General features: G+C 57.1%; 49 protein-coding genes and 3 tRNA genes (1 of these 52 running past the window's edge). 14 read left to right on the top strand and 38 right to left on the bottom strand.

Going from position 1 to position 57,671, the window contains the following annotated elements:
- Window positions 1-268 carry the end of a sulfite exporter TauE/SafE family protein gene (locus tag B3Y70_RS11410; protein ID WP_011785272.1) on the top strand. The gene continues 422 nt to the left of window position 1, outside the view, so 268 of the gene's 690 nt are visible here — the last part of the coding sequence; its start codon lies beyond the left edge, outside the window; the stop codon is at window positions 266-268.
- Between the two features lie 3 nt (window positions 269-271).
- On the opposite strand, the gene ttcA is transcribed toward B3Y70_RS11410, so the two are convergent.
- On the bottom strand, window positions 272-1,180 hold the full coding sequence (gene ttcA / locus B3Y70_RS11405; protein WP_153741410.1) for a tRNA 2-thiocytidine(32) synthetase TtcA: 909 nt from the start codon (window positions 1,178-1,180) through the stop codon (window positions 272-274).
- A 73-nt stretch (window positions 1,181-1,253) separates the two neighbouring features.
- Here ttcA and B3Y70_RS11400 point away from each other — a divergent pair, with 73 nt between their 5' ends.
- The 3 genes from B3Y70_RS11400 to B3Y70_RS11390 are packed head-to-tail and all read left to right on the top strand — an operon-like array spanning window position 1,254 to window position 3,671.
- Entirely contained in the window at window positions 1,254-1,910 is a 657-nt protein-coding gene (locus B3Y70_RS11400; protein ID WP_022991796.1) for a TetR/AcrR family transcriptional regulator, read from the top strand.
- Between the two features lie 19 nt (window positions 1,911-1,929).
- Window positions 1,930-2,598, top strand: coding sequence for a DNA-J related domain-containing protein (locus tag B3Y70_RS11395; RefSeq protein ID WP_227548965.1), 669 nt, complete (start codon window positions 1,930-1,932; stop codon window positions 2,596-2,598).
- 38 nt (window positions 2,599-2,636) lie between these two features.
- The gene (locus tag B3Y70_RS11390) at window positions 2,637-3,671 is read left to right on the top strand and encodes a polysaccharide deacetylase family protein (protein WP_286894069.1); all 1,035 of its coding nucleotides are present in this window, start codon (window positions 2,637-2,639) and stop codon (window positions 3,669-3,671) included.
- A 9-nt stretch (window positions 3,672-3,680) separates the two neighbouring features.
- Here the strand turns inward: B3Y70_RS11390 and B3Y70_RS11385 are convergent, their stop codons facing one another.
- From B3Y70_RS11385 to B3Y70_RS11360, 6 genes are all read right to left on the bottom strand, one after another.
- Window positions 3,681-4,754, bottom strand: coding sequence for a MalM family protein (locus B3Y70_RS11385; protein WP_286894068.1), 1,074 nt, complete (start codon window positions 4,752-4,754; stop codon window positions 3,681-3,683).
- A gap of 19 nt (window positions 4,755-4,773) precedes the next feature.
- Complete coding sequence (locus tag B3Y70_RS11380; RefSeq protein WP_153741415.1) at window positions 4,774-6,399, bottom strand: OmpP1/FadL family transporter; 1,626 nt, start codon at window positions 6,397-6,399, stop codon at window positions 4,774-4,776.
- A gap of 39 nt (window positions 6,400-6,438) precedes the next feature.
- Window positions 6,439-7,449, bottom strand: coding sequence for a transporter (locus tag B3Y70_RS11375; protein ID WP_153741416.1), 1,011 nt, complete (start codon window positions 7,447-7,449; stop codon window positions 6,439-6,441).
- A gap of 55 nt (window positions 7,450-7,504) precedes the next feature.
- Window positions 7,505-8,305 (bottom strand): C39 family peptidase, encoded by an 801-nt coding sequence (locus B3Y70_RS11370; protein ID WP_113879044.1) that lies wholly within the window; start codon window positions 8,303-8,305, stop codon window positions 7,505-7,507.
- A 188-nt stretch (window positions 8,306-8,493) separates the two neighbouring features.
- Window positions 8,494-9,957: an SLC13 family permease gene (locus tag B3Y70_RS11365; protein WP_273030221.1), complete on the bottom strand. Its 1,464-nt coding sequence runs from the start codon at window positions 9,955-9,957 to the stop codon at window positions 8,494-8,496.
- 30 nt (window positions 9,958-9,987) lie between these two features.
- A complete protein-coding gene (locus B3Y70_RS11360; RefSeq protein ID WP_014421188.1) occupies window positions 9,988-10,308 on the bottom strand; it encodes a TraR/DksA family transcriptional regulator in 321 nt (106 codons plus the stop codon).
- A 145-nt stretch (window positions 10,309-10,453) separates the two neighbouring features.
- Between B3Y70_RS11360 and B3Y70_RS11355 the strand changes: the two genes are divergently transcribed.
- From B3Y70_RS11355 to B3Y70_RS11345, 3 genes are all read left to right on the top strand, one after another.
- On the top strand, window positions 10,454-10,810 hold the full coding sequence (locus B3Y70_RS11355) for a phasin family protein (RefSeq protein ID WP_014421187.1): 357 nt from the start codon (window positions 10,454-10,456) through the stop codon (window positions 10,808-10,810).
- A gap of 70 nt (window positions 10,811-10,880) precedes the next feature.
- Window positions 10,881-12,680 carry a PHA/PHB synthase family protein gene (locus B3Y70_RS11350; RefSeq protein ID WP_014421186.1) on the top strand — a complete coding sequence of 600 codons (1,800 nt, stop codon included), beginning with the start codon at window positions 10,881-10,883 and terminating at the stop codon, window positions 12,678-12,680.
- 80 nt (window positions 12,681-12,760) lie between these two features.
- Window positions 12,761-14,485 (top strand): diguanylate cyclase domain-containing protein, encoded by a 1,725-nt coding sequence (locus B3Y70_RS11345; RefSeq protein WP_014421185.1) that lies wholly within the window; start codon window positions 12,761-12,763, stop codon window positions 14,483-14,485.
- Window positions 14,486-14,526: 41 nt separating this feature from the next.
- Here the strand turns inward: B3Y70_RS11345 and B3Y70_RS11340 are convergent, their stop codons facing one another.
- From B3Y70_RS11340 to B3Y70_RS11270, 15 genes are all read right to left on the bottom strand, one after another.
- Window positions 14,527-15,501 (bottom strand): AgmX/PglI C-terminal domain-containing protein, encoded by a 975-nt coding sequence (locus B3Y70_RS11340; RefSeq protein ID WP_014421184.1) that lies wholly within the window; start codon window positions 15,499-15,501, stop codon window positions 14,527-14,529.
- Between the two features lie 5 nt (window positions 15,502-15,506).
- Window positions 15,507-16,007, bottom strand: coding sequence for an ExbD/TolR family protein (locus B3Y70_RS11335; RefSeq protein WP_014421183.1), 501 nt, complete (start codon window positions 16,005-16,007; stop codon window positions 15,507-15,509).
- Complete coding sequence (locus tag B3Y70_RS11330; RefSeq protein WP_014421182.1) at window positions 16,004-16,516, bottom strand: ExbD/TolR family protein; 513 nt, start codon at window positions 16,514-16,516, stop codon at window positions 16,004-16,006. Before B3Y70_RS11330 ends, B3Y70_RS11335 begins: the two co-directional genes overlap by 4 nt.
- Before the next feature lie 25 nt (window positions 16,517-16,541).
- Window positions 16,542-17,249 (bottom strand): MotA/TolQ/ExbB proton channel family protein, encoded by a 708-nt coding sequence (locus B3Y70_RS11325; protein ID WP_014421181.1) that lies wholly within the window; start codon window positions 17,247-17,249, stop codon window positions 16,542-16,544.
- A 133-nt stretch (window positions 17,250-17,382) separates the two neighbouring features.
- Window positions 17,383-17,694 carry a hypothetical protein gene (locus B3Y70_RS11320; protein ID WP_014421180.1) on the bottom strand — a complete coding sequence of 104 codons (312 nt, stop codon included), beginning with the start codon at window positions 17,692-17,694 and terminating at the stop codon, window positions 17,383-17,385.
- A gap of 15 nt (window positions 17,695-17,709) precedes the next feature.
- Window positions 17,710-18,279, bottom strand: coding sequence for a tetratricopeptide repeat protein (locus B3Y70_RS11315; protein WP_014421179.1), 570 nt, complete (start codon window positions 18,277-18,279; stop codon window positions 17,710-17,712).
- Window positions 18,266-21,148, bottom strand: coding sequence for a tetratricopeptide repeat protein (locus tag B3Y70_RS11310; RefSeq protein ID WP_235853427.1), 2,883 nt, complete (start codon window positions 21,146-21,148; stop codon window positions 18,266-18,268). The genes B3Y70_RS11315 and B3Y70_RS11310 overlap by 14 nt, the downstream gene beginning before the upstream one ends.
- The gene (locus B3Y70_RS11305; RefSeq protein ID WP_288589826.1) at window positions 21,141-23,075 is read right to left on the bottom strand and encodes a tetratricopeptide repeat protein; all 1,935 of its coding nucleotides are present in this window, start codon (window positions 23,073-23,075) and stop codon (window positions 21,141-21,143) included. The genes B3Y70_RS11310 and B3Y70_RS11305 overlap by 8 nt, the downstream gene beginning before the upstream one ends.
- Window positions 23,076-23,095: 20 nt before the next feature.
- On the bottom strand, window positions 23,096-23,647 hold the full coding sequence (locus B3Y70_RS11300) for an AraC family transcriptional regulator (protein WP_288589825.1): 552 nt from the start codon (window positions 23,645-23,647) through the stop codon (window positions 23,096-23,098).
- A gap of 19 nt (window positions 23,648-23,666) precedes the next feature.
- Window positions 23,667-24,827: a DUF3570 domain-containing protein gene (locus tag B3Y70_RS11295; RefSeq protein WP_414674117.1), complete on the bottom strand. Its 1,161-nt coding sequence runs from the start codon at window positions 24,825-24,827 to the stop codon at window positions 23,667-23,669.
- On the bottom strand, window positions 24,814-25,050 hold the full coding sequence (locus B3Y70_RS11290; RefSeq protein ID WP_222447947.1) for a DUF4266 domain-containing protein: 237 nt from the start codon (window positions 25,048-25,050) through the stop codon (window positions 24,814-24,816). The genes B3Y70_RS11295 and B3Y70_RS11290 overlap by 14 nt, the downstream gene beginning before the upstream one ends.
- Window positions 25,051-25,069: 19 nt before the next feature.
- Complete coding sequence (locus B3Y70_RS11285; RefSeq protein ID WP_278803373.1) at window positions 25,070-25,573, bottom strand: TlpA family protein disulfide reductase; 504 nt, start codon at window positions 25,571-25,573, stop codon at window positions 25,070-25,072.
- 12 nt (window positions 25,574-25,585) lie between these two features.
- On the bottom strand, window positions 25,586-26,230 hold the full coding sequence (locus B3Y70_RS11280; protein WP_014421172.1) for an outer membrane beta-barrel domain-containing protein: 645 nt from the start codon (window positions 26,228-26,230) through the stop codon (window positions 25,586-25,588).
- Window positions 26,200-26,952, bottom strand: a complete 753-nt coding sequence (locus B3Y70_RS11275) for an SH3 domain-containing protein (protein ID WP_014421171.1) — start codon at window positions 26,950-26,952, stop codon at window positions 26,200-26,202. Before B3Y70_RS11275 ends, B3Y70_RS11280 begins: the two co-directional genes overlap by 31 nt.
- Before the next feature lie 22 nt (window positions 26,953-26,974).
- Complete coding sequence (locus tag B3Y70_RS11270; protein WP_286714300.1) at window positions 26,975-29,653, bottom strand: hypothetical protein; 2,679 nt, start codon at window positions 29,651-29,653, stop codon at window positions 26,975-26,977.
- A 189-nt stretch (window positions 29,654-29,842) separates the two neighbouring features.
- Here B3Y70_RS11270 and B3Y70_RS11265 point away from each other — a divergent pair, with 189 nt between their 5' ends.
- From B3Y70_RS11265 to B3Y70_RS11255, 3 genes are all read left to right on the top strand, one after another.
- Window positions 29,843-31,048: a hypothetical protein gene (locus B3Y70_RS11265; protein WP_023009959.1), complete on the top strand. Its 1,206-nt coding sequence runs from the start codon at window positions 29,843-29,845 to the stop codon at window positions 31,046-31,048.
- A 3-nt stretch (window positions 31,049-31,051) separates the two neighbouring features.
- Window positions 31,052-33,544, top strand: a complete 2,493-nt coding sequence (locus tag B3Y70_RS11260) for a LamG domain-containing protein (RefSeq protein WP_286714299.1) — start codon at window positions 31,052-31,054, stop codon at window positions 33,542-33,544.
- Window positions 33,545-33,664: 120 nt separating this feature from the next.
- Window positions 33,665-35,119, top strand: coding sequence for a general secretion pathway protein GspF (locus tag B3Y70_RS11255; RefSeq protein WP_228198054.1), 1,455 nt, complete (start codon window positions 33,665-33,667; stop codon window positions 35,117-35,119).
- A 20-nt stretch (window positions 35,120-35,139) separates the two neighbouring features.
- Here B3Y70_RS11255 and B3Y70_RS11250 read toward each other — a convergent pair whose 3' ends face one another.
- On the bottom strand, window positions 35,140-36,141 hold the full coding sequence (locus B3Y70_RS11250; RefSeq protein WP_278350917.1) for an FAD:protein FMN transferase: 1,002 nt from the start codon (window positions 36,139-36,141) through the stop codon (window positions 35,140-35,142).
- 200 nt (window positions 36,142-36,341) lie between these two features.
- Here B3Y70_RS11250 and B3Y70_RS11245 point away from each other — a divergent pair, with 200 nt between their 5' ends.
- Together B3Y70_RS11245 and glpD are read left to right on the top strand one after the other, a co-directional pair.
- On the top strand, window positions 36,342-37,592 hold the full coding sequence (locus B3Y70_RS11245) for a substrate-binding protein (RefSeq protein ID WP_011785305.1): 1,251 nt from the start codon (window positions 36,342-36,344) through the stop codon (window positions 37,590-37,592).
- Between the two features lie 84 nt (window positions 37,593-37,676).
- Window positions 37,677-39,218 (top strand): glycerol-3-phosphate dehydrogenase, encoded by a 1,542-nt coding sequence (gene glpD, locus B3Y70_RS11240; RefSeq protein WP_153741430.1) that lies wholly within the window; start codon window positions 37,677-37,679, stop codon window positions 39,216-39,218.
- Here the strand turns inward: glpD and B3Y70_RS11235 are convergent.
- The 3 genes from B3Y70_RS11235 to edd are packed head-to-tail and all read right to left on the bottom strand — an operon-like array spanning window position 39,202 to window position 42,577.
- Window positions 39,202-39,798 carry a uracil-DNA glycosylase family protein gene (locus B3Y70_RS11235; protein WP_022991786.1) on the bottom strand — a complete coding sequence of 199 codons (597 nt, stop codon included), beginning with the start codon at window positions 39,796-39,798 and terminating at the stop codon, window positions 39,202-39,204. The two genes, glpD and B3Y70_RS11235, sit on opposite strands and share 17 nt — an antisense overlap.
- The gene (glk, locus tag B3Y70_RS11230) at window positions 39,795-40,760 is read right to left on the bottom strand and encodes a glucokinase (RefSeq protein WP_153741431.1); all 966 of its coding nucleotides are present in this window, start codon (window positions 40,758-40,760) and stop codon (window positions 39,795-39,797) included. The genes B3Y70_RS11235 and glk overlap by 4 nt, the downstream gene beginning before the upstream one ends.
- Window positions 40,757-42,577 (bottom strand): phosphogluconate dehydratase, encoded by a 1,821-nt coding sequence (edd, locus tag B3Y70_RS11225; RefSeq protein ID WP_031210482.1) that lies wholly within the window; start codon window positions 42,575-42,577, stop codon window positions 40,757-40,759. Before edd ends, glk begins: the two co-directional genes overlap by 4 nt.
- A 275-nt stretch (window positions 42,578-42,852) precedes the next feature.
- Here edd and pyk point away from each other — a divergent pair, with 275 nt between their 5' ends.
- Window positions 42,853-44,301: a pyruvate kinase gene (pyk, locus tag B3Y70_RS11220; RefSeq protein WP_022991783.1), complete on the top strand. Its 1,449-nt coding sequence runs from the start codon at window positions 42,853-42,855 to the stop codon at window positions 44,299-44,301.
- Window positions 44,302-44,377: 76 nt separating this feature from the next.
- On the opposite strand, the gene B3Y70_RS11215 is transcribed toward pyk, so the two are convergent.
- From B3Y70_RS11215 to zwf, 3 genes are read right to left on the bottom strand one after another with little or no spacing between them, the layout of a single operon-like run.
- Entirely contained in the window at window positions 44,378-45,025 is a 648-nt protein-coding gene (locus B3Y70_RS11215) for a bifunctional 4-hydroxy-2-oxoglutarate aldolase/2-dehydro-3-deoxy-phosphogluconate aldolase (RefSeq protein WP_113879028.1), read from the bottom strand.
- Window positions 45,026-45,075: 50 nt separating this feature from the next.
- On the bottom strand, window positions 45,076-45,789 hold the full coding sequence (gene pgl / locus B3Y70_RS11210; RefSeq protein ID WP_113879027.1) for a 6-phosphogluconolactonase: 714 nt from the start codon (window positions 45,787-45,789) through the stop codon (window positions 45,076-45,078).
- Window positions 45,782-47,257, bottom strand: coding sequence for a glucose-6-phosphate dehydrogenase (gene zwf, locus B3Y70_RS11205; RefSeq protein ID WP_113879026.1), 1,476 nt, complete (start codon window positions 47,255-47,257; stop codon window positions 45,782-45,784). The genes pgl and zwf overlap by 8 nt, the downstream gene beginning before the upstream one ends.
- A 207-nt stretch (window positions 47,258-47,464) precedes the next feature.
- On the opposite strand from zwf, the gene B3Y70_RS11200 reads away from it, so the two are divergent.
- A complete protein-coding gene (locus B3Y70_RS11200) occupies window positions 47,465-48,337 on the top strand; it encodes a MurR/RpiR family transcriptional regulator (protein ID WP_011785314.1) in 873 nt (290 codons plus the stop codon).
- Between the two features lie 54 nt (window positions 48,338-48,391).
- Here the strand turns inward: B3Y70_RS11200 and B3Y70_RS11195 are convergent, their stop codons facing one another.
- From B3Y70_RS11195 to B3Y70_RS11155, 9 genes are all read right to left on the bottom strand, one after another.
- A complete protein-coding gene (locus tag B3Y70_RS11195) occupies window positions 48,392-50,245 on the bottom strand; it encodes a SurA N-terminal domain-containing protein (RefSeq protein ID WP_199452178.1) in 1,854 nt (617 codons plus the stop codon).
- 158 nt (window positions 50,246-50,403) lie between these two features.
- Window positions 50,404-50,676, bottom strand: a complete 273-nt coding sequence (locus tag B3Y70_RS11190) for an HU family DNA-binding protein (protein WP_008174603.1) — start codon at window positions 50,674-50,676, stop codon at window positions 50,404-50,406.
- 238 nt (window positions 50,677-50,914) lie between these two features.
- Complete coding sequence (gene lon / locus B3Y70_RS11185) at window positions 50,915-53,332, bottom strand: endopeptidase La (protein ID WP_286714298.1); 2,418 nt, start codon at window positions 53,330-53,332, stop codon at window positions 50,915-50,917.
- Between the two features lie 175 nt (window positions 53,333-53,507).
- Entirely contained in the window at window positions 53,508-54,791 is a 1,284-nt protein-coding gene (gene clpX / locus B3Y70_RS11180; protein WP_011785317.1) for an ATP-dependent Clp protease ATP-binding subunit ClpX, read from the bottom strand.
- A gap of 76 nt (window positions 54,792-54,867) precedes the next feature.
- The gene (gene clpP, locus B3Y70_RS11175; RefSeq protein ID WP_011785318.1) at window positions 54,868-55,503 is read right to left on the bottom strand and encodes an ATP-dependent Clp endopeptidase proteolytic subunit ClpP; all 636 of its coding nucleotides are present in this window, start codon (window positions 55,501-55,503) and stop codon (window positions 54,868-54,870) included.
- A 163-nt stretch (window positions 55,504-55,666) separates the two neighbouring features.
- Window positions 55,667-56,971 (bottom strand): trigger factor, encoded by a 1,305-nt coding sequence (gene tig / locus B3Y70_RS11170; RefSeq protein ID WP_286714297.1) that lies wholly within the window; start codon window positions 56,969-56,971, stop codon window positions 55,667-55,669.
- 218 nt (window positions 56,972-57,189) lie between these two features.
- Window positions 57,190-57,274, bottom strand: a tRNA-Leu gene (locus tag B3Y70_RS11165).
- Between the two features lie 65 nt (window positions 57,275-57,339).
- A tRNA-His gene (locus tag B3Y70_RS11160) sits at window positions 57,340-57,415 on the bottom strand.
- 88 nt (window positions 57,416-57,503) lie between these two features.
- Window positions 57,504-57,580 (bottom strand) — tRNA-Arg (locus tag B3Y70_RS11155).
- Between the last annotated feature and the right edge of the window lie 91 nt (window positions 57,581-57,671).

Below are 57,671 nucleotides of genomic sequence, written 5' to 3'. Positions count from 1 at the left end.
TGCTCTCGGTGCCTTGTGGGGATGGCTGCCCTGCGGCCTTGTTTACAGCACACTGGGATGGGCGGCGCTTCAACCAACCGTCAGCAGCGCAGCTCTCACGATGATGTTCTTCGGACTGGGAACCCTGCCGTCGATGTTGGCGACGGGCTTCGCCGCCAACTGGATAAGAGGCCTGAAAAGCAACCAGAGCTTCCGCAAGCTCAGTGGCCTGCTGTTAATCCTGTTTGGCCTCTGGACGCTGCCTTTCCAGGCCCTGCTGAATCACTGACGATCAGAGATTCAGTACATCTAGCCGGCCAAAATCCTGCTGGGGCTCCGCGGTTTGAACGGCCTGACGCTTGCCGCCAAGACGCCGCCCTTCCCTGAAGTCATATAATTCCGGATCGGCCAGGTGCGACGGCTCGACATTGCAAAGGGCCCGGAACATGGTTTCCAGACGGCCAGGATGCTGTTTGTCCCAGGTCTGGAACATTTCCTTGATGACCTGTCGCTGAAGGTTTTCCTGGGAGCCGCATAAATTGCAGGGAATGATCGGAAATTCCCGAAGTGACGCGTAGCGGGCAATATCCTTCTCCCTGGCATAGGCCAGAGGACGAATAACCGTATTGCGGCCATCGTCGCTGTGGAGCACCGGTGGCATGGATTTGAGTTTGCCGCCGTAGAACATGTTGAGAAACAGGGTTTCCAGCAAATCATCCCGGTGATGGCCCAGGGCAATCTTGGTCACACCATGCTCCTCGGCGAAATTGTAGAGAATGCCCCGCCTCAGGCGTGAACACAGCCCGCAAGTGGTCTTCCCTTCAGGCACTTTTTCCTTAACAATACTGTAGGTGTCTTTCTCGATGATGTGATACTCGATACCCATCGATTCAAGATAGTCCGGCAGGACATGCTCGGGGAAACCCGGTTGTTTCTGGTCCAGGTTCACGGCAATCAGCTCAAAACGCACCGGCGCGCTCTTCTGCAGATTGAGCAGAATATCCAGCATGGCGTAGGAGTCTTTGCCACCGGACAGACAACACATCACCTTGTCTCCGGCTTCAATCATCGAGAAATCAGCAATCGCCTGCCCAACTTCACGGCGCAGACGTTTCTGCAATTTGTTAAGCTCCAGTTTCTGGCGACGTTCGTAATCAGAAACAGGTGTCTTTTCAGGGCTGGCAGTCATTGCTTCGGGCATTCGTTTTCACGCTCACAAGGTAAGTGAGCGGGCAATTATACGCGCCACAAACCATCAGGGACAGGATAGCAACATGGATATGTTGAAATTGACTTCACCACAAGCCACGGGCAAGCGCGCGCTCAACCGTATCCGAAATCGTCACGCCATTCTCAGGGCGGCCAGAGACTGTTTCCAGGAACACGGTTACGACAACACCACCATTCGGGACATCGTCCGCAGAACCGGTCTCGCCGCCGGCACCTTCTACAACTACTTTTCCAGCAAACAGGATATCTTCGCGGCCCTGCTCAGCGATTTCCTGACCTCGCTCAACAACGACATGAGCCAGCAGCGACAATCTGCATCCTCAACCCAGGAATTTGTCTACCGGGCCTATCTGGCGCTTTACAGCGCCACCGCGAAAGATCCGGTGGTGTATGAGCTCGCCCATCAAAATCAGCGCGCCCTCCGAAACCTGTTCGGCTCAGATATTCTGGGCCTGACCATGCTGTCCCTTGAGGAAGACGTTCGCAACGCCATGACCCGTGGGCTGCTGCCGGCAGTCGATGCGGACTATCTTTGCGCCGCGTTTTTTGGCGTGGCCTACGACACCAGCATGCTGGTGGCAAGGCGGGCACACCAGAAGCCGGAACTCGCCCAGGACGAAGCCAGAACAGCGGCTGAGTTTTCCACCCAGCTGTTTCTGGGCGGCTTCCCGGCCCTGACCAGGCTTTCAAGCGAAGGCTGACTGGCATACCATGATGGCCATGACCATCTCCGCAGATAACCAGATACTCGATGACTCACCCGCAGCCCGTGGTGAAGAGCACAGCTGGCTACAGCAACAGGTCCAGCACCTGTTGGTTGCCGTGGAGCACGAACTGCGGGCCGCAGGCCCGGCCGGGCTATCCGAGCTGGAGCTGATACGGGCCTTGCAGGGCGAGCGCTGGAGCCTGATTGGCACAGTCGACTTTCACGAGCCCGATCGGCTGTACCCGGTGCACTTCCTGCTGTTCCACGTACTCTACCGTCTGCGCGATCAGATTGCCCTGGAGGGCGAGAGCCTGAATATCTCTCCGCTTCGGCTCAGTATCGGGCAAATGCTGACGCGCACCGAATCAACGGCACTGCCGGATTCTACCGATGCCCTGCGTGAGTTCTATCTGGATCTGTCACAGTACTTTCTCTCCGAAGCCGCCATTCAGGAAATGATGGACAACTTCTGGGCCGGCAATACCCTGTCCCGGCCCGAGCACTCGGAAGCCGCCGAGGCGGCCAGGACGCTGGGTTTCGATGAATTACCGGGGCAGTTCGCTACCGTCAAGAAGCGCTTCCGAAAACTCGTGATGCGTGCGCACCCGGACCGGGGCGGTGATACCGGAGAAATCCAACAACTGAATCAGGCCTTCTCGGTTCTGAAAGCCCATTACGCCTAAATCATCCTACGAGATCCCGTGTGTCAGGAAACAAGACCATGCTTCGAATAAACAAACTGATTGCGTATCCCCTGATCAGTGCCCTGTTGCTGGCCGGAACACAGGCTCAGGCCGACCTGGTGGTTCTGCAGTATCACCACGTGGATGACAGTACACCTCCGGCGACCAGCACGTCCCGATCATTGTTTGAGGCGCAGATGAACATGATCCGGGATCTTGACCTTGACGTGGTGCCGCTGGAAGCTGGCACCAGGGCGGCACTGGCCGGCGAACACCCTGACACCAATGAAGTGGCCATTACGTTCGATGATGCCTATGAATCCGTCCATACCTTTGCTGCGCCGTTACTGGACAGCCTCGGGCTGCCCTACACTGTCTTCGTCAATACCGACTCGGTAGGCGCCAGGGGCTACATGACCTGGGAGCAACTCCGCACAATGGCAAACAATGAGTTGGCGACTATCGCCAATCACAGCGCGGACCACGCTCACCTGGCACGCAGACGGAGCGAAGCCGAAGATGAATGGGAAAACCGGATTACCAGTAGCCTGGACGAGGCTCAGCAAGAACTGAAGAACCGCATTGGCGTGGAGGAGCCTCTGTTCGCCTATCCGTACGGCGAATTCGATCTAGCCCTGGAACAGAAGCTCAGCGAAAGGGGTTGGTTGGGATACGGACAACAATCCGGTGCTATTGGACAGTATTCAGGCAAAACCCGTCTGCCCCGCTTCCCCATGGCCAATGCCTACGGCCAATTGGGCAGCCTGAAAGACAAACTGATGAGCAAGGCTTTTCCGGTACCGGCCAAAGACCTGCCCGACGGGGTGTTCGAGCAGAATCCGCCGCGCTTGAGTTTCACGCCCACCGATGCCATCAGCCCCTCCCGGCTTACCTGTTTCGCGTCCGGTCTCGGTCGAATCAATTTTGAAGTGGTGGTAGATAGCATCGAGGTGCAGGCACCCAAAGCCATCAACAGCCGTCGGTTCCGATACAACTGTACCCATCCGGCGGGTAACGGCAGCTTCTACTGGCTGTCCCAGCAGTGGTTGAATCTGGACGCACCGGAAGACTGATGGTCGGCATCACTCCTCAAATGTCGTGATGCCGATTTCTCCGGTTTCAACGTGCGGGATCGCTGTAGGCGTGTCGCCCGCTTCCGTCACCGTTTGCCCAGCCAGGTCTTCCGGGCGGGTGAATACCACCAGCCAGCGCTCGCCCTGGCCGGGAAACGCCGGTACCCAGCTTTCCAGATACCCGCGACGGCGCCAGTTTTCCGGTTCGTAGTTCATAACCAGATCCGTCACTATCCGCACGGGCTGAAAGTCCTTGTCGAGAAATGCCAGGCTTGGTACCAGCACGCCATTGTGGGCGTAGGAACGCAGCCGCATCACAAACCCGGGGACAAAGGTACTAGATGGCAGGGCAATCAGCCGATAGGGCGAATCACCCGTGCTGAAACGGTGGCGGGGCGTGTCTTCCTCAAAATCAACACCAAACTCACGGCCTTCCTGCCACTGCAGGAAATCCCGGGCAGGCAGGGTCTGGCAACAGCTTTCGGCAAATACCCGGAAAAACGAATCCGTTTCCTCAATCCCCAGTATGGCAAAGGCGTCGGGGTCATGGCCCTCAACCGGCGTATGGTCATCTACAGTAACCGGCAGGTATACGCTGGCATCGCTGAGCATGACCGGCGCCTGATCCGCCTGTTTCTGCTCTTCGGTTCGCATATCCGGGGTGTAATAGCTGACACGGACAATGCCGTCGGCATCACGCCATGTGAAATAGGGTTGCCGCTGGCCAGGCCGGATAAACCCTTTTTTCGCCAGCTCCTCACCATCCGGATAATTCTCGGTGGTGTATTCGAGGTTTTCTTCCAGCTTTGCGGCGGCGCCGCGGTCGCTGCCAGAGGTCGGCCGATAAGCCTCAGACCCGGTGGCTTCGCCTGAGATGGCTACGGGCTCGGCATCCGGCTCCCTACGGGTAGCGTCTTCGCGTTGACCGTCGGGAATCCGGGAATAACGTACCCTGCCCTGCTCATCCACCCAGGAAAAGTAGCCTTCCCGCTCGGCAACGCCGCTGCCGCCGGTCTGACAACCTGCCAGCAACACGAGTGCAAACACACCGACCGCCAGTCCGCTGTATCGACCAAGTCCCATCACAGCCCCCCTGTCAGGATCAGAATTTGGTTCGGAAGCTCAAGCCTGCCATCACCACCCGCAGGGAAGTCTTGATGGTGAGGTCGGCATAGGGGTTATAGATGATGTTGGTGATGTTGTCGCAGTTCACGTTGCAACTGGTGTCGGCCGGAATGGTCTCAATCGATTGCAGATACGACAGGTTCATATCAATTTCCGTGTCCTTATCCCACTTGTACCCCATGCCAATACTGTACAGGTTCGCGCCCCCGAATGGCGCCATAATCGAGCGCTGGTCGTCCGGAATAACCGAGTCCCGGATTTCCACCCCAGCCCGCAGATCCAGACGAGATGATGCATGGAACTCCACACCAAAAGCCCAGTTCCACTGGCTCTTGAAACCCAACGGCAAGCGCAGGGTATCCGAGGTGGCATTGTCCGGCGACAGAATGCGTGCCGCGTTCAGGAACTCGAGGTTACGATCAAACTGGAAATTGAAGGCATCCCACTGGGCAAAATCCGTCCAGCCCACATCCGCGTTCACGGTCAGCTTGGGATGGACATCCACGCTGATACCGGTCTGAAAATGCTGCGGGTAGACAAGATCCATGCTGACGTTGCCTGCCTCCCGCGGTGCACCTGAGGGCAGGCTCAGAATGGCCGATGATATGGCGCCCAGAATGGAGCCATTCACACTCTGCCAGAACCCGGACCAGTCATCGGTGTACTGAATCTCGAACTGCCCCTTGAGATTCATGTCGGCTTCAGAGGTATAGCTGGCACCCCAGCGGAACCAGTCTGTCGGCTCCCACATCACCCCCAGGGCGTAGGTGGGTGAAATGGTTTCCTGCAGATTCAGACTCATGGCTCCGATGTCGTCCCAGGGGCCGACATTACCACCACATAACGCAAGCCAGGGCTGCAGCGGTTCGTCGCCGCTTTCACAGTTGAACGCATCCTGCAGAACCTCTGCCACCCCCATCAGCAGGTTTGGCGCCCGCATGTACTGGTCCGCTGCGAAGGCGAAATGCGAGAGATGAATGCCCGCGCCCACAGACCATTCATCATTGATCTCATACCCGACGGTGGGAGACAGGTAGGTGGTCCGCTGGAGGGTGGCCGCCTGGGGCAGGTAGCGACCGGGGTCGTTTTTATCCCGGTAGAAGCCTGCGGCCATCGGCAGATAAAAAGCGTTGGCGAACGTCAGCTTCGAACCCGGCGGCTTGATACTGATACCCGCTGATGGCGCAAAGGCTGGGCCTGGGGGCATTCGAAGAATGCCATAACCTGGCACATAAATCGCCACGTTATTGGTATGACTACTGCTGTTCGCAATCGGATCGCGCTGGTTTCCGGTTAAAGGGTCCTTTTCGAGCCCGCTGATTCCGAATATCTCGTAGTCTTCATCTGCGTAGAAGTCGGCGTCAATATCCAGATAGATGCTGAGGAGGTTCACCTCAAGCTGGCGCCCGTCGAGTTTGGTCAGGCCCGCTGGATTATAGTGAATGGCCATCAGCCCCGGGGGATCTGCTGTAACGGCGTTACCCAGTGCCAGCGCCTTCGGATGTATCGTCAGGTTCTGCGTCAGCTGTGCCTGGGCCCCGCAGGAAACGCCTGCGACCATGGCGGCGGCCAGAAGATGTCGCTTGTGACTAGCTTGTCCCATGAAATCCTTCCCCTTCCCTTGAAACGTCCTCGACTTCAATCACTCTTTGAGGCCAGAGAAATTGATGGGCAGGGATACACCCAGGGAGAAGTCCGGCGCGTCCTCCGTCAAACCGATCCCGAGGCTGGTATTTACAATGGTCATATCACTGAGACGTGTGCCCAGGGACATACTGAGGAAGCCAGTCATCTGGTCCTGGGCCACGGCCTGGTCACCGTTGGAGAAGGTCAGCACCGTCTCGTCGCTGTAGCTGAGCTGGCCAGACACGCTGAGTGAGATGTCATAGGAGAGCGAATAGGCAAAACCCACGGAACCGGACAAACCGAAGCCCGGATCGACTTCTTCCAGCAACCGGGCGCCCCGAACCTGCTCCAGGCCGTCTACGGTCAGATTGTAGGTCGCGCTGACAGAACCGAAGACCACGACAGGGTCCAGTACCTTCGACATACTCAGACCACCGCCCACAGAGTAATAACCACTGCCAGTGGACAACTGCTCGTTGATGTCGATCTCGTAGGGACTGACGCCGGTTTTACTGCTCAGGGTGCCAAAGAAGGTGGTCGACATCTTGCCGGGCACATAGGCAAAAGGCTGCCAGCGTCCGGTGAAGGAGATGTCGCCGAAGTCGTATACGTTCAGTTCATCCTGAGTGTCATACTTCACGACCAGTGGAACACGGGTGCCGATGGTCAGGTTATCCAGTAACCCGTAATCGTAGGAAAACGCGTTGGTGAAGTTATGGGTAGCCGATGGAACAACGTCCAGGTTACGAACCGAACCATTAGTGATGGCCAGATCCAGTCGCTGATCCCCGGTATAGGAATAATCGAACGAATAGTTCAGGGAGTGGGTGCCCTTCTTCTGCAGTGAGTAATTCTTCTCGGCAGCCTGGAAAACCTCCTCAAGCTGTTTGGTAGAATCCTCATCCCCTTCCTGACGCGCCAGCGCTTCCCGCGCCTGATCCACGTTCCCTTCCTGAGCCATAGCCATGCCCGGAAGCAGACCAGCCGCGGAAACAAGGATAAAACCTCGCACAAACCAACGATTCATCCTGACTCCCTACTTTTATTTGTTTTATTCCTGCCCGACCAAACGACCGGGAAAATTAATGACGACGGTAATGGAGCTGTTTGCGGGTATTTTCCACGCTACCGTCCGGATTGTTCTTCTGGCGTTCCAACAAGTTCTGAATGCGTCGTTCCGTTGACTCGTGGAACTCTGGAATCTGCTGCATGGCCAGCAGAGTCATTGTCTGATCATCCACAAAGCGCAGGTCTTCCTCTTTCAACTCAAGGTTATCCAGGGGTTTATCACTGCCCGGGAAGACAATGAACAGCACGTTGTCGTCCCACTTTTCCTGAAACTGCGCCACAGTGAAGGAAATGTTGCCAACCGCCGGGTCTGCAAGATAAACACGCCCGTCCCGGATGGTTCTCAGCACCACAAAGTGCTTGAAACCAGCGTGATCAATGGGAACGATCGCCGGATGGTCCAGCTCCATCAGGTCTTCAATTTCCGCCTTGAAACCGCCAGAGGGATAACCCAGGGCTGTGACCAGCCGCTTCATATCGAGCATGGAGAAAGCGCGGCGTTCAACGATTCGCTCGCTCTCACCGTAGTGCAGCAAACCTTCCATCACCTGTCGTTCGGTCAGAGACCGGCCAACATAAAAGTTGAGTACCGTGGTCAGGGCCGCGCTGCCGCAACTGTAGTCGTACGCCTGGCGAACGATATTGCGGAATTTCTGCTCTACCAGGGGTTCGACCCGGGTGTCCCATCGAAGCTCGACAGGGCTGGCATCCACCTTCTGCTCCAGAACAATCGTGCCACGATCGAATGGCTCGACCTCGGTGGCTTCCTGCACCATGGTGAACGTGAGAATGGATCCGGCCAACACCAGCAGCATTTTGGAAAGTCCCTGTTTTTATTAGACGTGCAACTTATCGGGTTACATGTTGTTACCGTACGATACCGAAATCGCAACTGGCTTAAAGATAACTGTGCCTCAAATCTGTCGCTGCAGAAGGGGCCTCCGGGAACCGGTATGAGAACTGGTTCAAGACCGGAGGCAAAGCCATGAAGTGGCGGGGAGCATCAGAGCGAGAACACCAACCCCAGCAACCCGTAAGTGATGAGAGTGACGACCACAATGCCCATCAGATTCAGGGCAAAACCCGCTTTGATCATGTCCGAAATCTGCATGTGACCGCTGGAGAAGACAATCGCGTTAGGCGGCGTGGCTACCGGCATCATGAAGGCGCAACTGGCTGCAATCGCGGCGGGAACCGTCAGTAGCAATGGTGACACCTCCTGCGCCATGGCAAGCGCTCCCAGTAATGGCAAAAAGGCGGCGGCAGTAGCGGTATTGCTGGTGACTTCGGTCAGGAAGATAATTACAGAAGCCACAATTACCATCATGACGATGGTCGGCAATACACCAGCCACGCCCAGACTGCCGGCGATCCATTCCGCAAGACCGGAGCTGCTGATTACCCCCGCCATGGCCAGGCCACCGCCGAAGAGCAACAGTACTCCCCAGGGCAATTTGTTGGCGGAATCCCAATCCAGCACAAACGTGCCTTGACGGGTATCTACCGGGATAAGGAACATGGCGATCGCTGCCGCGATTGCGATGCCGGTATCACTCAACCAGGGCATCAGACTGGCAGACAACAGCGGGCGAAAAATCCACGCCGTTGCCGTGATGACAAATACCACGGCCACCAAACGCTCTCCCCGGCTCATGACTCCGAGTTTGGCCAGTTCATCCCGAATCATCTGGCCGCTGTCCGATGCCTGACCAATCCCGAAATCCCTCCGGGTCAGCCACCACCAGGTCAGCACCAGCATTACCAGAGTGACCGGAACCCCCAGCACCATCCACTGGGCAAAGCCCACCGAGATGCCCTGGTTTTCACTCAGATAGGCCGCCAGCAAAGCATTGGGCGGGGTCCCGATCAGCGTCGCAATACCACCAATGCTTGCGGAGTAGGCGATGGCCAAAAGCAGCGCTGTTGCATATTTCCGAACACCCTCCGGGTTCGAGTTGTCCATCATCGCTACCACGGACAAGCCAATGGGCAGCATCATGATAGCGGTTGCGGTATTACTCACCCACATGCTCAAAAAAGCCGTCGCCAGCATGAAGCCGGCAATCTGTCGCTTGGGCTGATCGCCCATGGCTTTGAGCGTCAGCAAGGCAATACGCCGATGAAGATTCCATCGCTGCATCGCCAGGCCCAGGGTAAACCCACCGAGAAACAGGAAGATGATCGGATTGGCATAGGGCGCCGTTGCCTGCCCGATAGTGCCAAGCCCAAGCGCGGGTACCAGCACGATCGGTAAAAGGGCTGTGGCCGGAATCGGTATCGCTTCGGTGGACCACCAGGTGGCCATCAGCAGCATGAGCCCCAGCGCCGCCCAGGCCTCCGCCCCCATGGAGCCTGGCGCAGGCAGGGCCAGCGTTGCCAGGAGGAACGCCACCCCCAGGATCAGACCAGTTACCTGACTCTTCGGCAGCCCGGAACGGGTTCCGTCGTTGCGTTGCACTTCAGCCATTGTTCATCCTGTTCTTTTGCATCCAGGTTGTCAGTCTGACGCGCAATCTACACAAACCGTGGTATACGGCAATACCTGAAGCCGCCTGGGATCGATGTCGTTACCACACTGCTCGCATTCGTTGCCGACGCCCTGGTCTATCCGCTCCAGGGCGTGATCAATCTGCTGGAGTTCCGATCGCGTTTCCGCTTCCAGGGAATCCACTACCTCATCGTTCTGGGTCTGGCTCGCCTGCTCTTCGAAATCCTTTTCCAGTGCCCCCGCTTCCCTGCGCTGATGCGCCTGGTAGCGGGACAGCCTGGCTTCAAGGTCTGCTTTCAGGGTTTCCAGCTCGGATTTTCGGTTTGCCATCGGATGTCTCCCGGATCTATCTGTTATCGAATTAACTATAGACTAGGAGATAGGGTGAAAGCCGGTTTGACGCCTGTCAAAATCATGTCATCGAAGCTGAGCTAAACTACCTGTTCCGACAATCACTACAAAGGAGTTGTAACGAATGAATCAGGATATGATCAACAAGGCCAACCGCCTCAACGAAACCCTTTTCACCCAGTTCAGCAAGGCCGCCGAAATGCAGATGAATGCGTTTCGTCGTTATGCCGATGTCGCCATGGACCAGGCTCGAAAAGTCGCCGAAGTTCGCGATCTGGATGGGTTGAAGCAACTGACCACCGACCAGGCAGAGACCCTCAAATCCCTCAGTGACCAGTTCACCCAGGACTGGAAAGCCTGGCAGGATTACTTCAGCGAAACCCGTGACCAGATACAGAAAGCCTTTGAACAGGATTCGAGCGAACCTGCCAAAGAGAAGGCACCAACCGCCAAGGCCAGCGGTTCCAAATCTGCAGCCTGAAAGGCAGGACCAAAACCGGTCGGAATGGTATCCATTCCGGCCGTTTTTTATTCAGCGGCAGGAGAGCCCTATGTTCGGTCTGGATTTCGTGAGCAAAACCGCCACTAATCTGGTGAAAACCTTCGAGGACAACGTCCGCCAGGGCCAGCAACAGCTGGAAAAATGGCTCGGCGACACCGGGATGATGGAGGACACCAAACTCTCGACGCTGAGCGAAATCTCGGACGCCTATCGAACCATGGCCGAAGATCTGCTGCTGCACCCGCTCCGGTTCGCCAGTGCAGAAATCGATCTTGCCCGCAAACATCTGGGGCTGGCTCGCTACACCCTGACCAGACTCACCGGCAAACCGATGGAACCGGTCGCCGAACCGGACCCGGACGACCGGCGCTTCCTAGCGGAGGACTGGCACCGGCATCTGTCGTTTGATGTGCTCCAGCAGGCCTATCTGATCAACTCCCGCGCCTTCCTGAACTGGGTTGAAGGTATGGAGGGGCTCCCCGGCCCGAGTCGCGACCAGATGCTGTTCTACGCCCGCCAGTTGACGAGCGCGCTTTCACCTTCCAACTACCCGCTGACCAATCCGGAAGTCCTCAGGATAACCTGGGAGCGAAAGGGCATGAATCTGGTGGATGGGGCCCGCAACCTGGTAGACGATATCCGGCAGAACCCGAATCTGTTCAACGTCGCCATGACCGACCGTTCGGCCTTCGAGGTGGGCGGCAACCTGGCAACAACGCCCGGCAAAGTGGTGTACCAGAATGAACTGATGCAATTGATCCAGTACTCGCCAACAACTGAAACCGTGGCCCGGCGCCCGCTTCTGATCGTCCCCCCCTGGATCAACAAGTTCTATATTCTCGACCTCACCGAACGCAATTCCTTCATTCGCTGGCTGGTAGACCAGGGCCAGACGGTGTTTATGGTTTCCTGGCGGAATCCCGGGCCAGCCCAGAAAAACCGGGGCTGGGACGACTACATGACGTTGGGCCCGCTGGCTGCCATTGATGCTGTAACTGAAGCGACCGGCGAGCAACAGATGAATGCCATCGGCTACTGCATTGGCGGCACCCTGCTCGGAACCACGATGGCCTGGTTGGCAAAAAAACAACGTAACCCGATCGTCAGCACCACCTATCTGACAACCCTGCTGGATTTTTCAGACCCCGGCGGCATCGGCGTCTTCATTAACGATCACTCAATCCGCGGTATCGAACGAACCATGGAGCGCAAAGGCTACCTGGATGGCCGGGCCATGGCCTTTACCTTCAATCTGCTGCGGGAAAACGATCTGTTCTGGTCCTACTGGACCAACAACTACCTCAAAGGCCTGAAACCCAAAGCCTTCGACCTGCTGTACTGGAATACCGACGGCACCAACCTCCCCGCCAGAATGCACAGCTACTACCTTCGGGAAATGTACCTGCATAACCGACTGGTGCAGCCGGATGCCCTCACGATTGCGGGTGAAAGCATTGATCTTTCCGCCATCAGGGTACCTTCCTTCTTCCTTTCCGCCCGCCAGGACCATATCGCTAAATGGAAAACGACTTATCGGGGCGCCGGGGTTTACGGCGGCGATGTGCGATTCGTTCTGTCCGGTTCCGGCCATATTGCCGGGGTCATTAATCCCCCTTACAAGGAAAAATACGGGTACTGGACCAATAACCAATTGCCAGGCTCGCCGGATGACTGGTTTGATAGCGCAGAACATCACCCTGGATCCTGGTGGCCACACTGGCGTGAATGGCTGGTGACATTCGAGGGAGAGCAAGTTCAGCCCCGTCAGCCCGGGGAAGGCCCGCTTGAGGCGATTGAGGACGCGCCTGGAAGCTACGTAAAAGTTAAGGCATCGGAAGCCGGGGGTTGATAGACTTCAATATAAATGAGCGAGGGTTCACTTTTACCGAATTCTTCGCAACAGACCGACCAAGAATAACAGGAGTGCCCATGGGGCAGCCGCTTCCGATATCACGCATTATGCACACGGGCGTCCTGCTTCAGTGTGAGCTGGACACAACCATTGCCGATGCGGCTGCCCGGATGTCCGAAACCTCGGTCAGTTCCATTTTGATTACCGATGGCGGAACGGTTGTTGGTATCTGGACAGAACATGACGCCCTGGCGATCGACTTTACAGATCCCGAAACATTCCAACAGCCGGTAAGTACAGTGATGAGCTCACCTGTGCTGTCCTTACCCGAGACACTCGATGCCGGTGAAGCCGCGGTTCGTTTACGCGATACCGGAAAACGCCATTTTCTGGTGACTAACAGTAGCGGCAAACCGGTCGGGATCCTTTCCCAGACCGACCTGGCCCTCAACCAGGGCCTGGAACCCTACTTGCGACTGCGGGAAGTGAGGGCGGCCGTACCGCGCCCGCCACTGGTGGTTCGGGGCGACCAGTCTCTGGCGGAAGTGGCCAGTTACATGCATCGCCATCATGCCGATGCGGTGGTGGTCGATTGCGACGAAGAAGGTTTGGGGATTCTGACCGAGCGGGATATGGTCCGGTTTATTGCACGCCACACCAGCAACACCCTGGTCAATGAATTGGCGACCCGGCCTCTGCTCACCGTAAACGAAGAAGACCCGCTGATTCACGCCCGCGATCTGCTGATAGATCATCGCATCCGCCATCTTGCCGTGGTCAATCAGCTTGGAGAGGTTACCGGCCTGATCGGTTATCACGACATGCTGACCGGCGCTGAGCAAATGTATCTGGACGATCTTCGCGAAGCCCTCGAACAAAGGGATCAGGCCCTGGCCAAATCGAGGCGAACCCTGCAACTGGCGGAGCGGGTCATTGAATCGTCTTTTGAAGGCATAATGGTGACCGACAAAGACGTCTGCATTGAATTCGTCAACCCGGCATTCACCCAACTGACCGGTTATACCGCCGAAGAGGTCATCGGTCGGTCACCGGATCTGCTCTCATCCGGGCGCCACGACAGCGAGTTCTACCGGCGCATGTGGAATTCCCTGGAAACCCACGGCTACTGGCGCGGAGAAATCTGGAATCGCCGAAAAACCGGTGAGCTTTATCTGGAACTTCTGACCATCACCGCAATCACCGACGATGACGGCAATACCACACATTACGCGGGCCTGTTCACGGATATCACGCAAAATCGCAGGAACGAGGAACAGATCCGACAGCTAGCCTACTACGATGCCCTCACCGGTGTGCCGAACCGACGATTGCTGGAAGACCGGCTGGAGCACGCCATTCGCCATGCCCATCGCAAGGAAATGCTGCTTGCAGTGATGTTTATGGATCTGGACCGTTTCAAGGAAGTGAACGACACCCTGGGCCATGCGGTGGGGGATGACCTGTTGCTTAAGTTCACTACCAGGGTAAAAGACTGCCTGCGGGAAGACGACACACTCGCCCGACTTGGAGGCGACGAGTTTATTGTGCTGCTACCGGAGATGGAACGGCTATCCGACGTGTTTGCCGTGGCCGACAGGCTGATTGAAGCAAACAAACGGCCCTATCAGATCAACGGCAACCAGATAAACGTGGGTTCAAGCATTGGCATCAGCCTGTATCCGGAAGACGGTACCACCGTTCAGGAACTGATCAACGGCGCCGACATCGCCATGTATCGTGCCAAGCGGGAGGGGCGAAACCGCTACAAGCTGTTTGCGCCCCACACTGTCGAAAGCGCCTGATCAGGAGCGATCCTTCACCACCCCTGAACCGGAGCCAACCGTCAGCTCGACAACAGCTCGATCGGATAACGAATGGTGGTCTTGTCGACTCCTGGTCGTGCTCCAAAGTCTACCAACCGCAACCGGTTGCAGATCTTGTTCTCAAGTGCCGGTTCGTTGAGTGTTGACTCCACAACCGAGCAACTGGACACCGCACCATTCGGCTCGATAACCAGTTCGGGCGTGATACTGCCCTGCAGCGAGGGTTTTCGGCGCAGCTCGCGATTGTAGATGCTGTAAATGGCGGACTTGTTGGCATCCATGGTACGGCGCAACTCCTCCCGGCTACGCGATTTCGAGGCAGTTTCCTGCTGCTCCCTGCGCACCGTCTCTTTTACCGCAGCCACACGTTCCGCCTCGGCCACCTCCGCGCGCTCCCGTTCTGCCAGGGCAAGCTCACGGGTTTCCCGGCTCAAAGCGGTTTCATTCACACCACTACTGCGGGTGTTTTCGGTAGCACGGGAAGCCAGGGTATCACCGGTCTTCCTGGCGATCGGCTCGGCCGTATTGGTAACCGGACTATCCAGTTTGACCGATTCTGCCAGCGAACTGATCTTCGACAGCTCCTTGCCCATGGCAAGAATCCCGGTGTTTTTCGCCTTTTCCCGAGCCTTGGCCACTTCTTCCGGTTTGGGCTCTGGTTCCGGTTTTTCAGCCACTTCCGGTTCTGGAACAACCGGCGCTGGAGCGGGTTCGGGTTTTGGCTCAGGCTTCGCCTGCTCCACCGGCTTTTCCTCAGGCTTTGGCGGCTCGGGCTCTGGCAATATCGGCTTGGGTGGCTCCTTTTTCTCAACAATCAGCTTCGCCAACTGAGGCGGCAAGGCTTCCTGTTCCTGCCGATCCTGTTCCGGCAACTCAACCCAACTCACATAGCCCGCGAAAATCAGAAACAGGGGCACCACGACAACCGCGGCTGCAAACAGTCTCTTGCGCTCTCCCCTCTCCTGATTCCAGGGCAATCCGTAGCGATAATCCATTAGCTTCAGGCCCCCTGTTCCGTGCGCTGATTAACCGCCAGGGAAATGCTGGCATAACCGGCGTCCACACAGGTGGACATGATTTTCTTGAGCAGCTCGTAAGGAAGTTCCCGGTCCGCAAGAATGGTAATGGGGCGACCTGCCTCCGGTGCTGGCGCCGACGAACGACTGGCCTGGTAGTCGAGCTCCTGCTTCAGCGATGGCTCAACCTGCCCCTCGAAGGTCTGGAACGCGTCGCGTTTCACCACCAGCCGGCCGTTCACCAGGATATCCCGGTCGGTCACGGTTAGTGCCAGTACATCACCCGGGGGTTGTTGGGCAGTCGAATCGGGCAATTTGATGGTGTTGTTCTGGTTGAGTACCTGTACGTCAGACGAAGAGTTCACCATCAGGAAGAACACGAGGATGGTAAAAATATCCATCAGCGACACCAGGTTCATTTTTCCCTGGCTTTTGTTGCGCCGGTAATGCCGTTTCAGACGACGGGCTTTCGCGGATTCTTTCATGAACTTACCTCCGCGGTGCCCGAGGTCTGGGCAGGTGCATCTCCGAGGGAGATTTCGGGGAACAATTCGGCCTCGACAACACTGCCAGCCACTACGGCTTCATAGGAGCGCACCGTATCCATCACGGAAACCAGAGACTGATAAGAGGTCTGCCGGGACGGCATGATGATCACATCCTTTTTGTCCGGCACCCGACTCTTGATCTCTTTCATGACATCCTTGAGCAGAGCAAAATCATACTCGCCCTCACGCCGGGGTATGTCCTTGATGACGCCGCCCTGGTTATCTGCAACAACCAGCCGATCTTCATAGATCACAACCTGGATCTGCAGTTCTTCAGCCTGCTCTGCCGACAGGCTCTCGCCGGTCGGAAAGTTGAGTTCCAGAACGCTGGTGTGGGCGAACACCATGTTCAGCAGCAGTACCGGCACCAGCACAATCATGAGGTTCATGAAGGGCGTGATGTCGAGATCGGCCTCACTCTGTAGGCGACGATGTTTCCGTCTCATGGCCTGACATCCTTCTGGCTGGTTATCAGGCCGGGCTACCGGCCGGAGTCGCTACCTGTGCCGGCGCGGCGGCATTCTGACCCTGTGGTTGAACCGCGGCTTTGCTGCCTGAGCCATCGCTGAGAAGGTTCAGCACCTTGATGCCGGCCATCTCGAAGCTGTCAACAATCTCGTTGGTCTTGGTCTGAAGCAGCGAATGGATCAGCAGCATCGGAATGGCGGACATCAGGCCGAAGGCGGTGGTGTTCATGGCAACCGAGATACTCTGGGACAACAGGCTCGCTTTCTGGGCCGGATCCGCTGCGGCTACTGCGGTAAAGGCGGCAATCAGACCGATAATGGTACCAAGCAGGCCCAGCAGCGTGGCGATGTTCGCCAGTGTTGCCAGGTACTGTGTGCGCTTTTCCAGCCGAGGCATAACATCCAGCAACCCCTCTTCCATGGCGTATTCGATCTCTTCGCGACCCTGGCGGCGGGCCAGGCGCTGAAGGCCGAAACCGATCATGGTGGACATGGCACTACCGGACTCCTGAGTGTAATTCAGGGCGCCCCTCAGATCGCGCTTTGCAATCATCTGGTGCAGGCGGTTGAAATCCCGACGGTTGGTCAGTTTCTGGGCGGAAAGGTAGACGTAACGTTCAATGGCAACAATGAGTCCGATGATCAGCACAACGGCGATCGGAAACATAAAAAAGCCACCTTCCTGGAAGAAGCGAACGGCGGTATCGATCATTTTCTGGGCACTCCATGGTCCGTTTTCAGATCAGTCTATTCGCGAGCTCGCCCGGACAGGGTAAGTTCGCGCAAGTCTGTGTGAGGGTTTGTTTATTTTTGCGCAAGAACACAGAGCAGATGTGAGGAATGTCTCACTCCGACGATTCATCTGCCGGTTGTGTCTGTTTCAGGAATTCGTTGTGGTATTGCACCAGCCTCTGGAATTCATATCGTTCCAGCGGCGCAATCCCCTGATTAACCATGAGCCGCTCGTCTGGCGCCCGAAGTTGTTCATTTTCCGGTGGTTGCCAGGGCACCAGATACATGACCGTGGGCACTTCCTGGTCGCCACGAATGCGGGTACCTTCGATGGTTACCACACCCGGGGTGTCCTGGGCGTAAAGCATGGGCGCCGCAGCTATCAGAGCGGAAGCGGCCAGAATAATCGGCGCAAGATGTTTCATATCAACCTATCCAAATCAGATTCTGTTTTTCGCATCAAATATCCAGTCTTCCAGTCTCGGGTGCGGTTCGCTGGCAGCCGATTGATAACGCTCATAGAGTTCAACCGCATCGGCGGGGTTACCCAGATAGATATCGAGCAGGAAGGCCAGATTGAGGATTGCAGGCGCGTAGTCCGGATCCGCCGCCAACGCAGCTCGGTAATACCGTTCCGCCTCATCGAATTCTCCAGCATTCCGGGCAATCACGCCCAGATGATTCAACGCCTGGACATGCTCAGGATTGACTGCCAGCGCGCGCTCAAACCATTGTCTCGCGCTATCGGAATCCCCTTCCCGGAAAGCGATAATGCCAAGGTTCGCCATGGGACCGGCCTTGTCCGGGTAGTCAGTAGTCAGTTGCTCCAGACGAGTCCGGGCTTCGGCAAGGTTGTCCTGCTCCATGGCCCGGACCGCTTCCCGGAATGACGCCTCGAGGACAGCCGGCTCGGCCCGAGGATCAGATTCTGGCGGCGTCGGGGCCGTGACACATCCAGACAACCCAACTAACAACCAAAGACAGAGACCACCGGACTTAATCAAGTTCATAGACAACCCCCGAGGTCACTTCTTCCTTCCGGTAGCGTCCTGGCAGCAGGACTCCCAGGGCCTCGTAGCTGCGCTTGACCCACTCATCGAAAATGCCCTCCCGGGCCCGCCGGATGTTCTGCTCGTGGATATCGATGGCGTTGTCTTCGAATGGATAGGCCTGCTCTTCCAACAAAAGCTCGTACTGGGCCAGCTCAAGCTCACTCAACCCGGTGGGCCGCTCCGAATCCATCAGATCGGCACCGAGGCGTCCATAGATATGGGCAATCTGGTATCCGGCCTCGGTTGCGAACGTCGAAAGGCCGTAACTGGCGGTTTTCTTGTAGGCATTAACTGCCCGTTCAAGCGCATCGGTCTTTGCAGCCATGCTCTCATTCAGTGGCAACGTCAGGCGAATGCTGTCATACCGGGCAAGCGCTTCGCGGGCGAGAATGGCCGAGGCTGACGCGGCAAGGTAGCGCATGCGGTCGTCCGCCGCGTCCGGATTCCGGTCCACCGTTTCCATTTGCTTGCGCAACCAGTAATCTCTTTTTACGGTGTCATCAGCTTGCTGATAGAGCTCAGCCAGCCGATTGGCCGCTTCCATGTAGACATCGGCCGGCTCGGGATGGCTGTTGGCGTAATTCCGCCAGGTATCAATGGCCTTGTCACGGTTTCCGGCCTGATCGTACAGCTCTGCTGCAATCAACAGGTTTTCTCTTCGCTCTTCCGGCGTTGTCGCCAGAGCCACCATTTGTTGCAATTCGTCGGCTGCTCGCTCCCACTGCGCCGTTTCACGATAGGCCAACGCCAGTTTTGCCGGGACCGTATCAATCAATTCGTGGTCCGGGAAAGCCCTTCGGAAACTGGTCAGCACACCAATGGCCGGTTCCCAGAGCTTGGCGGTTATCAGAAGTGAGGCGGCATCGTATTCAGCGTTTGCCCTTAGTGCGGATTCCGGAACCACAGCACCGACTCGCAGGAACTCGCTGACGGCAGCTTCCACATTACCGGCATCGGCCAACTGCTCGGCCTGCCGATAGACCGCAGCGGCCAGGTTTTCACGTACCCCGCTTCTTCGCTCATCATCCTCGGCCATGGTTGCCAGGGCATCACGGTAAGCCTGCTCCGCCTCAGCGTACCGAGCCAGTTCAGAGAGGCTGTGGCCAGAGAACAGGAAGGCTTCTGTCGTTAACTCAGCGGAAGGCGTGGGCTGCCAGGTCACAAGCCGGGCCGCCATATTGACGGTCTCTTCCCAGTTTTTCCGGTCAAACTCCCGCTGTAGTGCAATGTAATACACCGCCGGGGCCCTGGGGTCTTCGGGAAACGCATTTGCAAACCTCAGCCGATTCAACTGCTGCAGTTCCTGATAAGCCGCCTGTTCTGATACGGATAGACTGTTCCAGGTTATTGAATACTCACGGAATGCCAGAACCGACGCGTAGCCGGCTTCGGCTGCCCGCCCGGATACGGTGTCCTGCGGATAGTCATAGGCCACACGCTCGAAAGCGGCGATGGCTTCCGCCCAGTCTTCCAGCTCCAGATAGGTTTCACCCAGAAGGAACAGACGCTCCGGGGTGCGGGGATGATCCGGGAAGGTGGCGGCAAACTCGGCGTAATAACTGGCGGCTTTGCGGTAGTGATCATCGGCCTGCCGCTGATCGGAGGCCTCCCCTGCCAACAGGTACTGGCGGTCTGCCAGCTCAGGCAGGAGCCGCTCCAGCTGTTGCTCAATGAAACCCATCGCATCCGGGCCCGCTGACTGCCAGTAGTCGCTGTAAATACCGTAAAGGCTGACAAAGTCGGCCTTTCTTTCGGGGACGGTACGGGTGAAACCGGCCAATTCCAGGGTATCGATAATCCGGATGTGGTAGCGTGGCGCCCAGGGACTCGCCGGGTGGTCTTCTATGTAGGCCTCAAAGACGTCGATCGCATCACCGTATTGCTCCCGCTCCAGCAAGAGCTCGCTGTAGCGGTCATAGACCAGGATTTCATAGGGGCGCCCACCAGTCTGGCGAAACAGCGCCTGCAAGGTTTCCGCGCCATCAAGGTAAGACAAGGACAGCCCTACGACCCGGAACAGATCCTCGATCAAGGTCTGGCTCCGCCGATCCACATCTTCCACCGGTTGCCCCTCGGGCATCACCAGATCAAGCACTTCTACATAGCTGAACAGGGCTTCCTGGTATTGCGCCTGCTTGAATAGACTCCAGCCTTTCATGTAATGCGCGTTTACCAGAAACGAGGCATCGGCCATCCGCTCCTGGCTGGCGAGGGTAACCTCGTCGAATGCCTGCTCGGCTTCCCGGTATCGGCCATCGATAAACAGCAGATCGCCGCGGCGAAACTGAGCTTCTATCCAGTAGTCAGAATCGGGGTACCGCCGGACCAGAGTATCCAGAGTATCGAGTTGCTGGGGCGTCGCTCCCCGAAGCTCCCAGGCCCTGGCAAGCTGATAATAGATCTTGTCATTGCCCTCGCGCTCCGGGTATTCGGACAGAAGACGCTGGTAGGCCTCGATAGCACCGGCGAGCTCATCGACAGCGGTATCGGCCATTTTCCGCTCCGCCCGCTGAAATTCCAGATCGGCCAGCCGGTGTCGGATGGTAACCTGCTTGCGGGGATCGTCCACCAGCGGCAAAAGCGCCTTGTAGCTTTCCATCACTATTTCAATGGAGACATCATCCGAGGGGCCGCTGCCAGTCTCGACACCCTGAACCTGACGGGTCTCAGTCGCCGGAAGCGCGGCCAGGGTGCCCTCACGGACCCTGGGCATTTCCTCATCGCCGGCGGGGATCATCGACTGTAACATCTGACAGCCACTGGCCATGAGCAGCGCACCTGCCACGACAAGGCCTTTCACCATCTTTCCTGGGATCCCGTTACTCATCACCGGCTCCCGGGTTTTGCGATGTGCGGAACAGTTGGTCCGCCAACCTGGCCTGGGCATGGCGGGAAGCCACCAGATACCCATTGAGCTCTTCCTGCTGGTCAACAAGCATGCTGTCTACCTGGCTCAGGAGGATTCGCCGGGCGCTGCTCAATGCAACGGCCACCTCTTGGCCAAGGGTGGCGAGTTCGCTCTCGCTGGCAGAAATGCGCCGCACCAGTTCGGCATGGCGGTCATCGTCGGACATCAGGGTTTCAACCCTCTGCCGCTGGGCCTGAAAGTGCTGCATTTCACGGTCCAGCTCCCGCAACTGCTTTTGTGCCGCCCAGCGATTCACGCCATAGTCATCCGCAATCCACCAGTCGAAGTAGGCACGCATTCTCCGGTAAGTCTCACGCTGGCTGGCCGTGGTGGCATCATCAGGCAAGCCCGCCAGCGTTTCTTCAACCTCATTGAGCTTGTCTCTCAGTGCTTTCTGTTCTGCGGTCATGAAGAATTGAACGTCTTCTTCAGCCAACGCAGTGGCGATCGTTTCCCTGAATTCCTCATGCAACGTCTGCCACTGGTCCGCCTGCTGGTTTTCGAGCGCCCGACGGGTTTCCGCAATCCGCACCTGACGCTGTTGTTCGCGGGTTTCCAGCATGATCCGGAAGGATTCAAACCGGGACTGCCGCTCGGCGATAAAGGATTGCATTTGGTAGAGCTCGTTCAATTCTGCAAGCGCCTGCTGAAAAGTCTCCGAAGCCAGCACTTCGGCCATGCCGAAATCGGAAGGCTGGACCCGCAAACGGCCGTAGGAATCCGTGAGAATCCCGTCGCTGTCACGAGTAAAGTCGAGCTGCGCCATCAGGCTCTGTTCACTGAGCTCATTGCGGATATTGTCCAGCTCCTTTATACGGGCCTGGTAGAGGTCCGCTGCCTGTTTGAAGGCTGACAGTGCTCGTTGCGGTCTGCTCATCTGCTCAAGAACATAGGCCCGGGCAAACGGAACCTGCTGTCGCCAGGGCAAAAACAGATTCCTGTTTGACAGCGTATCAAGCGCATCAAGTGCCCGATCCGGCCTGCCCTGCCCGGCCGCCGCTACGGCATAGTCGAAAAGGGCCTGGTCAGCGAATACGCCATTCAGCGGCATGTCGCCAAGGATCTCAAGCGCCGCGTCGAACCGGTCATCCCTGAGGTAAAGTCGGGCAAGTGACAGTCGGGCCCTGTCCAACAGGCCGTCGCGTTCGGCCTCTGGTTTGGCGGAATCGGCAGACTGTTGAATGATGGCGATGAGTGTCTGCAGTTCAGCCTCGGCTGTCGCGACGTCTCCCGCGTCCAGAGCGGCGACGGCTGAATTGTATTGCAGGTAAAGGGACCAGATGTCCGTGTCTTCCAGTTGCTCCTTCAGCGACGTCAGCTTCGATTCGTCTTCGATCCTCGAAGACATCATGGCCACTCGTGCTCGCAGATAAACCCACTCCCGAAAGAGGTCATGGTTGGCCTCAGCGAGTGCCTCGGCATCCACGCGCTCGAGATTCTCACCGGCCAGCTCACGATTACCTTCCAGGAAAAACACCTTGCCCAGATAGAACCAGGCCTGATTGCGAACATCCGGCGAAAGTGTGCTACCCGCGCCGTCACTACCGAGCAGCTCCGTGAACAATTTGCTGGCCTCACGGGTCATGCCCCAGGACAACATCAGCCCGCCCTCTACCAAAGCCGGGTGATCACCATGTCCTTCGATACCGCCTTGCTCACGGGCAACCGCCAGCTGGGTCAGAGCCTCAAAGACATTGCCCTGATGATACTCATACAGAGCCCAACCGTACCGAAGGTCCTTCGCCCGCTCAGGCCGGGGCTCATCGGCCTGGGCCGGAGCAACCATCGTCAGCCATAACAAAGCGCCGGTAAACAATACCGAACGCGTTCGAAATAGCTTGATCACTGTCAATCCCACGGCGCGGCTTACTCCCACTCCACGATGGAAACTGAAGGCTGATAATCGGAAGAGCGATCCTCAACACGGATTTCCAGAGCGGCTGTGCCAGTACCCTTCTCGAATTCCAGCGACGCTGCCTGTTTGTAAGGCCGCTGATCCGGCCCGATGCCCTCGACGAACGCCGTCACCTGATGGTCTCCGGTCTTCAGGTTGCCCACGTAAAGCCTCTGCATACCCCCGCGCTCAAGTGCTTTCGCCTGACGCTCGGTATAGAGGTGAGAGGCAACGATCTCGTCGTCAACCTTCAGCTTGACCGCATCCAGCTTCAGAAACTTGCCTGCATCCACGCTGAGAAACACTGCAACCTGGGTGTTGGCCGGAAACAGCAGGTCCTCCTCAAGGATAAACAGGTCCCGGTTAAGCCGGATAACCTTCTTCTTGAGGGCCTCGACCTGCTCGGCGACCGCGGTCTCGTCCTTCTCCTCCCCGGGATTGGACTGGGCGAAGGCAGGGGCTGTCAGGGCGAGGGTCAATGCCGCTAACAGCGCCGGAAATCGGGAGTTCAAGCAAGTGGCCATGGTCGTTCTTCCTGCATGCTCAGTATTCAAGAATCAATGACGCCCGGGTGACATAGGCATCGAAGGAATAAAGGGGTTCTTCGCCGGGGAGATAGTTTCCGGCCGCGGTGACATCCCGGAAGTTGTCATAATCAAAATTCAGCCAGTCCACCAACAGACTGAACTGCAGACGATCAATGCCCGGAAGCGACGTCTGTTTCCATTCGTACACCGCGCCTACTGCCAGGGTTGTCCCTGAAAGCGAGCTGAGCTCCTTGTCCCGGGCAAGATGGGTCTGGGAGTTCTTGAACGGGAAAAGATCGCTGTAAAAATCCGCCTCGTTCTGGGTGTAATAGCGGACGGAACCTTCAAGGGTCCAGTGCTGGGTCAACCCGTGCACGTAACCCAGTTCCATGGTATGGGCGTTAATGCCCCAGGTATCTGAAAAATAGCGGTATTCACCGCGTATTGAGGCGCGATACGGCAGATAGTAAAGCGCTCTCACGGCCACGGAGGTACTGGTTCGGGTTTCCGGATACTGTTCCGGTTGAGTCAGGAACTCCGCTGGATTATCGGGATTAATGTAGCGGTTCACACGATACGGGTTTTGCAGGTAACCCTCGTCTGTGACCACTTCGAGGTCCAGGCCTACCAGACTGTTACGGGTAACGACCTGGCTAAGGCCCAGCTGGTAGTTACGACGATCGGCTTCCTCGCTGAAGGAATCATTACCAACCCGACCCACTTCGTCCCAGCCACTGGCATAGCCCATGGTCACCGTGGACATGCCTCCGAAGAATTCCTGGCTCACCGAAAAATAGAGGGTATTGGCCTCGTAATCATTTTCCGTACTGTTGGTATAACCCAGACTCAGAATGGCCTTGTCGTGCAGGTAATCCACACCCACGGTGTATTCTGTACGCTCCTCCTCGTAGGCACTGGCTGTCGCCAGTACATCCACCGAGGCAGCAGACACAGAATCCACGTAATACTGACCGGAAAAGGAGACCTGGGGGCCAATCCCTTTGCGGACCAGCACCGACGGGCCATCAATCACCATGCCGCCACCATCGTAACGATGATAGAGCACGTCTACTTTGTCCACGGGTAAGGTCGCCGCTGTGGCGGACTGAACCGTGAGTAACACCATCAGGGCCGTCAGACTGAGAGCAGCAACCCGAAATCTGTCAGTTACAGCCACAGCCACCCCCTGAACCGCCTTCAGCGCCGCGAGCGGATTCTCTGGCCTGATAGACGTGATGCATGTAGGCGTCAGCCGAGCCATGCCTGCTCAGACTCATGACCGGATCCGCCAGATTGTCACGCTCGTAGGGTTTCACCCAGGGTTTTACCGAGCTGCAGCCGGTCGCCATCAGCAGCAGTGCAACCAGAGACAGGGACGACAGGATCGACAAAATTCGCATAGCGGGCACCGTCCAGAAGTTACTCGCGCACCAGTTCGCGAATCTGTTGCTCGTATTCATCCTCGTAACCTGGCTGGTAGCCGTAGTGCAGATATCGGGCATTGCCGTTCCGGTCAATCATCACCGTCGTTGGCATGGCCTGAACCTCATACAGTTCACTAACCGAGCTCTCCGGATCGTAAAGAATCGGATAGTTGACCGGCACCTTGTCGAGGAAACGGAGGGCTTCGTCCCGATTCTCATCCACGTTCACTGCCAGAATGGTGAAACCGAGATCCTTGTACTGGCTGTATAGCTCGTCCATCAGGGGCATTTCCTGACGGCAGGGCCCACACCAGGAAGCCCAGAAGTTGAGCATAACGACCTCGCCCCGATGATCCTCCAGCCGCAGGTTCTCCCCGGAGCGGCTTTCCAGGGTAAAGTCTGGCGCCGGTATGTTAATGGCCTCAGCCGCGGCCAAGGGGCTCGCGCAGGCCAGTACACCCGTCAATGCCAGTCTTGCTATGGATGCTCTCACAGCCATTCCTCCTTAATTTCAGAAAAACACAGACAACCCGGTACTGACCTCGGTATTGACGGAGGTCTTCTCTTCCCCAAGCACATCAATGTCGTAAAAGTGTTGCCGTACCCCAAAATGCACCGACACGCTGTCGGTCAATAGAACCTGATAGCCGGCACCCGCATTCAGGGTGAAACGGGTATCGCCGGCAAACTCCGTGGCCCCTGCCCCGGCAATCAGATAGAAGTTGGTGTTGAAGGCGTAATTCTCTGTGAGGAACGCCTCACCCGGCAGCACGTTGTACCCCAGGTTGATGTTGTAGTAGCTATAGTCCCGTTCACTGTCGGTCAGCACCTCCACATCTCCGGCCAGCTTCTCGAAACTGGTCTCGCCGCCTTCCGCAAAGCCCACACCTGCTTCGAAAAAGAACGATTCGCTCAGGTGGTATGTCAGCTTGCCGCCGTACAACAGGGACGATTCAAAATCCTCAATGTTCAGCACACCCACAAATGCCCCGATCTCGAAGTTTTCGGTATCGATCAGGGCTTCGGTAACCGGCACCGGCGTCACATCGGGCTCGATCAGCGGGCGGTCTTCCTGCGCCTGTCCTGCCGCAGCGGTGCAAAGGCCTGCCGCAAGGCACAGCGGTTTCAGAAAAAGATGCTTAGTCCGATTTTCCATTCTGTCGCTTCTTCGTTGGTGGACCGGGTCGTGAAGACTTTGTAGTCCTTCACCTCGGCACGGATGAAATATCGATCGGTGATGTAGGCCCTGATTCCAAGGCCAGCATGGCCGATGCTGTTATCACGTTCCTCCGGCTGGGCGAGAGACGCTTTCGGCTCAACCCAGATGTGGCCAATCCCCAGGGTGAAAAAAGGCGATATCCGCCAGTCCGGAAATGGCTGATGCACCAGATTGCCATTAACCATCCGAATCTCGGAGGCGCTGCCAAGAATCTGAGCCCCCCACAGCTCTGCAGACAGATTCCGGGTCAGCCAAAGACCTCCATAGCCAGCCATCACGGCAGCACCGTCAAACTCGCCCATCATCAAACCGGCTTCTGCCCGTCGCTTCCCGAACGAATCCAGGTCAGGAACCTGTAGGCTCACGGTCTCTCCCGTGACATCCACGGTTTGAGCCAGGTCCGCCACCGACACCCAGCCTTCCCTGCCTCGAGAGTCCATCACCTTGATCCAGCTGGTCTTGCGCTGAAGGATGGTCAGCCACTCGCCTTTCTCACTTGTATGGAACACCGGGTATCCGGATGCCGGGCCCGTCCTCCAGGACAGATAGGCTTCGGTTACCTGCACCCGGGCCACATCCTGGCCCTCCGAGCCCCATAACCCACCGGCCCAACTCTGGGCAGGGAGCAAGAGTAAAATCATGAGAATGGCGATGGGCATGGCGCGAGCTTGAGTCCTTGGATCAGTCTTCCGGGGCATCGAAGGGGTTGTTGTAATACTGGCCACCAATATCCAGCCATTCTGAAATCAGCCTCAGTTCGGAAGGCTTCAGAAAACCTTCATGGCTGCCACCGGCTGCGAACACATCAAAGAATCGACTGAACCGAGCGCCATTGACAGACATGGATGGCCGAACCGGCACGGTTACCATGATCGGTTGCTCGTTCCCATCAGCATCAAGGATCGGATTGCCCTCTTCATCCCTCAGCACCTCCCCGGAATCCACCAGCACATCCACGAGGGCGCCGTTCATCAACGCCTGCTCGTTGTCCGGATAGAGGAGTTCGCGATAAGAATTGAAGTGCAGCGGCTCTGCAGGTGACGGGCCATCGCCCAGATCCAGCTGCCCGGCGGGCACCTGAGCAGCGCCTGCTGCATCGGCGGTAGTGTGGCAGCCGGTGCAGGTGGAATCAGAAATGACGTCCATGGTGACAGGGTCCACTTCCTGCCGGAGCTTACCCCAGAGTGGATGGATATGCTGTTCGTAGTTAATCACAATACGGCAGTTAGGCGACCACTCCCCAGCACAGACACCGGAAATGGGCGGAGCCGTGTCCAGGTCACCGTAAGCGTACGCGAAACTCGCGCCCAATGGCGCCACATTCGGGTCGGTCCATTCATCTTCGTACACAAGATCCGGTAACGGTCGGCGAATGCCGTTGATTCGGCCATAGACCTCGGCCATGGTTTCGCCCATGTCGGCAAACAGTGCAGGATCGGTGTTCGGAAATGGCCGGCCAGTGGTTGGCGCCCCGGCCCAGGCGGGCGCGGGGCCGGCATCGGTGCGGCCATGAGGAGCGGAGCTATCCGGATCATGGCAACCTGAACACTCCCGAGTCTCGCCAGGGCGCACGGACAGCCAGTTCTCATGCCTTGGCCCGAGTCGTCGCCCCTGCCCGTCCAGCACGCTGATCGCAAAGGAAACATTGGCAGGGACCGCCACTTTCACCGAGCCATCCGGCTCAACCGGCACATAACCGAGGATCTCACGCATTAGCTGGCCACGGCTTCGCCCATAAGCGCTGTTGTCAAAATCCCATACGTCGTCATCGGGTATCGCCACGGGCTTCTCTAGCCGCAGGAATCTTGCTGGCCGCTGCTCCGGGGGCGTTTGCACCGGATTGGCCATGGCGGGGATGCCGGCTGGCGTGGTGTCCGTGCCGTCCAGATCGTAAACACTGCGAATGTGCAGAATTCCGTAGCCGTCATCCGCCAATGCGCCAGCATCGCCGGGGAACTGGGCCTCTGGAATAAAACGTTCCAGAGGGCGACTTCGCATCAGCAAGGCCTCGTCAAACTGGACGCCTTCTACCGCAGTCACAATCGGACGGCGGGTGCTTTCAGCCGCATCCAAAAGCCAGAGCCCATACACCGGGGGGGCCGGACGATATTGGTCAGAAGCCAGTCGGTCTTCCGTACAATTTACAATGCGATCGGTCGCAACTTCCCGCAATCGGCAAGGAGTCCAACTGACAAGGTAACGGCCGGTGCCATCCAGTAGCGGCGACGCAAACCCGTAGCGCCCGTCAAGAGACAACTCTCCATTCAGGCGAATGCCCGGAATCAATGAGCGTTGTCCCACAGCCTCAGTGCCATCGACGCGAAGATTGGCCTCAACAAAGCGTTCAACATCAATTTCTGCCAGCACCGACGCATAGTCGTCGCTTTCAAAGGGGCGCAACTGGACCAGCAGGTTGCCTGAATCCAGTGCCTGAGGCCGCAGGAACTGGATGTCGCCGGCTTCCGGAATGGACTCATGGGAATGCCGGCCGTAAAGGTAGCTCAACCCGGTACCGTCAGGATTGATGCGATAAAGGTTCACACCATTGTTTCGAGTCTGACCGGCATTATCCCAACGACTGAAAATGATGGTGCCATCGCCCATAACCACGGGGTCCAGGTCATGGCTCTGGTTAAAGGTGATCTGCTCGATATTGCGGCCATCCTCATCCATGACATGAAGCAGAAACGCCGGACTGTCCAGTTCCTCGTCCAGGCCGGAATACTGAGGCTTGCCCTCATCCAGCAGAATCGCCTTGGATACGCGCTGGCGTGTGGATGAGAAAACAATCCGGCCGTCAGGCAGATAAGCCGGCGACACGTCCTGACCCGCGCGGGCGGTCACATCCGAATCAATAATACGGCGAAGCGATGCCGCGGTTCGATCGTATTCCCAGATATTCCAGGTGGGCTGTTCGTCATCGTCGGCACCCTCTATCTCTGGGGCACGCAGGGCAAAGAGTAACCGGTTTCCATCCTGGGACACGTGAAGATCTTTGACGTCGTAGACCCCCTGTCCAGGGGTACCACCAGATAAGGCAGCAGAGGATATATCCTTTGCCGAAGATCGTGCTGCGGCGCTGGACTTCAGCAAAAGGCGGGCGCCTGGCCTGAATTCTGCGGGGTTCGCAAGGTCATCCTCAACCAGCGATCCGGTGTTTTCATTGAATACAAGTTGCCGTTCTATGTAGGCAACCGGCTCCTCGACCACAACCGGATCAGCCTTCTGGCTGTCACCGCCAGACAGGCATCCTGTCAGCGACAGCGCACCGATACAGGCCAGCAACCGACCACGGTGATAGCGAGCAGAGAGAACCGATGACGTGACTTCCAATGTAACAAACCCTGTGGTGGATGACATTCCATGACATAAATTAAGTCGGTTCGAACCTGTCACTCCAAAGCTTTTACGTAACGCAATGTAATAACGTGGCCTGGGACTCAATTTTTAAGATATAGCAAGTCGTAAACTTTTAACAATTGTCAAAAAGCATTAATGTGCGGATGCTAACCATCATTGAGGGATACGGACATGACCGCCCGGAACAGGATGACAAGCCTGATTACCATGGCTTGCAGTATCATCGTTCTTTCAGGAATGGTGTCCAGCCTGGCTGAGGCAGGCGCCAGGGAACAGGCCAAACAGATACACGACCGTATTGCGGGCGTTCCGCCGTCCGAGAGCGTCCTGCAGTCGATGGCCGACCTGATACCTTCCAATCCCGAAGGCGCTGCGTTCATCGCCATGGAAGATCCGGCCTTTTACGATGTCACGCTTAAGAACTTTGCTGCGCCCTGGACCAACGAGGCCATGTCCAAGTTCGTGCCTCTCAACGATTACATTGCCACCGTTGTCGGCATGGTTCGGGACGACCAGGATTTTCGGAAGATCCTTTTTGAAGACGTGCTCTACATTGGCGATCCGTCTCTCGGTTTACCGCCCTACTCTGTGAGCAACAACAACCATTACTCAGAACTGGAATCCCGGGGCATCAGCCTGCGCGATAACCTGATTCGGGTCAGCCAGTCCAGCTACAACGGACTGCCATCTTCGGCCACGGCCGGCGTGATCACCTCCCGTGCCTCTGCCCGAGCATTCTTCAGCGCGGGCACCAACCGCGCCATGTTCCGGTTTACCCTGATCAACCACATGTGCAACGACCTGGAGCAGGTCGCTGACGTTACCCTGCCCACCGACCGTATTCGGCAGGATGTCTCTCGCAGCCCCGGCGGAGACAGCCGGGTTTTTCTCAATAACTGCGTAGGCTGCCACACCGGCATGGATCCGATGACACAGGCCTTTGCCTATTACGACTACCGGTATGACCAGAACAACGACCCCGACGGTGAATTGGGGCGGTTGGTCTACAACGCCGTCGGCACGACAGATCCGGTAACCGGCACCCGGGTTCAGAGCAAATATCACATCAATTCGGCGACGTTTGAGCAGGGTTATGTCACACCTGACGACCGCTGGGACAATTACTGGCGCCAGGGTGCCAATCGACGCCTTGGTTGGGATCCGACCTTGCCCGGCTCCGGCAACGGCGCCAAAAGCCTGGGTCGGGAATTCGCCCACTCCCAGGCCTTCGCCCAGTGTCAGGTGAAGAAAGTCTTCGAGAATGTATGCCTGCGCCCACCCTCGGACAGTGACGACCGGGCCAAGGTCAACAGTATGGTTGTCAGCTTCGCGAACCAGGGCTACAACCTGAAGCAGGTGTTCGCTGAATCCGCTGTTTACTGCATGGGGGAGTAACAGATGATGACACTGCGAACACACACACCGGCGCAAGCCCTGAAATCGGTACTCGTTGTTGTGGGAGCCACCCTGCTGCTGGCGGCCTGTGGCGGAGAGTCTACAGAATCTCTTCCCAACACCTCCGGCAACTCAGGCGGCATTGTCTACAGTGGTCCGGCTCCGGCAACCGAGGATGTGTCCAATTTCAAACGCAGCGTTTGGGACAATCTGGTTACCCAGGATAAATGCGGGTCCTGCCACGGGGCCGATGGTCAGTCGCCCACCTTTGTTAATGAGCAGGACGTCAACAGCGCCTATTCCCAGGCAAAGAAGATTGTAAATCTCTCGGATCCGTCTGACTCCCTGATGGTAACCAAAGTGGCAGATGGCCATAACTGCTGGTTATCCAGCAACTCTGCCTGCGCCGACATCCTGACAACCTACATCACAAACTGGGCAGGCGGTGGAGGTTCGGCCAAAACCGTCGAGTTACGTGCACCGGCCCTGAAAGATCCGGGGGCCACCATTTCTCTGCCGGCCGAGCCCGGCCTGTTCGCCACCACAGTGTATCCGGTGCTCGAACAGTACTGCAGCGAGTGCCATAGCGATGGTGGTCAGACACCCTATATTGCCAGTGCCGATGTAAACACCGCCTACGACCAGGCCCGAAGCCGCATTGATGCCACGGTGCCCGCGGACTCTCGCCTGGTACAGCGGCTGCGCTTTGACTTCCATAATTGCTGGGATAACGACTGCGTAGCCTCGGCCAACCTGATGGAAATGAAGATTCTGGAAATGGTCAAGGATCTGAGCGCAACGCCTGTCGACCCTGCTCTGGTGGTCAGCAAGGCGGTTGAGCTCAGTGCCGACGGCCTGCTGGCCAACTCCGGCGGTCGCTATGAAGACAATGTCATTGCCCTGTACGAATTCAAAGCGGGTGAAGGGCAAACTGCATTTGACACCAGCGGTATTGAGCCACCGCTCAATCTCACGCTCAGCGGCAACGTTGACTGGGTTGGCGGCTGGGGCATCGACCTTGGCCCCGCAGGAGAAAACAGCGAAGGATTTATGGTGCCTGCCGGCAAGGCCCAGGGCAGCACCTCGGCAAGCCGAAAACTCCATACCCAACTGACCACCTCCGGTGAATACAGCATCGAAGCCTGGGTAGCTCCCGGGAATATCACCCAGGAAGACGCCCGCATCGTCACCTATTCCGGCTCCGCGACCACACGCAATGTAACCCTGAGCCAGTCGCTCCAGCGTTACGAAGTACTGCATCGCTCCACCACCAGCGACGAGAACAGCGCCTTTGCGACTCAGGATGCCGATATGCTGTTGCAAGCAACCTTGCAGCATGTGGTGGTTAATTACAGCCCGACGACCGGTCGACAGATCTTTGTCAATGGCGAGTTTTCGGGCGACCTTGATCCCGACGAGGGCGGACTGCTGACCGAGTGGGACGACAGCTTTGCCCTGGTGCTGGGTAATGAAACCGACGGTAATTCCCCGTGGCAGGGGGCCATCCGTATGGTGGCCATTCACAACCGTGCATTGACACCCCAGCAGATTCAGGCCAACTTTGAAGTGGGTGTGGGCCAGAAGTTCTATCTGCTGTTCGGGGTCTCCCACCTGATTGACCTGCCACAGAGCTTTATCGTCTTTGAAGTCAGCCAGTTCGACAGCTACGCCTACCGATTCACCAGTCCGTTTTTCATCAGCCTGGATGACAGCGTCGAGCCCTCGAATATCCCGCTCAGGGGAATGCGTTTGGGCATCAACGGTAAAGAAGCCACTGTCGGGCAAGCCTGGGCCAACCTCGATGTCCTGCTCGATGCAGACCTCTACCAGCCAGGCATCGGCCAGCCACTGTCCCCTATGGGCACCATTATTGCGCTTGAAGGCGGCCCCGGAATTGACGAGTTCTTCCTGACCTTTGATCAGATTGGCAGCAACCAGTTTGCCCGGACCGAGCCCTCGCCCCTGCCGCAGCCCGAGCCGGCAGACCTTCCGGCGTCACCGGAAATCGGTCTGAAAACCTTTGATGAAATCAATGCCTCCATGGCCCGAATGACCGGCGTTGCCACCACGCATCCGGATGTAAGTGCCACCTACAATACCGTGAAGCAACAACTGCCCACGGTGGAGAATATTCAGGGTTTCCTGTCGTCGCACCAGATGGCTGTTACGCAATTGGCTATCCAGTATTGCGATGCGTTGATAGAGAACAACGAGCTCCGATCAACTATGTTCCCTGGCTTTAACTTTTCTGCTCCGGCCGAAAGCGCTTTTGATCATGGCGGCAACAGTTTGATTACAAGCTCCCTGATGACCCATTTCGTGGGAGATAATCTGGCTTCCCAACCGACCGACAATGAGATCCAGACAGAGCTGTATGCACTCATCAATAAGTTGAAAGCCTGTGGTGGTAATGCTTGTGAAGATGACCGCACCAAGACGATTGTCAAGGCAAGTTGTGCCGCTGTTCTTGGCAGCGCCACCACATTGGTTCAGTAAAGGAAGCCGATCATGTTTATACGCAAATCCCGGAAAAAACCTTTGGCAAACGGCAGCCCCCTCCTCCACCAGGATCATGGCAAGCCGCGGACCAGACGCGAGTTTATTTCCCAAGGACTGATGGCAGGTTCGGCCACCCTGTTTGGCGCCTCGGTCTTCAGCCTGTTCGCCAATCCACGTCAGGCAGCCGCAGCGCTGTCATCCGATCTCGAGAATCTGAAAGAAAGCTGCGGTATCGCCGTGTCCGGTGCCGGAAAGATACCCTTCATCTGCTTTGATCTGGCCGGCGGCGCCAACATCGCGGGCTCCAACGTACTCATGGGCAAAGCGGGTGGTCAGATGGACTTTCTAACCACTGCGGGATACAACAAACTCGGGCTTCCGGGTGACATGCTGCCTTCTGACCCAGCCTTCGTAAACGAGGAGCTTGGCCTGGCGTTTCATTCCGATAGTGGTTTTCTGAGAGGTATTATGCAAAGCACCAGTGCCAGCACACGCGCAGGCGTGGATGGCGCTATCATCGCCGCTCGCTCAGAAAACGATACTGGCAACAATCCACACAACCCGATGTATGGAATCTACAAAGCCGGCGCCAACGGAGAGTTACTTACGTTAATAGGCTCCCAGAGCTCGGAATCCGGGGGCAACTCCATGGCGCCGATGAACCTGATAGACCCCGAAGTGAGGCCCACCAAGGTAGACCGCCCATCTGATGCCTCGGGCCTGGTAGACGTAGGCGATTTGATCGGAATTCTTGATCCCTCCGATGCTGTGGCCGTCATGGAGTCTATCTACCAGATCAGCGACGCCAAAATGAAAAAAGTGAACGCTGGGATCACCACAGATGAGGTGGTCAAAAAGCTGGTGAAGTGCGGGTATCTCAAGAGTGCAGACCTCGCAGACCGTTATGGCAAAGAGGCAAACCCTCTTGATCCAATGGCCGATCCCGACATCGTTGGCCCGGCCGGTATTTTCTCAAGCTCGGAATTCAACGGGAATCGGGAATTCCAGAAAACAGCCTCTGTGATGAAACTGGTGCTTAACGGCTACGCTGGTGCAGGTACTATCACCATGGGTGGATACGACTACCACACTGGTGAGCGAGGCACGGGAGAGCGGCGGGACGAACAGGCAGGCCGCTGCATGGGGGCATGTCTCGAATACGCTGCACGAATTGGAACGCCGCTGATGCTGTATGTATTCAGCGACGGCTCGGTTTCCAGTAATGGTCGAATTGATGACTCCCTGGAAGGCAGAGGCAAAGGTGAATGGACTGGTGACAACCAACAAACGGCTGCCTCGTTCTTCCTCATCTACGATCCAAAGGGCCGCCCTACCCCGATTAGAAGGCAAATCGGCTCCATGCGTCCAGATGCATCCGTTGACACAGGTTCCAGCCCGGCCGCCAACAACGTCAACCAGTTGGTTCAAACGGTGCTTTTGAACTACATGGCACTGCATGGCGAACAGGGTGATTTTGGCGCTCGCTTTACCGGCCACGGCCTGGGCAACAGCACCATGCAGGACAGTCTGATTGCGTTCTCCAATGTGGTCAACGGCACCATCAACGGCTGACAGCAGGGACGTTGCCTCTACTACGGCTCTGGGGGAACCAGCCCTTCTGACACATGCATCATGCGTTTGTCGTCGATCACAACCACTTCGATCGCCGGCAAGCGCTCCACCATCTTGAGGCCTTTCTCCGGGCCCAGAACAAAAACCGCGGTGGACAAGCCATCGGTGGTCAATGCATCGTCACCAATAATCGTAACGCTCTGTACTCCCTTCACCGAACGGCCAGTGCTCGGTGACAGTATGTGGTGTACGCGCTCACCGGCGTCATCAACAAAAAAGCGCTCGTAGTCGCCGGATGTGGATACCGCTACATCCGCCAACGGCAACACCACCGCGTTGTCATTGCCAGACCGGGGATCCCGGATACCCACATACCACGGGCGCCCCCGCTTGTCCCCCAGCAGACGCATATCACCGCCAGCACTCAACCGGGCGTGGCGTATGCCGTGGGCTTCCAGCACTTCAATACCCAGATCGACAGCGTAACCTTTAGCAATGCCGCCCAGGTCCACCAGCATTCCCGGCTGGCGAAACGCCACCGTTTGCCCGGATACATCCAATACGACATCGCGGAAGTTTACCCGCGTGAGCCCGGTCGCTACCTGTTCATCCGTTGGCTGCTTGCCGGCCCGAAAGTCATAGAGGTAACCCACCGAGCCAAAGGTGACATCGAATGCCCCCTCACTCAGCTCGGACACCTCACGGGCTTTCTGAAGCACCTTAAACAGACCATCACTGACGTTAACCGGGCCTTTTCCAGCCTCCCGGTTCAGCGCTGATAATTCAGAATCTGCCCGGTACCGGCTCATTTGGATATCAACACGGTGAAATACATCGAATACCTCACGGGCCACCACATCGGCGGTCACGCTTTCATCAGCCCAGAACTCAAGCTCAACGGGCGTTGTCATTGCCGTGTCGGAGTATCGGTGCCACTCGGCACTGGCCGGAAGCGCCACCAGCAAAGCGAGCAATGCCATGAGCACCACCGACAGGCTTTCAGTCGAGCGCGAATAGGTCATTCTTCTCAATGTTTCCCTGCCTTATAGCAACGGTTGTGTGATCGACCGCTCGTCCTACAAATTGTTACCGGAACTTCAACTTTAGTCCCATTGTTGGCCGGACAGTATCGGCTGACACTTGAGTTGCCCAATAAACAATCAAAATAACTGTTTGCAACGCAGCCATACCCGCTGTGCTGCCGTTACGGAGGCCAACGTAAATGAGACCAAGGAACGCGCTGATCTTTGCGACTGTCCTGCTATTATCCAGCACGACCGTCCTCGCCGATACCCTCAAGATAGGTTTGAATTACCCCCAGACCGGAAGATACAAGGACCAGGGCCTTCAACAACGGCTTGGCGCCTATCTGGCGGTAGATGAAATCAACCAGGCAGGCGGTGTTATGGGCCAGCCCCTCGAACTGGTGATTCGCAATACCCGTGGAGAACCAGACCAGGGCGCCAGGAATACCGCCGAACTGATTGACCGCGAGGGCGCGCAGATGGTTTTCGGTGGCGTCTCCAGCGCCGTCGCTATTGCTTCCGGCAAAGCCGCCAGGGATCGTAACCGAATCTACTTCGGCACCCTGACCTACTCCAATGCCACCACCGGCGCCGAGGGGCATCGATATATGTTCCGGGAGCCCTACAACGCCTGGATGACGGCCAAGGCACTGAGCCAGTATCTCAATCGTAACCACGCCGACCAGAAGTTTTTCTACATCACCTCAGACTACACCTGGGGATGGTCCGTGGAAGAATCGGTACGAAAGTTTTCCAACACCGAAAACACCGACGTGCACCAGGGTGTAAAAACCCCCTTCCCCCGGGCGCTGATCAATGATTTCCGCGCAGCGCTGGAACAGGCCCAGGAGAGCGATGCCAAAGTATTGATGATGGTATTGTTCGGCGATGACATGGTCCGGGCTCTGAACCTGGCCTATGAAATGGGTTTGACGGAAAAAATGCAGATCGTTGTGCCCAACCTGACACTGGGGATGGTCAGACAGGTTGGCCCGACCATCATGGAAGGTGTTGTTGGTGCCGCCCCCTGGGTCTGGAACCTGCCCTACGAGAACAACTACCAGCGCGGTAAAGACTTTGTTGAGGCCTTCTCAGACCGCTATGAAATGCGCCCTTCATCATCCGCGGCCTCGGCCTACAGCATTGTTTACCAGTACAAGGATGCTGTCGAACGGGCCGGCAGCACCAACACAGACGCCGTTATCCGGGCCCTTGAGGGGCATCGCTACAGCTTCCTGAAAGATGAACAGTACTGGCGCGAGTTCGACCACCAGAATGTCCAGACCGTCTACGTGGTCCGGATCAAACCTCGTGAAACCGTGGTGGCAGACCAGTTCAGCTCTGATTACTTCGAGATCATCGACTTCCTGCCCGGTGATGAAGCCGCACAAACCCGCGAAGAGTGGGAGCAACGCCGCAAAGAGGCAGGTAAGCCCACCCGCCTGTGACAGGGTCGCTTTACCGGACCAGGCAGTTTCCTGATAATCGTTCCATGACAGGCGTTATGTGCGATTATCAGGAGCACTCAGGCAGTGGCAAATAACAAAGGACTGGTTTCAGGCAACTCTCACACTCCCCCCACGCAATGCGATGTTCTGGTGGTCGGGGGCGGCGTAAACGGCACCGGAATTGCCATGGACGCCGCAGGCCGGGGGCTTCGGGTTGTTCTGTGTGAGATGAACGATCTTGCCTCTGCCACTTCGTCCAGCAGCAGCAAACTTATCCACGGCGGTCTGCGCTATCTTGAGCATTACGAATTCCGGCTGGTCAGGGAAGCACTCGGTGAACGGGAGGCCCTGCTACGAAACGCCCCCCACATCATGTGGCCGATGCGTTTTCGCCTGCCCCATCAGCCCCACCTGCGACCAGCGTGGATGATCCGTACCGGCCTTTTCCTCTACGATCATCTGGCCAAGCGCGAACTGCTGCCCGGCTCCCGGTCTATTACCTTTGGCCCGGACTCGCCCCTGAAACCAGACATCAGCCGTGGATTCGAGTATTCGGATGGCTGGGTTGACGATGCCCGGCTGGTGGTACTGTCTGCTCGCAAGGCCGCTGAAAAAGGCGCAACCGTATTGACCCGCACCCGCTGTAGCCGCGCCGAGCGCCGTAACGGGCAATGGCACGCCACCCTGGACGATCACCACCGGGACAAGCAGTACAACATCCGCGCCAAGGTGGTCGTTAACGCCACCGGCCCCTGGGTCAGCAGCCTGTTCGGTGAAAGCCTGTCTATGCCAGCTCCCAAGCAGATCCGCATGGTCAAGGGCAGCCACATCGTCGTACCCAGGCTCAACCAGGATACCGAAGCCTATATTCTTCAGAATCAGGACGAGCGCATTGTTTTCGTGATCCCCTACGAGGACCGCTTCTCCCTGATCGGCACCACCGATGTCGATTACGTGGGCGATCCGTCGCAGGCGCGGATTTCCCCAGAGGAAACCGACTATCTGCTGTCGATCGTCAACCAGTATTTCCGCCGGCAACTGTCCGCCAACGATGTAGTCTGGAGTTACTCCGGTGTTCGGCCGCTGATGGACGACGAGGGTGGCACCGCACAGTCTGCCTCTCGCGACTACTCATTCGAGGTTGATGATGAGGACTCGCTGCCCCCTTTGATCTCGGTATTCGGGGGCAAGATCACCACCTACCGGAAGCTCGCCGAAGCTGTGACCGATCAGGTCAGTCGCTATTTTCCCGGTGCCGGCCGGTCCTGGACCCGAACGGCCGTGCTGCCCGGCGGCGACTTCAACACTCAGGAGCAGCTGGCCACCGAACTCGCGGCCGATTTCCCCTGGCTGGACGATGCTGTAATCCATCGGTTTGTGCGAAGCTATGGCACCAGCAGCTACCAGATTCTGGAAGGCTGTCAGAACATGGCCGATCTCGGCCACTGGTTTACCGATACCCTGTCTCGTCGCGAGGTGGATTATCTGATGACCCACGAATGGGCGATCACACCAGAGGACCTGCTCTGGCGGCGAACCAAACAGGGCCTGTACATTAACCCGGAACAATACAGCGAGCTATCTGAGTATATGAACCGGAGTGGCCAGGTCAGTTCAGAATGCTAGCAACTCTGGCCTGAATGGCCGGCACCACTTCCGCTTCAAACCAGGGATTCTTTCGCAACCAGAGGTTATTGCGGGGGCTGGGATGGGGCATCGGAATGACATCAGGCCAGAATTGTTGCCACTGCCGCACATTCTCGGTAACCGCGCGCCTTGCGCCGGGAATATGCCAGGCATGAGCATATTGACCGATCAGCAAGGTCAGGCGAATCTCCGGCAAGCGGTCGAGCAACGCCCGGCGCCAGGCCGGAGCGCACTCGGGGCGTGGAGGAAGATCTCCGGATTTACCGGTGCCCGGATAACAGAATCCCATGGGCAGGATGGCGAGTTTCTGTTCATCGTAAAAGGTGTCGCGGGTAATGCCCATCCATTGGCGCAGCCGGTCGCCACTGGGATCGTTAAACGGCAGACCGGTTTCGTGTACCCGTCGACCCGGCGCCTGCCCGACCACAAGAATGCGGGAGGATTCACTAAGCTGAATGACCGGCCTCGGCTCGTGGGGCAGATCGCCTGCACAAATCTGACAGGCCCGAACACGCCGAACCAGCTCATCAAAGGACAGGTTTATCAAAGAATCGGTCATACCTCAGAATTTCCTAACGCTTCGGCAGCTCCCAGTAAACCGGTATAGGGCTCCGTCACCACGTAAACCGGTGTAAATTCCATTAGCGGACGCATCCGCCCCTTGGCTACAAAGGCTTCACGGAACGGGCTCCCAAGAAAAAAGTCGAGAAACCCTGGCAGCATACCGCCACACAGGTACACGCCGCCCAGACTCCCCAGCGTCAGCGCCGAATTGCCTGCGGTTCGCCCAAGCATTTCGCAGAAATGCCGAAGGACTTCCCCGGCCAAGGCATCGGAGGCGTCCACAGCGGCGGCTGTGATCTTCTCCGGAGCATCGAGCGGGGCCGCCACGCCACGGATTTCGGCATGCGCCTGATACAGGTTCAGCAAACCCTGGCCGCACAGAATCCGCTCGACCGACACCCGCCCAAACCTGGCCCGAAGAAGGCGCAACACCTCCATTTCCGTGTCATCGGTGGGGGCAAAATCCACATGGCCCCCTTCAGTCACCAAAGGCACCCAGCCATTTCGAATCGGAACCAGACCGGAAACGCCCAGGCCCGTTCCCGGACCCATCACCAGTTTCGGCCGGCCAGGGTCTCCCGGGCCGCCACAAACGTGCACCAGATTGGCGTCCGGTACATGGGGCACGCCCAGCGCCATGGCGGTAAAATCATTGATGACCTTGAAGGCCGACCAGCCAAAGACCTGTCGCACCGCCTCAATGTCAAAGCGCCAGTGATTGTTGGTCATTGTCACCCGGGTACCGCGCAAGGGGGAGGCCACGGCCAGACAGGCCTGCCTGACCGACGCCACACCTACACGTTCCAGATAGGTGACCACCGCCTGATCCAGATTCTCGTAGTCACGGCAGGGCAAAACTTCAATAGCTTCTGGTTCTATACTGCCCTGCCCCACCAGAGCAAAGCGTGCATTGGTTCCCCCAATGTCCCCCACCAGAGAATAGTGTTCTGCTGTCATGCCTCGTGGTTCCAGAAAAAACTGGCACCTTGTTCAGGGTTGCTTGCCGAACGACGGAACCAACCAAACAGCTCCCGCCCGTAGCCCGTATGATAGCCGGACAAATCCGTCGTTGCAGGCCTGCGGGCGGCCAGCACGTCATCCTCTACCCTGATGCTGAGGGTTCCGTTGCGGGCGTCCAGGACAACGGTATCCCCGTCTTCAACTCGGGCCAAAGGTCCGCCATCTAACGCTTCGGGGTATACGTGGATGGCGGCAGGCACTTTCCCGGAAGCGCCAGACATCCGGCCATCCGTCACCAGGCCCACTTTGTAGCCCCTGTCCTGCAACACCCCCAGATAAGGGGTGAGTTTGTGTAGCTCCGGCATACCATTGGCACGGGGACCTTGAAATCGCACAACCACAACGCAATCCCGATTCAGCTCTCCGGCCTCGAAGGCCGCCTTGAGCTCGTTCTGATCGTTGAATACCACGGCCGGGGCCTCAATGGTATGGTGCTCAGGCGCGACTGCCGAGACCTTGATCACGCCCCTGCCCAGATTGCCCTCCAGCACCCTGAGCCCACCATCCGGCGCAAAAGGCTGGGCCACACCACGGAGTACCTCCGGCATGGCACTTTGCTCAGCTGCAGGCTTCCAGGCGGGCTTACCATCGTCGAGTTCCGGCATGCGGGCGTACTGCTCCAGGCCTGGGCCCATCACTGTGTGCACGTCGTTATGCAGGTATCCGCCAGCAAGCAGTTCGCGGATCAGGAACGGCGTACCACCCGCCTCGTGGAAGGCATTCACATCCTCCTGGCCATTGGGATAGATACGGGTCAACGAGGGCACAACCGCAGAAAGCTCGGCATAGTCATTCCAGTCAATGATGATGCCGGCAGCGCGGGCGATGGCTATCCAGTGAATGGTGTGGTTGGTTGAGCCGCCCGTTACCAGCAGGGCGACCAGAGCATTGACGATGCTCTTTTCGTCTACCATATCGCCCAGCCCCAGATCTCCACCGTTAGGTTTCGATAACCGGATAACCTGTTCCGTCGCTGCCCTGGTCAGCGCATCACGCAGCGGTGTGCCTGGATTCACAAAGGCGGCACCCGGCAAGTGCAGCCCCATCACCTCAACCAACAGCTGGTTGCTGTTGGCGGTGCCATAAAAGGTACAGGTACCGGGACTGTGGTATGACTTGCTCTCGGCTTCCAGCAACTCCTCTTTGCCAATCCTGCCTTCAGCATAGAGCTGACGGATGCGCTGCTTCTCTTTGTTGGGCAATCCGGACGGCATGGGGCCGGCGGGTACCAGTATGGTCGGCAGATAGCCAAAACTCAGCGATCCGATGAGCAGCCCCGGAACAATCTTGTCGCAGATCCCCAACAACAGCGTGGCATCAAACATGTTGTGGCTGAGAGCAACCGCCGTGCTCATGGCGATCGTGTCCCGGGAGAACAGGCTGAGCTCCATGCCAGGCTGCCCCTGGGTCACGCCATCACACATGGCGGGTGTGCCCCCGGCAACCTGGGCCACCGACCCCATACCATGGGCCGCCTCGCGGATGATATCGGGGAACTGTTGGTAGGGTTGATGAGCCGAAAGCATATCGTTGTAGGCCGTTACGATTGCCACGTTGGCCTTGTTCATCAACTTGAGCGTGTTCTTATCCGCCTGATTACAGGCGGCAAAGCCGTGGGCAAGGTTGCCACAGGACAGCGTGCCCCGTTGGGGGGAGTTCTTTTTCAGCGCCGCCATACGACAGAGGTACTCTTGCCGCGTGGCTTGACTTCGGGCCACAATTCTCTGAGTAACCTTCACTATGGTTGGATGCATCCTGCAGCCTCCTCTACGGATTCACTCGAACATAGAACAAAGAATAGTAAAAAACGCTTCAAAACATAGACACAGCAAAAAATTATCGCCATTATTTTGGTAACTTTACTACATATCACGAAAGCAGGCATCGGGAGCCCTCGAACATCTAGCGAGGTGAAACCGTGTCACAGAAGGGTCATCAGTAGTTCATATACTGGCACCCGTTTTCATTGACCGCCGGCACTGTCGACTCTTCGACCATACCGGCGAACCCGGAATAAGGACACCCACATATGCTCAGGCGCACGAAAATTGTCGCCACGCTCGGCCCCGCCACAGACACACCGGAGTCACTTGCCGCCATCATCAAGGCTGGCGTTGACGTGACTCGCCTGAATTTTTCCCATGGCAGCGCCGAAGAGCACATGGCCCGGGCCCGCCAGGTTCGTGAAGCCGCTGCAGCACAGAGCCGCTTTGTTGCCCTTCTCGCCGACCTTCAGGGTCCCAAGCTGCGCATCGCGCGGTTCACCGATAACAAGGTATTCCTGGAAGCCGGGCAAACCTTCGTTCTCGACGCCAGCATGGACAAGGACGCCGGCACAGCCGAGCGGGTGGGCATCGACTACGAGCAACTGATTGAAGACGTTGCCCCCGGCGACATTCTGGTGCTCGACGACGGCCGCATCGAAATGGAAGTGATGTCGGTAGACGAGCACAGCATTACCTCCAAGGTACTGATTGGCGGTCCATTATCCAACAACAAGGGCCTGAACAAGCGAGGCGGAGGACTGTCTGCCGAAGCTCTGACCGAGAAAGACAAGCAGGACATTGTTACCGCCGCAAAACTTGACGCGGATTATGTCGCCGTCTCATTCGTGCGCACCGCCGAAGATATGCACATCGCGCGCAGACTGCTGAGCGAGGCCGGCTCTGAGGCGGGCCTGGTCGCCAAAATTGAGCGGGCGGAGCTGGCACACGACGACCAGGCCCTGGATGAGGTCATCCTCGCCTCAGACGCCGTCATGGTCGCCCGGGGCGACCTGGCGGTTGAGATTGGCGATGCCGAACTGGTAGCAGTTCAGAAGCACATCATTGCCCGCGCCCGGGTTCTGAACCGGGCGGTCATCACCGCAACCCAGATGATGGAATCGATGATCACCAACCCGATGCCCACCCGGGCCGAGGTGTCCGACGTCGCGAATGCCGTAATGGACTACACCGACGCGGTCATGCTGTCGGCCGAAACCGCAGTAGGTGACTATCCGAAAGAAGCGGTAGAGGCCATGGTCCGCATCTGCCTGGGGGCCGAACGGCATCCCTCCATGCACCAGTCCAAACACCGGATTCACGAGAGCATGGAGCGGGTCGACGAAGCCATCGCTTTGTCTGCCATGTACGCCGCCAACCACCTGCAGGGTGTGCGTGCCATCATCTGCATGACTGAGACAGGCGCTACCCCCAGACTGATGTCACGCATCAAGTCCAGCCTGCCGATCTTTGCCCTGTCGCGCCATCACTCCACCCAGCACCGGGTGGTTCTTTTCCGCGGCGTGCAGACCATACCCTTCGATTCGGCCCGGATTGCCAATGAGCAGACCAATGCTGAGGCCGTGGAACAACTGCGCAGACGCGGCGTAGTCGGCGAAGGTGATCTGGTGGTGATTACCAAGGGGGATTACGTCAACGCTCAGGGCGGCACCAACACTATGAAAATCGTGCGCGTTGGCAGCGATATCCGCTAGCCGCCGGGCAGCGCCTGGCACAGCCTTCGGCCGGACACACAAAACCCACCACGACGGTGGGTTTTATGTGTCCGGTTTAAAGGTCGCCCAGACTTCCCCTGGCAATTTCCGACACTGCCGGCCAGTCTTTACCGGCAATGGCCTCCGCCGGCGTGAGCCAGGACCCACCAACAGCACAGACATTCGGTAACGCCAGATAATCTCTGGCTGTCTGGCGGCTAATGCCACCAGTCGGACAAAAGACGACATCGGGAAATGGCCCGCTGAAGGCCTTAAGCGCAGGGATACCCCCTGCCACTTCCGCCGGGAAAAACTTGAACTCCCGATAGCCCAACGCATACCCCATCATCAGCTCGGACACCGTCGAAACCCCTGGCAACAGCGGTGCCTCGGAGGTAACACCGAACTCCAGAATGGCCTCAGTAATCCCGGGGGTAATCACAAACTGCGCACCAGCAGACTCCACCTGTCGATACTGGGCGATACTGGTAACCGTTCCTGCACCAACCCAGGCTTCGGGAATGGCTTTCCTGACCTTTTCAATGGCACGCACTCCATGCTCGGTGCGCAAGGTAATTTCAAGTACCCGGATACCTCCATCTACCAGCGCACGGCACAGCGGGATGGCATCGTCCGGGTCTTTGATCGCAATCACAGGCACCAGAGGCGAGGCTGCCAGAACGGCCTGCACCCGCTCGCGATGATAGTCCGACAATTGATTCATGGTGATCTCCTAAAGCAGTTAGCGGCGGTGACCAGACAAGCAACGCGGCGTCACGGGCTCCAGAACACTTCCAGGCCGGGTTTCAGGAAGGCCCGCACCGGCATGGCAAATACATCATCCAGAGCCGAACACGCCCTTCTGAGCGTCTCCAGCTTGTCCTCCCCTTTCAGGTGCAGCGCGGTAAAGCGCGCTTGCGCCAGTACCGCCCGGGTCAGCGTCACCCTGGGCTGAGGCTGGGATTCGGGTGTCATCGCCGCTACCAGACCAGTATTGAACTCATCCATGGCTTCAGGCAGCTCAGGCGCATCCGGAAACAGCGAAGCGGTATGACCGTCATTGCCCATTCCCAGAATCACCACATCCACCGGCAGAACCAGCACAGAAAGCGCCTGCCGAACTGCCTCCAATCCTTGATCCGGAATTTCCCCCGGCTGCTTCAGTGCCAGGTAACGGGCTTTCGCAGCCCTGCCCACTAACAGATTGTTTCTGACCAGGGTTGTGTTACTGGCAGGGTCGCCCTCCGGCACCCAGCGCTCGTCCGCCAGCACAACATCCACTCTGGACCAGTCCAGATCCGCGTCGGACAACGCCTTGAAGAAGGGTAAAGGCGTAGAGCCTCCGGACACCACCAGGCTGACCCTGGACGCCTGCTCAAGACGACTGGCGAGCACATCGGCGACGGTCGAGGCCAAGGCCCGGGCCACGCGCCCGGCATTATCATCGGCGTGAAACCCTACCCCCTCTGGCAAGCGGATGTCAGGCATCCTCATACCAGCTCCTCCCATCCCGTGTGATCATGGCAATGGAGGCAACCGGGCCCCAGGTGCCGGCGGCATATCGCTTGGGCGGTTCGCCACTGTCTCGCCAGTTAGCGATGATCTCGTCGACCCAGCGCCAGGCGTATTCCACCTCATCCCTGCGAACAAAAAGGTATTGATTACCTTTCATCACCTCCCACAGCAAACGCTCATAGGCATCCGGAATGCGTTCCGCTTCAAAGGTTTCGGAGAAGGTCAGCTCCAACGGCCCCTGCCGCAATCGCATCCCCTTATCCAGCCCCTGATCCTTGGTCAGGATTTTCAGGGCCATTCCCTCATCCGGCTGCAACCGTATAATCAGTTTGTTGTTGGCCAAATGCTTCTGGTCCGGGTCAAAAATGTAGTGAGGCGCGGGCTTGAAATGGATGATGATCTGGGAAAGCTTCTCCGGTAGTCGCTTGCCCGTGCGGATGTAAAAGGGCACGCCAGACCAGCGCCAGTTGTCGATCTCAGCCTTCAGGGCCACGAAGGTTTCGGTGGCACTGCCCTTGTTGGCATCTTCCTCCTCCAGATAACCCGGAACCGGCTTGCCATTGCTGGTGCCTGCAGTGTACTGACCACGCACGACGTACCGATCCATCATGTCCGGGGTAATCCGCTTCAGCGCCTTGAGTACCTTTACCTTCTCGTCCCGGATACTGTCCGCTGACAGGTCGGCAGGCGGATCCATCGCAATCAGGCACAGCAACTGCAGCAGGTGATTCTGAATCATGTCGCGAATCTGACCGGCCTGGTCAAAATAGCCCCAGCGCCCTTCTATACCGACGCTCTCCGCGACGGTAATTTCAACGTGAGAGATATGATTCTGGTCCCACTGGGAGGCAAACAGGTTGTTGGCGAATCGCAGGGCAATCAGATTCTGCACGGTCTCCTTACCCAGATAGTGATCAATCCGGAACAACTGGTTTTCGTGGTAGACCTCTCCAAGCTCATCGTTGATCACCCGGGACGACTCAAGGTCGTGGCCAATAGGTTTTTCCACCACCACCCGGGTTTTCTCATTACAACAACTGGTCGCCTTCATATTGCGGGCAATCACGCCATACATCGAAGGCGGCGTGGCCATGTAGACGATGAGTTCGTTGTTGGGTTCATCCCGCCACTCACGCAGGGCCCCGTAGCCCTCAGGATCGGTGAAATCCAGCAACAGGTAATCCACCCGCTGCAGAAATGCATTCGCCACGCCAGCATCAAACTCACTGTCTTTCACATGATAGCGAAGCTTTTCAAACAGTTGCTCCCGGACGTCCGCTGTTGTTGCCTTCGTGCGCGCAATCGCCAGAATGCGACTGCCCTGCGCGAGCAAGCCCGCGCGCTCCAGCTGATACAGCGCAGGGAAGAGTTTACGCTGAGCCAGGTCACCCAAGGCGCCAAAAAGCATCAGGTCACACGGGGCATTCGCGTTCTTTACCATGAGTCGCGCCCTCCATGATTTGCCGCTCCACTTCATTCACATTAACAGGAAGTAGTAGTTTTAGAAAAAAAACAGTCAAACTGCTGACTCCCAGCCCTCAGAAAACCACGTTATGACACGTTGACTACCGCAAACACACCAATAAAACGGTATACTCCCGAGTTCTTAGATGATTCGGCCCCCAAGAGATCAACGGAGCATCCATTCATGACAACCAGTCACGCGCACCGGGAAGAGAATCTGCTGGAAGATATTCAGGAACGCCTGGATAATCTGAACAAGTCCGAGCGCAAAGTGGCAGAAGCGATTCTTAAGGACCCCAGCGCTGCAACGCGGTACAGCATTGCAGCCCTGGCCCGGGCGGCCAATGTCAGCGAACCTACTGTAAACCGATTCTGTCGGAGTTTTTCAGCGACGGGCTTCCCGGACTTCAAGATCCGATTAGCACAGAGCATTGCGACAGGAACACCCTATGTCGGCCAGAATATAGAGCCCGACGACACCGTGGCTGAATTCGCTGACAAAATCATGCTCAGCACCATTGCCAACCTGGATAAGTCTCGCCAGTCACTCGATCACAAAGCGCTAGCTTCGGCCATCGACTATCTTATCCAGGCAAAACAGATCCACTTTTTTGGCATGGGCGGCTCCGCGTCGGTCGCACTCGATGCCCAGCACAAGTTTTTTCGATTCAACATTCCCGTAACCTCATACGACGACGCTCTCATGCAGAGAATGGTGGCGGCAGGGGCGCAGGTCGGAGATGTGATCGTAATGATCTCATACACCGGCCGAACCAAGGAAAGCGTTGATATCGCCAGAGTGGCGCGAGAGAACGGCGCAACGGTTATTGGTATAACAAACCCGGAATCCCCTCTTGCGGAATTCTGTACGGTGGTGGTTGGCGTCACAACCCCGGAAGACACAGAAGTGTACATGCCCATGTCTTCCAGAATTATTCATTTGACGGTCATCGACATCCTCGCAACCGGTGTAACGCTGAAACGTGGATCGGATTTTCTGGGCCATCTCAAGAAAATCAAGGAAAGCCTGAAAGCTACCCGATATCCGAAAGAATGAACCGCTCACAAAAAAGCCCCCGAAAGGGGGCTTTTTTTCGAGGTCTACAGCAAATCAGTTCCGCTCAACCTCAGCTGTATTGCGAAGGTACTGCTGGTAGGCGGTATATTCACGCTGCCCCTCCAGCTGCGCCAGGAAACGCATCAGCTGTTGGTATTCCGCACCTTCCTGATCAACCTCACCTTCGTTGACACCGGTCAGCACAATGACAGCAGCCTGATCGGCCGTAACGGCGCGGCCAACGGTTGGCGAGTCACCATCCGGGCGGGCCATGGAAAACACTTCCTGCACCACGCGCGGGCTCAGGCCAGACACACTCCGGCCCTGATCTTCAAACTGCTGCCATTCACCGGCACCAAGTTCGTCAGCACTGGTACCGGATTCAAGCTGAGCCACGAGCTCATCAACACGGGCTGCCAGCGCATCCCGGGTTTCGGTTCTCTCCAGAATCCGACGAATCTCCGGCTCCACATCGGCCAACTCCAATTGGCGCGGTTCGTGATACTCGCGCACCCGGGCAACGACCGACACGTTATCACCCACGTCGATCAGCTCGGTATTGTAGCCACCCTCAAGTACATCTTCAGAGAACAGTTGACGTACCAGACCCGCATGATCAAAGGGTGCTGCACCGCCATCCCTGCTGACACCTTCGACCACCCGAATTTCCAGACCCAGCTCTTCGGCCGGGCTGGCAAGATCGTCGGCGGCGTAGGCCGCATCAGCCAGTTGCGAGCGAACTTCCGCAAAACGCTCACTGGCCTTGGTTCTGGCCAATTCGAGTCGCAGATCTTCACGCAACTCGTCAAAGGCAGGCACATCGGAGCGGCGCACCTCTTCCAGCTTGATCAGATGAAGACCAAAGCTGGTCTCAACCGGACCAGAAACTTCGCCTTCTTCCAGCCCAAACAGAGCGTCTTCAAAGGCTTCATCGTAGACACCACGGCCGGCAAAACCGAGATCACCACCTTCCTGCGCAGAGACGGTATCGACTGAGTATTCCTCGGCCAGGACGGCAAACGACTCACCGTCTTCAAGACGCTGCTGGATGGTTGCAAGAATCTCCTGCCCTTCATCACCGGCCTCTACAAGAATGTGGGCGGCACGGCGTTCTTCACGCGCGTATTCTTCAGCACGCTCCTCGTAATAGGCCCGCACTTCATCTTCGGCAACTTCAATGGACTCCGCCAACGCTCCCTGGGACAGGGTAATGTAGGCAGCATCCACCTGCTCTGGCTGACGAAACTGGTCACGGTTCTCGTCGTAGTACGCCTGCACGTCCGCCTCGGTCACATCCACCTTGTCCTGAACACTACTGCCATCAAGGGTCAGCACGCGGAAGTCACGGGTCTGATTCTGAATGGCCAGCAAATGGGCTGCATTCTCAGGTGCCACGACACCAGTCTGGACGATCGCCGCGCGAATCTGGTTTACCACATAGTTCTTGCGCATGCTTTCGCGGAACTCGGCAACGCCCATGCCCAGATTGCGCACTGTGGCTACAAACCGATCACGATTGAACTGGCCATCCACCTGGAACTGGGGCATCTGGGTAATCAGGGAATCGATGTCGGCGTCGGTCAGCTCCAGCCCCTGGCTCTGAGCGTCCTGAGTGAGCACGGCCTCCCGGATCAGCGCATCCAGCACGTCGCGGCGAATCTGATCTTCGTCCAACAGGGATTGATCCGGATTCTCCATCTGCATAAGGCGCTGCTGGCTTTCCATCTGTACGGTGCGCAGAAACTCCCGCTCGGTGATGTCCTGGCCGTTAACCGTTGCCACTTCTGGCTCGCCAGTGAAGCCGCCGATGATGGCATCCATTCCCCAGATCGAGAGGGAAATAATCAATAGGCCAACGATAACCTTGGCGATCGTACTCTGGGCGTTATCCCGAATATCTTGAAGCATGTTGTTCTCGAATCCCTGTTCAAGGTTCTGCTGTTGGTAGTGGTGAGGCGAAAGCTGAGAGAGCCACAGTTAACACGCAAAAAGGCGCACCCTTACCGGAATGCGCCTTGAATTCTGATGGCAGTTCCCGAAACCGGGAACTGCCAGAGAAAGAACCGTTACTTAACGGCGTCTTTCAGGGCCTTGCCTGCCTTGAATCCAGGCACTTTAGAGGCCGGAATCTTGATTTCTGCACCAGTCTGCGGGTTGCGACCAGTACGGGCAGCACGCTCTTTCACAGAGAAGGTGCCAAAGCCGATCAGGGTAACCTGGTCGCCTTTCTTCAGTGCACCGGTGATAGAGTTGGTCATGGCATCCAGCGCACGGCCAGCTGCGGCTTTGGAGATGTCTGCGGACTCTGCAATTGCATCGATCAGTTCGGACTTGTTCACACTAAACCCCTTCGATTTCAGGTTGAAGATGTTATAGGTCGGTTTGTTTTTTCGCGGACGTTCTCGACTATCGCATAAGCGATGGGAGAATTCCATTCTTCAGTTTTTTTATTCCTTGCGGCATTAAACCGGTGTTCGGAATAGGCACTTACTGCGCGGGAGCCCTTGGTATTGGCTGCTTCACGGCGAAACAGTTATACCAACGGGCTCTCAGGCGTGTCAACAACTCATCCGGTGTTTAATGTGTATTTATGCGCTCTGCAGCGTCGCCGGAATCATCAGAAGTGGCCGATTTGCCGGTTTCCTTGTCAGCATTTTCAGACCGGGGATCCGGCTGGTAGGCCAGCGCAATATCCAGAACCTCATCAATCCACTTGACCGGGCGGATCTCCAGCGATTCCTTGATGTTGTCCGGTATCTCCTTGAGATCCCTGACATTTTCATCCGGGATGATGACAGTTTTGATGCCGCCGCGATGGGCTGCCAGCAGCTTTTCCTTCAAGCCGCCGATCGCCAGAACGCGACCTCGCAAGGTGATTTCACCGGTCATCGCTACATCCGCCCGAACGGGAATTCGGGTCAGTGCAGAAACCAGTGCTGTACACATACCAATACCGGCACTCGGGCCATCTTTCGGGGTTGCTCCCTCAGGTACATGCACGTGAAGATCGTGTTTTTCGTGGAAATCATCCGCCACACCCAGGCCGGCCGCCCTGCTCCGGACCACCGTAAGTGCCGTCTGAATGGATTCCTGCATAACGTCACCCAGCGAGCCGGTTTTAACGACACGACCCTTACCTGGCGTCAAAGCACACTCTATGGTCAACAGCTCGCCCCCGACCTGGGTCCATGCCAGACCGGTCACCTGTCCGATCTGGTTGGTTTCTTCTGCCAGTCCGTATTTGAACTTTTTGACGCCTGAGTAATCCTCCAGAAGATCCGGCGTCAGGGTCACCGAGGCCTTGGTGCTGCTCTCTACGTGCTCACGCACCACCTTACGGCAGATCTTGGCGATTTCGCGCTCAAGACCCCGTACACCGGCTTCCCGAGTGTAGTAGCGGATCAGGTCCCGAATGGTCTCTTCCGGCAGTTTCAGTTCGTCCTTGCGCAGACCATTGGCCTTGAGCTGCTTGGGCAGAAGGTAACGCAACGCAATATTGACCTTCTCATCTTCGGTGTATCCGGGAATCCGGATGATCTCCATGCGGTCCAGCAGTGCCGGTGGAATATCCATGGAGTTGGAGGTACACACGAACATCACATCAGAGAGGTCGTAATCGACCTCCAGGTAGTGGTCATTGAACGTATGGTTCTGTTCCGGGTCCAACACCTCAAGCAGAGCCGAGGCCGGATCGCCACGATGGTCCATGCCCATCTTGTCGATTTCGTCGAACAGGAAAAGCGGGTTCTTCACACCCACCTTGGAAAGCTTCTGCAACAACTTGCCCGGCAGCGCGCCGATGTAAGTCTTGCGGTGGCCTCGTATCTCGGCTTCGTCACGCACACCACCCAGCGCCATGCGGGTGTATTTGCGATTGGTGGCCTTGGCGATGGACTGGCCAAGGGAGGTCTTGCCAACCCCGGGAGGCCCTACCAGGCAAAGCACAGGCCCTTTCACCTTCTTGACCCGACTCTGAACCGCCAGATACTCCAGAATACGCTTCTTCACCTCGTCCAGGCCGTAGTGATCCCGGTCCAGGATTTCACGGGCCTTTTCAAGGTCGTGACGAACCCGACTGCGCTTCTTCCAGGGGACCGCCAGCATCCAGTCAATGTAGCCGCGCACCACGGTAGCTTCCGCGGACATCGGAGACATCATCTTGAGCTTGTTCAGCTCTGCTTCGGTTTTCTTCCGGGCCTCTTCCGGCAGACCGGCTTCCTCAAGCTTCTGCTCAAGTTCCTCGAAATCGTTATTACCCTCACCGAGCTGGCCCATTTCCTTCTGGATCGCTTTCATCTGCTCGTTCAGGTAATACTCGCGCTGGCTGCGCTCCATCTGCTTTTTCACACGGCCACGGATGCGCTTCTCCACTTCGATCAGATCAATCTCACCGTCCAGCTTGCCCAGCAGAAGATCAACCCGCTTACGAACGTCCAGAGCTTCCAGCAACTCCTGTTTCTCGGGAATCCGCATCTCCAGATGCGCGGCCATGGTATCGACCAGACGCTCAAGTTCGTGGATACCGGTCAAAGCATTGGAAACCTCAGATGGCACCTTTTTGGACAGCTTCACGTACTTCTCGAATTCGTCCATCAGGGTCTTGGTGAGGACGTCTTCCTCGCGCTCCGGCAAGGATTCCTCATCCATCAGAATGGCCTGGCCGGACAGGTAATCGCCTTCCTCGATGTCAGAAATGCTGGCTCGGGAATTACCCTCTACCAGAACCTTGACGGTGCCATCCGGCAGCCGAAGCATCTGCAGCACCGTCGCCAGGGTGCCCATGGCAAATACATCCTTCGGGCCCGGCTCGTCGGTGGAGGCATCTTTCTGGGCTACCAGCAGGATTTCCTTGCTGCCCTCCATTGCCGCTTCCAGCGCCTGAATGGATTTTTCGCGGCCCACAAACAGCGGAACCACCATGTGCGGGAACACCACCACATCACGCAAAGGAAGCAGCGGGTATTCGTGCACAGTTTCATCAGGTATACGGGTCATGGGGAATCCTCTGACAGTATTTCTTTCAGCATATCACCCAACATTGGGGCGCTGACAAAAATTGCAATCTTTTTACGATGGGAAATATCAGGGAGCAAACGATAAGGGCCTGAGATGAAAAAGGGGCGTTGAACGCCCCTTTTATATCACCCGGTATTCTACGCCCTGTGCCCGCTCAGTCTTCGGGCACCGCCTTGGCGTGATCGCTGCTGGCGTAGATCTTGAAGGGCTCTGAATCGCCCTTGATCACACTCTCGTCGATCACCACCTTGGAGACATCATGCTCAGAGGGAATCTGATACATGGTATCCAGCAGGGTCGCTTCCATTATCGACCGCAGACCACGGGCACCGGTCTTGCGCTCCATGGCTTTTCTGGCCACTGCGCGCAGGGCGTCTTCCCGGAAGTCCAGCTCCACCCCTTCCATATCAAACAGCTTCTGATACTGCTTGGTCAGGGCGTTTTTGGGCTCGGTCAGAATCTGCACCAGTGCTTCTTCATCCAGTTCGGTCAACGTGGCCACCACAGGCAGACGGCCGACGAATTCCGGAATCAGGCCAAACTTCACCAGATCCTCGGTCTCGACTTCGCGAATGATATCGCCAGTGCTCTTGCTGTCGTCCTGGCTCTTGACTGTAGCCGAGAAGCCAATGGAACTGCGCTCAGAGCGTTCCTGGATAACCTTGTCGAGGCCGGCGAAGGCACCGCCACAGATAAACAGGATGTTACCGGTATCCACCTGCAGGAATTCCTGCTGGGGGTGTTTACGCCCACCCTGAGGAGGAACCGAAGCGACAGTACCCTCGATCAGCTTCAGCAAAGCCTGCTGTACACCCTCACCCGATACATCCCGGGTGATGGACGGGTTATCGGACTTGCGGGAAATCTTGTCGATCTCGTCGATGTAGACAATACCGCGCTGGGCCTTTTCGACATCGTAGTCGCACTTCTGCAGCAGTTTCTGGATGATGTTTTCAACATCTTCACCCACATAGCCTGCTTCGGTCAGCGTGGTCGCATCCGCGATGGTAAACGGAACATTCAGCATGCGCGCAAGGGTTTCCGCCAACAGGGTCTTACCGCTACCGGTGGGACCGATCAGCAGAATGTTGCTTTTGCCCAGCTCGACATCACTCTTGCCCTCGCCGTAGCGAAGGCGCTTGTAGTGGTTATACACCGCTACAGACAGAACGACCTTGGCGCGATCCTGGCCAATAACATATTCATTCAGAGTCTCACGGATCTCTGCCGGCGTGGGCAGCCGGTCGCTGGCCTCCTCCGGGGCGTTCTCCTGAATCTCTTCCCGGATAATGTCATTGCACAGATCAACGCACTCGTCGCAGATGAACACCGAGGGCCCTGCAATGAGCTTACGGACTTCATGCTGGCTCTTTCCACAAAACGAGCAGTAGAGCAACTTGCCGTTATCGTCGCCTCTGCCGTTTCTTTCATCTGCCATTGAAATACCTCTGTTCTTCGTTGGCCGGTGTCATCAGTGTGTACGCCGGCCGGTAGTGATGCGATGACTTTCAGTATTATTTATTCGATACGCGCTTATCAAGTATTGTATCGATCAACCCGTACTCTTTGGCCTGGGCAGGATCCATGAAATTATCACGGTCGGTATCCCGGGCGATGGTCTCGATGTCCTGACCGGTGTGCTCCGCCAGCAGCTCGTTGAGCGTGTTGCGGATTTTCAGGATCTCACGGGTATGGATCTCGATGTCCGTCGCCTGCCCCTGATAGCCGCCCAGCGGCTGGTGAATCATTACACGGGAGTGCGGCAGGCAGGCACGCTTGCCCTTCGCGCCACCCGACAACAGGAAAGCCCCCATGCTGGCTGCCTGGCCGATGCAAAGCGTTGCTACGTCCGGCTTCACGAACTGCATGGTGTCGTAAATGGACATGCCAGCGGAAACAGAGCCACCCGGACTGTTGATATAAAGGTGGATGTCCTTGTCCGGATTTTCGGATTCCAGGAACAGCAACTGGGCAACCACGAGGTTTGCCATGTGATCTTCAACCGGGCCAACCAAAAAGATCACCCGCTCCTTGAGCAGACGGGAATAAATGTCGAACGAACGTTCGCCGCGCGCCGTCTGTTCAATAACAATCGGCACCAGGCCTGAGCTGGTTATCATTGTAGGGCCATCAAACGGTTTCTGCGTCATGTGCGCCTGAACTCCTTATGGACAATGGTTTGGACTCCTGCTTCAACGGGAGCCCGCTGTATTCCGGTACCCCATATACTCTGCCAGCAGATCGCCCAGATGAAAACAGCCGGACACGCCGGCTGCTTCCAGAACACGGCACCGGGCCAGAGCCCGGCGGCCATCAGCGCTGGGGCTGACCGGCCTGCACCGCTTCCTCGTACTTCATCTTCTTCTCTTTTACCTTGGCCGCGCCAAGCACAAATTCAACCACGGCATCTTCCAGTACAGAAGACTCAACCTGAGCCTTCTGATCCGGGTTGCTGTTGAAGTGTGCAACAACCTCGTCCGGCTGTTCATACGTAGAAGCGATCTCCTGGATCTTTTCTTCCACTTTCGCTTCGTCAGCCTTCAGGTCATTTTTCTTGACCACTTCCTGGAACAGCAGACCGGTCTTCACACGACGCTTCGCCTGCTCTTCGAAGATTTCCTTCGGCAATTGCTGGAAATCCACCTGCCCGCCAAAGCGCTGAACGGCGTCCTGACGCAGGCGATCAATTTCCTGGTCAACCAGAGCCGCAGGTACTTCCAGCTCGGTGGTCTCCAGCAGACCATCTACAACGTCGTTCTTGACCTTGTTGGATACTGCCTGCTTGAGCTCGCGCTCCATGTTCTTCTTCACTTCCTCGCGGAAAGCGGCTTCGTCTTCAGCTTCGATGCCGAAACGCTTGAAGAATTCCTGATCCAGCTCCGGCAGCTGCGGCTCTTCTACCTTGTGGATAGTGATAGCGAACTTGGCATCTTTACCCGCGAGGTCTTCGTTGTGGTAGTCCTCAGGGAAAGTGACGTCGATTTCCAGCTCTTCGCCGGCTTTACCGCCCACGATGCCTTTCTCGAAACCGGGGATCATCTGGCCAGAGCCCAGGGTCAGACGATGGCCTTCAGCAGAGCCACCTTCGAATTCTTCCCCGTCGATAGAGCCTTTGAAGTCGATAGTCACAATGTCCTTGTTCTTGGACTTGCGCTTGACTTCTTTCATGGTGGCCTGCTGGCGACGCAGGTTATCGATCATATTGTCGATATCCTTGTCGGCAACTTCAGACACCGGCTTCTCAACGTTGATCTTGCTCAGATCACCCAGCTCAATTTCCGGCAGAACCTCAAAAATCGCGACAAACTCGAGATCCTTGCCTTCTTCCATGGTCTTCGGCTCCAGCTTGGGCCAGCCAGCCGGATTGATATCCTGCTCCTGCAGCGCCTTGATGTAGTTGTCGCGCATAGCCTCGCCAACCACTTCCTGGCGGATGCTGTCACCAAAACGACGCTTGACCACGCTCATGGGAACCTTGCCAGGGCGGAAACCGTTCAGGCGCACGGTGCGAGCAGTTTCCTGCAGGCGTTTCTGAACCGCCTGGTCGATTTCCTGGGCGGGCACACCAATCGTCATGCGACGCTCGATGTTGGAGGTCGTTTCAACAGACACTTGCATGGAAGTTCCTCAAATTACAGATTCTGTAGGTGAATGAAAATTAAACCAAAATCCCGGCAGGAGCAGCTCACCCCAAAGGGACGCAAAATTAAAAGCCGGTAGTTTATCACGGTTTGCCCCGCCGAGAGAATCACCCGGCCACCCTGAATATGGGTTTGAGACGCGCATAACAACGCGATACGGAAACACAATGGGGACAAATCAGAAAAAAGAAAGGGTGGTGCGAGAGGAGAGACTTGAACTCTCACGGGTTGCCCCGCTGGAACCTAAATCCAGTGCGTCTACCAATTCCGCCACTCTCGCATATCCGGCGTCGCTCTGAACCATAACAAGGAATCAGGGTACGCGGAAACAAACAAGGGGAAAAGTGGGGTGGACGAAGGGGTTCGAACCCTCGACCGCAGGAGTCACAATCCTGAGCTCTACCAACTGAGCTACGTCCACCACATCAGGGAGGTGCCATCCGGCACGCTACTGCTAACATCAACTTTGCTGGTTCGGCGAGTCCGGTACCAATCTGCGATTAACGAGATGGCGCGCCCGGCAGGACTCGAACCTGCGACCATCCGCTTAGAAGGCGGATGCTCTATCCAGCTGAGCTACGGGCGCTTGACCGTTCGCCCACCTGAATATCCAGAAAGTGGTCGGGGTAGAGAGATTCGAACTCCCGACATCCTGCTCCCAAAGCAGGCGCGCTACC

Source organism: Marinobacter sp. UBA5687, assembly GCF_002420325.1.
In the GTDB taxonomy this organism is placed as follows: Bacteria; Pseudomonadota; Gammaproteobacteria; order Pseudomonadales; family Oleiphilaceae; genus Marinobacter; species Marinobacter nauticus.
This window is presented reverse-complemented; position numbering and strand designations above follow the sequence as displayed.

What these genes read in the sequence shown, in the direction of transcription:
- ttcA (WP_153741410.1), bottom strand. Translation starts at nt 1,180, where the DNA reads ATGCCCGAAGCAATGACTGCCAGCCCTGAAAAGACACCTGTTTCTGAT.
- B3Y70_RS11400 (WP_022991796.1), top strand. Translation starts at nt 1,254, where the DNA reads ATGGATATGTTGAAATTGACTTCACCACAAGCCACGGGCAAGCGCGCG.
- B3Y70_RS11395 (WP_227548965.1), top strand. Translation starts at nt 1,930, where the DNA reads ATGACCATCTCCGCAGATAACCAGATACTCGATGACTCACCCGCAGCC.
- B3Y70_RS11390 (WP_286894069.1), top strand. Translation starts at nt 2,637, where the DNA reads ATGCTTCGAATAAACAAACTGATTGCGTATCCCCTGATCAGTGCCCTG.
- B3Y70_RS11385 (WP_286894068.1), bottom strand. Translation starts at nt 4,754, where the DNA reads ATGGGACTTGGTCGATACAGCGGACTGGCGGTCGGTGTGTTTGCACTC.
- B3Y70_RS11380 (WP_153741415.1), bottom strand. Translation starts at nt 6,399, where the DNA reads ATGGGACAAGCTAGTCACAAGCGACATCTTCTGGCCGCCGCCATGGTC.
- B3Y70_RS11375 (WP_153741416.1), bottom strand. Translation starts at nt 7,449, where the DNA reads ATGAATCGTTGGTTTGTGCGAGGTTTTATCCTTGTTTCCGCGGCTGGT.
- B3Y70_RS11370 (WP_113879044.1), bottom strand. Translation starts at nt 8,305, where the DNA reads ATGCTGCTGGTGTTGGCCGGATCCATTCTCACGTTCACCATGGTGCAG.
- B3Y70_RS11365 (WP_273030221.1), bottom strand. Translation starts at nt 9,957, where the DNA reads ATGGCTGAAGTGCAACGCAACGACGGAACCCGTTCCGGGCTGCCGAAG.
- B3Y70_RS11360 (WP_014421188.1), bottom strand. Translation starts at nt 10,308, where the DNA reads ATGGCAAACCGAAAATCCGAGCTGGAAACCCTGAAAGCAGACCTTGAA.
- B3Y70_RS11355 (WP_014421187.1), top strand. Translation starts at nt 10,454, where the DNA reads ATGAATCAGGATATGATCAACAAGGCCAACCGCCTCAACGAAACCCTT.
- B3Y70_RS11350 (WP_014421186.1), top strand. Translation starts at nt 10,881, where the DNA reads ATGTTCGGTCTGGATTTCGTGAGCAAAACCGCCACTAATCTGGTGAAA.
- B3Y70_RS11345 (WP_014421185.1), top strand. Translation starts at nt 12,761, where the DNA reads ATGGGGCAGCCGCTTCCGATATCACGCATTATGCACACGGGCGTCCTG.
- B3Y70_RS11340 (WP_014421184.1), bottom strand. Translation starts at nt 15,501, where the DNA reads ATGGATTATCGCTACGGATTGCCCTGGAATCAGGAGAGGGGAGAGCGC.
- B3Y70_RS11335 (WP_014421183.1), bottom strand. Translation starts at nt 16,007, where the DNA reads ATGAAAGAATCCGCGAAAGCCCGTCGTCTGAAACGGCATTACCGGCGC.
- B3Y70_RS11330 (WP_014421182.1), bottom strand. Translation starts at nt 16,516, where the DNA reads ATGAGACGGAAACATCGTCGCCTACAGAGTGAGGCCGATCTCGACATC.
- B3Y70_RS11325 (WP_014421181.1), bottom strand. Translation starts at nt 17,249, where the DNA reads ATGATCGATACCGCCGTTCGCTTCTTCCAGGAAGGTGGCTTTTTTATG.
- B3Y70_RS11320 (WP_014421180.1), bottom strand. Translation starts at nt 17,694, where the DNA reads ATGAAACATCTTGCGCCGATTATTCTGGCCGCTTCCGCTCTGATAGCT.
- B3Y70_RS11315 (WP_014421179.1), bottom strand. Translation starts at nt 18,279, where the DNA reads ATGAACTTGATTAAGTCCGGTGGTCTCTGTCTTTGGTTGTTAGTTGGG.
- B3Y70_RS11310 (WP_235853427.1), bottom strand. Translation starts at nt 21,148, where the DNA reads ATGAGTAACGGGATCCCAGGAAAGATGGTGAAAGGCCTTGTCGTGGCA.
- B3Y70_RS11300 (WP_288589825.1), bottom strand. Translation starts at nt 23,647, where the DNA reads ATGGCCACTTGCTTGAACTCCCGATTTCCGGCGCTGTTAGCGGCATTG.
- B3Y70_RS11290 (WP_222447947.1), bottom strand. Translation starts at nt 25,050, where the DNA reads ATGCGAATTTTGTCGATCCTGTCGTCCCTGTCTCTGGTTGCACTGCTG.
- B3Y70_RS11285 (WP_278803373.1), bottom strand. Translation starts at nt 25,573, where the DNA reads ATGGCTGTGAGAGCATCCATAGCAAGACTGGCATTGACGGGTGTACTG.
- B3Y70_RS11280 (WP_014421172.1), bottom strand. Translation starts at nt 26,230, where the DNA reads ATGGAAAATCGGACTAAGCATCTTTTTCTGAAACCGCTGTGCCTTGCG.
- B3Y70_RS11275 (WP_014421171.1), bottom strand. Translation starts at nt 26,952, where the DNA reads ATGCCCATCGCCATTCTCATGATTTTACTCTTGCTCCCTGCCCAGAGT.
- B3Y70_RS11270 (WP_286714300.1), bottom strand. Translation starts at nt 29,653, where the DNA reads ATGTCATCCACCACAGGGTTTGTTACATTGGAAGTCACGTCATCGGTT.
- B3Y70_RS11265 (WP_023009959.1), top strand. Translation starts at nt 29,843, where the DNA reads ATGACAAGCCTGATTACCATGGCTTGCAGTATCATCGTTCTTTCAGGA.
- B3Y70_RS11260 (WP_286714299.1), top strand. Translation starts at nt 31,052, where the DNA reads ATGATGACACTGCGAACACACACACCGGCGCAAGCCCTGAAATCGGTA.
- B3Y70_RS11255 (WP_228198054.1), top strand. Translation starts at nt 33,665, where the DNA reads ATGGCAGGTTCGGCCACCCTGTTTGGCGCCTCGGTCTTCAGCCTGTTC.
- B3Y70_RS11250 (WP_278350917.1), bottom strand. Translation starts at nt 36,141, where the DNA reads ATGACCTATTCGCGCTCGACTGAAAGCCTGTCGGTGGTGCTCATGGCA.
- B3Y70_RS11245 (WP_011785305.1), top strand. Translation starts at nt 36,342, where the DNA reads ATGAGACCAAGGAACGCGCTGATCTTTGCGACTGTCCTGCTATTATCC.
- B3Y70_RS11235 (WP_022991786.1), bottom strand. Translation starts at nt 39,798, where the DNA reads ATGACCGATTCTTTGATAAACCTGTCCTTTGATGAGCTGGTTCGGCGT.
- glk (WP_153741431.1), bottom strand. Translation starts at nt 40,760, where the DNA reads ATGACAGCAGAACACTATTCTCTGGTGGGGGACATTGGGGGAACCAAT.
- edd (WP_031210482.1), bottom strand. Translation starts at nt 42,577, where the DNA reads ATGCATCCAACCATAGTGAAGGTTACTCAGAGAATTGTGGCCCGAAGT.
- pyk (WP_022991783.1), top strand. Translation starts at nt 42,853, where the DNA reads ATGCTCAGGCGCACGAAAATTGTCGCCACGCTCGGCCCCGCCACAGAC.
- B3Y70_RS11215 (WP_113879028.1), bottom strand. Translation starts at nt 45,025, where the DNA reads ATGAATCAATTGTCGGACTATCATCGCGAGCGGGTGCAGGCCGTTCTG.
- pgl (WP_113879027.1), bottom strand. Translation starts at nt 45,789, where the DNA reads ATGCCTGACATCCGCTTGCCAGAGGGGGTAGGGTTTCACGCCGATGAT.
- zwf (WP_113879026.1), bottom strand. Translation starts at nt 47,257, where the DNA reads ATGGTAAAGAACGCGAATGCCCCGTGTGACCTGATGCTTTTTGGCGCC.
- B3Y70_RS11200 (WP_011785314.1), top strand. Translation starts at nt 47,465, where the DNA reads ATGACAACCAGTCACGCGCACCGGGAAGAGAATCTGCTGGAAGATATT.
- B3Y70_RS11195 (WP_199452178.1), bottom strand. Translation starts at nt 50,245, where the DNA reads ATGCTTCAAGATATTCGGGATAACGCCCAGAGTACGATCGCCAAGGTT.
- lon (WP_286714298.1), bottom strand. Translation starts at nt 53,332, where the DNA reads ATGACCCGTATACCTGATGAAACTGTGCACGAATACCCGCTGCTTCCT.
- clpX (WP_011785317.1), bottom strand. Translation starts at nt 54,791, where the DNA reads ATGGCAGATGAAAGAAACGGCAGAGGCGACGATAACGGCAAGTTGCTC.
- clpP (WP_011785318.1), bottom strand. Translation starts at nt 55,503, where the DNA reads ATGACGCAGAAACCGTTTGATGGCCCTACAATGATAACCAGCTCAGGC.
- tig (WP_286714297.1), bottom strand. Translation starts at nt 56,971, where the DNA reads ATGCAAGTGTCTGTTGAAACGACCTCCAACATCGAGCGTCGCATGACG.